We start from the raw sequence: 55,873 nt of genomic DNA on the forward strand, positions 1-55,873 counted from the left end.
AATCGGATGTCGGGCGCCGAAGTCATGGCCAAGGACCTGCTGTTCGCCACGCTCGATCCGACGATGCGCTCGATCAAGCTGCCGAATGGCAAATCCTGCGTCCTCTCCGACACGGTCGGTTTCGTCTCAGATCTGCCGACTCATCTGGTCGCGGCCTTCCGCGCTACCCTGGAAGAGGTGATCGAGGCCGACCTGATCGTGCACGTGCGTGACATCTCCCACCCCGACACCGAGCAGCAGCGCGCCGACGTCGAAGACGTGCTGCACGAGCTCGGAGCGCTGGACGAGGCAGGGGGGCGCCCGTTCATCGAGGCGCTGAACAAGGTCGATGCGCTGCCTGAGGAGGTGCGCCAGACCCTCGAGACCCGAACCGCCACGGGTGCCAAACGGGCACGGCAATATCCAGTTTCAGCGCTGACCGGGGAGGGCGTTGACCGGTTGCTTAACGCCATCGGCGACCTCCTGGGCGCGACCGGCGAGGCGCGCGAAGTCTCGGTGCCACTGGCCGATGGGGCGACCATCGCCTGGCTCTACCGCCACGGCGAGGTGCGCAGCCGCCGGGACGAAGGGGACACTGCCTGGCTCACGGTGGCGCTCGATGCCGCCGCCGCGGCCCAGTTCGAGCGCCGCCAGCAGGCGCGCTGACAGCTCTGCGTTGACACTCCGCGGGCGCCGTTCCTATAAGCGCCCAGCATTCTCAGGACGAAGGAAAACACCATGGGTTTCAAGCCTTTGCACGATCGAATTCTGCTGAAGCCGGTGGCTGCCGAGACCCGCACCAAGGGCGGTCTGATCATTCCCGACACGGCCCAGGAAAAGCCCATACAGGGCAAGGTCGTCGCGGTCGGCAAGGGCCGCCGCCTCGAGGATGGCCGCCTGCAGGAACTCGGCGTCAAGGTCGGCGACACCGTCCTCTACGGCAAGTGGTCGGGCACCGAGGTGAAGCTCGGCGGCGAAGATCACGTGATCCTGAAGGAAGAGGACCTGTTCGGCGTCGTCGGCTGAGGCCGATGCTCGATACTGGCGGCTCGGAACGGGTCGCTGAACTCATGCGCGAGACGGCGGCAGCGGAGCTGCTGCCCCGGTTCCGCAATCTCTCCAAGGACGACGTCCGCCAGAAGCGGCCGGGTGACATCGTCACCGTGGCTGACGTGGCGTCCGAGCAGCGGCTGGCCAGCGGGCTGGCGAAGATCCTGCCGGGCGTGCCGGTGGTGGGCGAGGAGGCGGTCGAGAAGGATCCGGGCCTGCTCGATCTCATCGCCCGTCCGGGCGAGGCCTGCTGGATCGTCGATCCGCTCGACGGCACTGCAAACTTCGCCGCAGGCCGCGACCGTTTTGCGATGATTATCTGTCTGGTTCAGGACACCAGGGCGGTCGCCGGCTGGATCCTCGACGTGCCGAACGACCGGATGGCGGTGACGCATCTGGGCGGTGGCGTGCGCTTCGACGGCAAGTCGATCCAGGGCGTGCCCGGCACCCGGCCACTCAACGGCTTCGTCGGCTACAAGATCGCCCGGTCGTTCGACGAGCAGCTGGGTCCTGGGCAGCGCGCCCGGCTCGGCACCATCACCACCCTGCGCTGCGCCGGCGCCGAGTATCTGGAGATTCTGGCGGGCCGGGCGAATTTCAGCCTCTACCGCACGACCAAGCCTTGGGATCACGCCGCGGGCACGTTGATGATGCGGGAGGCGGGCGGCGACGCAGTGCAGTTCGGCGCGGCCCCCTACAGCCCGGCCCAGCCCCTCAATGCCGGCCTGATCACCGCCTCGACGCAAGAGGCGCTGAACGAGGCGAGGGCGCTCCTCGAAGCCTCGCGCCTGCCACTGCTGACGCCGAGGCCGTAGAGACTTCAAACTCGCGTCTTGGCTTCCTGCCAGAGCGCTTCCATCTCCTCGAGGCTGGCGTCGGACGGCTTGCGGCCGGTTTCGGCCAGGCGGCGCTCAATGTGGCGGAAACGCTTCTCGAACTTGTCATTTGTGGCCCGCAGCGCGACCTCTGGGTCGACCTTGCAATGACGGGCGAGGTTCGCGACCGCGAACAGGACATCGCCAAGTTCGTCCGCGACCTTGGCCTGCTCGACCTTTCCGGCTTCCAGTTCGGCACGCAGTTCGCGCAGCTCTTCCTCGATCTTGTCGATGACCGGCCCGATCGCCACCCAGTCAAAACCGACCCGGGCGGCCCGCTTCTGGATCTTCTCGGCCCGCATCAGGGCGGGAAGGGCGCGCGCCACCCCGTCCAGAGCACCCGTCGCGCCTTCCGTGATGCCCTTCGCGGCCCGCTCGGCCGCCTTGCGGGCTTCCCAGGACACGGTCTGGGCATCGGCCGTACGGATGTCCATGTCGCCGAAGACGTGCGGATGGCGGTCGACCATCTTGTCGGCGATCGCGGCGGCCACGTCGTCGAAACCGAAGGCCTGGGCCTCGCTGGCAATCTGGCTGTGATAGACGACCTGGAGCAGCAGGTCGCCGAGTTCTTCCTTCAGCGCCGGTATGTCTTCGCGCTCGATGGCGTCGGCGACCTCATAGGCTTCCTCGATCGTGTATGGCGCGATGGTGCGGAAGGTCTGGTCGATGTCCCAGGGGCAGCCATGCTGGCGGTCGCGCAGCCAGGCCATGACGGCCAGCAGCCGCGGGAGTGGTTCCTTGGGCAGGATTTCCGGGGTCGGCTTGCCTGAAGTCATGGCGTCGAACTCATTCTCGATTATCGTATAATATATATTATGACAAATATTGATATGGTATCCATATCATAGGATTACCAGTTTATTCTCATATTCTGCGTTATAAGCGCCAGGAGTTGCAGCCCGCGCCCGGCTTCGTTGGTCGGCACGCCGAGCGTCACCAGCACGCCGACTTTCGGGTTCCTGGGATCCGGAAGGATGAGGTCGAAGACGGTGCGCGGCCCGGTGCTGTCCGACGGTCCCTTCGGCACGTTCTCGTAGACCACCAGGAAACTGCCGTCCCGTAGCTTGCGTGCCTGGGCCTGGACGCCGGGCCGGCGGGCCTTCATCGAACCGGCCTTGGTGGCGGCGTAGTGCTCGGCGTCCCGGACGCCCTCATAGGCGAAGTCGACCCGCCACACGATCAGCCTGATGCGCTTGTCGAGCGTGTAGGCAACGCCCCGCTCCCCATCCTCGGTGGCCTGCCACCCCATGGGCAGCAGCAGCTCGACCTTGACCGAATCGAACCGCAGCCGGACGGCCTGGCTGGCCGGATCGATGCCGAGGACGCGAGTGAAGGTCTGCGTGGTGCCGCCGCCGATGCTCTGCTCGCCGCGGGTGAAGCTCGAACCGTTGTCGGGGACGCCGAAATCCCGAAACGTGAGACCGCCGGGATCCAGCCGCCCCGTCGTCTGGGCTTCGAGGGACCCGGTCGAGAGCGCAAAAGCGGCGGCCGTCGCGCCGGACAGGAACATCCGGCGTCCGGACTCCTTTCGTTTACGCTCATTTATCAGATTAGGATGATCCGATATCCATCTGGTATATAACAATTATTCACCCTAGAGGTCGATGTTCAGACCGTCGTGGCAAGGCGTGACGTGAGCCGGCGTCGTCCTGTCGACTTCAGCATAGTCCATATCGACATGCAGGTTGGTCAAGAAGGCCCGACGCGGCCGCAGCCGGTCGATCCACTCCAGGGCGCGGTCGAGATGGGCGTGGGTCGGGTGAGGCCGGTAGCGCATCGCGTCCACGATCAGCACCTCCACGCCCTCCAGGGCTTGGAGCGACTCCTCCGGCAGCATGACGACGTCATTGGCATAGCCGACGGCGCCGAAGCGGAAACCCAGCGAGGGAATCGTCCCATGGTCTTGCAGGAAGGGCACCACGGGCAGACCGGCGGCGCGGAAGGGACCGGAGATGACCGAATGATCGTAGATCGGATTGTAGAAGCCGTTACCCTCGGCATGGAAACAGTAGCCGAAGCGCCGGCTCAGAACCCCGTAAGTCCGCTCGTCCGACCAGGATTCGATCTGCCCCTGGCGCAGCGCGAACGGCCTGATGTCATCGATGCCATGACACTGGTCGGCGTGGTCGTGGGTCCAGATCACCGCGTCGATCCGCTCGACCTCGGCGGCCAGGAGCTGGCTGCGCAGGTCGGGCGAGGTGTCGACCAAGACGGTCTTTCCCTGGTCCTGGACCAGGATGGAGCAGCGGGTGCGGCGGTTGCGCGGGTCGGCCGGGTTGGCTGCCCCCCACTCGCCCGTCCCGCCCGGTCCGCCGACCCGGGGAACGCCCGCCGAGGTCCCGCAGCCCAGGATGGTTACGCGCACCGGGAACGCTCCGCCTTGGTGAACAGCCGGAAGAAATTATCGGTGGTCGCGGCCTCAAGCTCGGCCAGGCTCACGCCCTTCAGTTCGGCGACCTTGGCCGCCGTGTGGGCAACGAAGGCGGGCTCGTTGGTCTTGCCGCGCTTGGGGATCGGCGCCAGGTACGGCGCGTCGGTCTCGACCAGCAGCCGGTCGAGCGGCACGTCGCGCACGATGGCGCGCAGGTCCTCAGCCGCCTTGAAGGTCACGATCCCGGAGATCGAGATGTAGAGGCCGAGCGCCAGGGCGCGTTCGGCCACGGCGCGGCCCGAGCTGAAACAGTGGATCAGGCCGGGGAAGGCGCCCTTCCCGTATTCCTCTTCCAGCATGTCGCCAGTCTCGGCGTCGGCGTTGCGGGTGTGCACGATCAGCGGCAGACCGGTCTCTCGCGACGCCGCAATATGGGCGCGGAAGCTCTCGGCCTGCTCCTCGCGCGGGCTGTGCTCGTAATAGAAGTCGAGGCCGGTCTCGCCGATGCCGACGACCTTGGGATAGTGCGTCGCCTCGATCAGCCGGTCGGGGGTGCGTTGTCCCTCCTCTTTCGCCTCGTGCGGATGGACGCCGACCGAGCACCAGACATTGTCGTGGCGCTCGGCAATCGCCCGCACCCGCTCGAACTGGTCGAGGCGCGTGCCGATCGTGAGCATGCCGGCGACGCCGGCCGTCCGGGCGCGCGCCAGCACCCCGCCTTCGTCGCTCGTCAGCTCCGGGAAATCGAGATGGCAGTGGCTGTCGATCAGCATGTCAGCCTGCGGCCTTGGGGACCTTGGGCGCCTTGGGCTGCTTCGGCGGCTTGACCGGCGCCGCAGCGGCGGGCGTCGGCTCGACGAAGCGCGGGAACACGCCCTGCGGCGGCGGCAGCGCCGTGCCGGAGACCAGCTCCTCGTCGAAGGCAGCATAGGCGCGCTTCTCCGGCGCGATCGCCAGCTGGTCGAGGATCTTCGCCGCCGAAGCGGGCATGAAAGGCTGGACCAGAAGCGTGATCCGCCGGATCGTCTCGGCGAGCACCCACAGCACCGTGTCGCGTCGCACCGGGTCGGTCTTGGCCAGCGCCCACGGCGCCTGCGCGTCGACGTAACGGTTGGCGTCGGCGATCACCTCCCAGATGGAGGTCAGCGCCTTGTGAAAGGCCTGCTCGTCGAGCTCGGCACGCACGGTGGCCAGCAGGCCCTTCGCGCGGTCGAGCAGGACTGTGTCCGCCTCGATCAGGTCTCCCTTGGGCGGGACCTTCTCGCCGCAATTCTTGGCGACGATCGACAGCACGCGCTGGCAGAGATTGCCGTAGGCGTTGGCAAGGTCGGCGTTCATGCGGCCGATCAGGGCGCGGCGCTGGAAGTCGCCATCATTGCCGAACGGCACTTCGCGCAGCAGGAAGTAACGCACCTGGTCGACGCCGAACTCCTTGGTCACTGCGACTGGATCGATCGCGTTGCCCAGCGACTTCGAGATTTTCTGCCCCTCGGTGGTCCACCAACCCGAGGCGAAGACACGCTTGGGCGCGGGAATGCCGGCCGACAGGAGGAACGCCGGCCAGAAGACGCAATGGAAACGGATGATGTCCTTGCCGACGACGTGCACATCCGCCGGCCAGAAACGCCACAGAGGATTGCTCTCGTCGGGATAGCCCACCTCGGTGATGTAGTTGGTCAGCGCGTCGAGCCACACGTACATGATGTGCTTCTCGTCGCCCGGCACGGGGATACCCCAGGAGAAACTGGTGCGCGAAACCGAGAGGTCCTGCAGGCCACCCTTCACGAAGCTGATCACCTCGTTGCGCCGGCTCTCCGGCGCGATGAAGCGCGGGTTCTTCTCGTAGAACTCGAGCAGCCGGTCGGTCCAGGCCGAGAGCCTGAAGAAATAGGACGGCTCCTCGACCCACTCGACCTCGTTGTTGACCGGGCCGGCGCGGCGCTTGCCGTCGGAACCGACCGTGGTCTCGTCCTCGGCATAGAACGCCTCGTCACGCACCGAATACCAGCCGGCATACTTGCCGAGATAGATGTCGCCCGAAGCGACGAGCTTCTCCCACAGGGCCTGGCAGGAGGCGTAGTGGCGCGGCTCGGTGGTACGGATGAACCCGTCGGGGCTGTAGTTCATCACGCCGATCAGATCGCGGAACGACTGGCTCACCTTGTCGGTAAAGGCCTGCGGCGTCATGCCGGCGGCGGCGGCCGCCTTTTCGACTTTCTGGCCGTGCTCGTCGGTGCCGGTGACGAAATGGACGTCATGGCCGTCGAGACGCTTGAAACGCGCCAGGACATCGCAGGCGAGCGTCGCGTAGGCATGCCCGATATGGGGCACGTCGTTGACATAGTAGATCGGCGTGGTGACGTAATAGGTGCTTTTGCCCGACATGATACTCAACTCCGAACGGCCGCCCCTAGCGGGGCACGAGACTCAAGCGCGTTCAGCCCCGCATTCGTGTGCAGGGCAGCGAGTCTCTGATGTCGGGCCGGGGCAACATGGGCGGTCTTTTCCCATGCCTCCCCTCGGGGATCAAGAGTCGGGGCCGCGATGGCGCGCTCATCGCGTTGCCGATTGCAGCTTCAGGAAACTGCCCATCACGGTCTGCTTGCGGTCGAGGTTCACCGCATCGGCCCGCGCGAACAGGTTCGCCACCTCCTCCGATGCCGCCATCCAGCGATCGGGGCTCGCAGTCGAAAGCAGACGCGCCTGCAGGCCGCTTTCCATCGGCACGACGGGTGCAGCTTCCGTGGCGAGCGCGGCCTGACGCAGGAGGCTCTTCAGCCAGCCGTCGAACAGGTAGTTGAGCGAACGCCAGTCGGCATTGGCCTCCTCGCCGCGCTTGGCAAATCGCTCGGCGAAGGCATGCAGCCGCGGCATGTCGAGATCAGGCAGGGTGGCCAGCACTTCGACCATCTCGCGATAGAGGTCGAGACTGCCCGCCGCCCCGAGTTCGAGCGCCCGCCCGATGCTGCCCTCGGCGAGCCGGGCGAGCGCCCTTCTCTCCTCGGGTTTCGTGTCCGGCGCGTGGATACCGAGCAGATCGACCACCGTGTCCTCGGACAATGGTTGCATCGTCAGCCTGCGGCAGCGCGAACGGATGGTCGGGAGCAGCCTTCCGGGCGCATGCGCCACGATCAGCAGCACGGCATTGGGCGGCGGCTCCTCGAGAATCTTCAGCACCGCATTGGCGCTGTTGCGGTTCATCTCGTCGGCCGCATCGACGATGGCGACCCGCGCCTTTCCCATCGCCGGCGTCATGTGCATGAAGCCGCCGAGGTCGCGCACGTCGTCCACGGCTATCTCGGCGCGCATGCGTCCCGTGTCGCGGTTCAGCGAGCGGCGCAGATGGAACAGGTCGGGATGCGAGCGTGCATCGACCAGGTGCCGACCCGGCGCGTCCGCCGGAACGTCGAGCGATTCAGGCGCGCCGCCGAACAGGCCGCCCTGGTCCTGTCCCGCGAGCAGGAACCGCGCGAAGCGCCAGGCCAGGGTCGCCTTGCCGATGCCGCGCGGCCCCGTCAGCAACCAGGCATGGTGCAGCCGCCCGCTCTGCTGCGCCGCCAGCATGGTCCGCTCGGCCTGCTCGTGCCCGACCAGCCGATCATTGCGCCACGGCGGTGGCCACCCATAGGGCCATTCGAGCCTCTCGAGCTCGGCCGGATCGGAAGGCGTCTTCGCCCGCGCCAAGTCTCAGGCCCCGAAGCGCGTCGTGAGCACGTCGGCGATCGAGCGGGCGATGTCGTCGATGCCGGCGGTGGCGCCGATCACGACGCAGCGCTCGGGGGCGGCGGCGGCGATGTCGAGAAAGCCGGCGCGGACGCGCTCGTGGAACGCGACCGGCAGCGATTCGTAGCGGGTTTCCTTGCCGCGACGCGCCGCAGCGCGTGCCAAGCCAGCTTCGACCGGCAGGTCGAGGATCAAGGTGAGATCGGGACGGAAATCGCCCACCGTCATGTCATAAAGCGCACCCAGCATCGCCCGGTCGATGCCGTGGCCGTAGCCCTGATAGGCCATCGTCGAATCGGCGAAGCGGTCCGACACGACCCAGGTGCCGTTCGCGATGGCGGGCCATACCGTCGTGCGCAGATGTTCGCGGCGTGCCGCGAAATGCAGCAGCGCTTCCGTCACGCCGTCCCAACGCTCCGCCGGGCCTTCGACGAGGAGCTTGCGCACCATCTCGGCGCCGGGCGCGCCGCCCGGTTCACGCGTGGCGATGCACTCGTGGCCGCGCGTCTCGATCCATTGCTTGAGGCGGGCGATCTGGGTCGACTTGCCGGCCCCTTCTCCGCCCTCCAGCGTGATGAAACGCCCCAGCGTGCGCTCCGTCACGACATCCAGCCGAACATGTAATGCCGCAGCATCGTGGCGACCCGACTGAACACGCCCATGCGCGGCACGTCCGCGCCGGCTTCCAATGGGTATTCGACGGTGCGGTTGTCCGGGAGCGTGACGACGGCGGTGCCGATCTTCGTGCCCTTCACGATCGGCGCCGCGATCGGCCCGTCGAAGCGCGCGACGGCGCGCGGCGCGGCGCCCTGCCCGGTCGGCACGGTGAGCTGGACGGTCTTGGGGATGACCAGCGGCACGGTTTCCTGTGCGCCGAGCCAGACCGGCGCCTCGACCAGCATGTCGCCGCCCCGGAACACCGTGATGTTGGTCGACTCACGAAATCCCCATTCCATCAGGCGCGCCGTCTCCTGCGCACGCTCGGCCATCGAGGTCAGGCCGTTGACGACCAGGATCAGGCGGCGCCCGTCGCGCACTGCCGAGGTGGTCTGCCCGTAGCCGCCCTCTTCCGTATGGCCCGTCTTAAGCCCGTCGGTGCCCGGCGTAAGCTTCAGCAGGCGGTTGCGATTCTCCTGCCGGATGTTGTTGTAGGTCCAGTTCGTCTCCGAATAGTACTTGTAGTACTGTGGGTAGTTGTCGATCGTGTGCCAGCCCAATACAGCAAGATCGCGCGCGGTCGTGTACTGGCCCTCGGCGGGCCAGCCCGAGGCATTCTTGAAAACCGTCTTCGTCATGCCGATTTCTTTGGCGCGCTTGTTCATGCGCTCGGCGAAAGCGTCCTCGCTGCCGGCCAGTCCCTCGGCGATCACCACGCAGGCATCGTTGCCCGAGAGGATGATGATGCCCTTGATCAGGTCCTCGACCGTTGGTTCCGAACCCACTTCAAGGAACATGCGCGAGCCGCCCATGCTGCGCGCCTTCTCGCTGACGCGAAACCGCGTGTCGAGCTTCAGGCGGCCGGCCGCCAGCTCGTCGAAGATGATGTAGATGGTCATCATCTTGGACATCGACGACGGCGGCATCGGCGTCTCGGCGTCCTTGAACAGCAGCACTGTCGAGGTCTGCGGATCGACCATGAAGGCATGACGCGCCAGCGTGCCGATGCCGACCTGCGACGGTGGCAGTGATTCCACCTTGGGGGCCGCCGCTTCCTTCGGGGCGGGTTTGGCGGCAGCCGGCGCACGCGGCTTGACCGGAGGCTTCTGCGACTGGGCCGGCGGTTTGCGCGGCGTATCCTGCTGCGCCGAGGCCGTGAGCGAGAGACCGGCCAGGCTGGCGACGGCGAGGAGCGCCAGTGCGGCGCGATTGAGCCTATTCAGCGACCACACGGGCATCCCCATAGCCTGAACGCTTGAGCCGGTCGGCGACAATGCCGGCGGCATCTTGAGTGGTATAGGGCCCCAGCCGCACGCGATAAACATCGCGTCCGCTGGCCGAGACCTGGGAAATTTCGGGGTTGCCGTAGCTGCGCACGGCGCTGCGCTGGCGTTCGGCATTTTCATGGGTCGAGAAGGCACCGACCTGCACGAAGAAACCACTGAGCTGCGACGACGGCGTGGCCGTGCTGGTCGTTGCCGACAGCGACGCGATCGTGGGCGGAAGGTCGCCCGACGCAGATCTCGGCGCGCCGAACGGCACATTGCGCGGTGGCGGCGCATACACGGTCTGTGCGGGAGCTGCGGGCGCGGGTGGCGGCTCGTAGGAGGCCTGCATGATCGGCGGCGGCAGCGGCGCTGCCGCCGGTACCGGGGCCGGCACGGGCGTCGGAGGCGGCGTGGGTACCGGGGCCGGCGCCGCACGGCTGCCGCCCGCCAACTGGGCCACGGCCTGCTGCTGCTCGGCCGGACCGCCGCCGCTCAGCGCGACGTCCTTCACCGCGAGACTCTCGGCCTGGAGCTGGTCGACGCGGACCCGGGCCGTGCCCTTGCCGACCATGTCGATTTCCTCTGCCGCCGTGCGCGACAGATCGATGACACGGCTGCGGGCGAAGGGGCCGCGATCGTTGACGCGCACCACCGTGCTGCGACCGTTTTCGAGGTTGGTCACGCGCACGATAGCCGGCATCTGGAGGGTGCGATGGGCCGCCGTCCGGTCGGCCTGATCGTAGCGCTCGCCGTTGGCCGTCGACTTGCCGTGGAAACCCGGGCCGTACCAGGAGGCGGTGCCGGTCTCGCTCAGGGTGAAGGTCTCGCGTGGCGTGTAGGTCACGCCGTCGATCTTGTAGGGCTGCCCGACCTTGTAAGTGCCGCGCTGGGCGACGCCGCTGCCGGGAGTTCCGCCCCCGCCCTTGCTCGACGAACCGCAGGCCGCAAGGCTGGCCAGCAGCGCTGCCGCCCCGCACAGCCGAAGCGCGCCGGACAGGGGAAATCCCAATTTTACCAATGCTAGCGGCATGATGTTCACATCATACATCATCTCGGCCCGCGGCGGGAGCGGCCTGCTTGGTCGCGTCCACCGCGCCGGTCAGGCCGCAATCCGGTCGGACAGGAGACCCACCGCAAGGGCGAAGAAATCCGACTGGTTCCAGCGCAGGATCACCTTGAAATTCTCGGTCGTCTGGTAGGCTGGGCCGCCCGCTCCTGCCGGCCGCACGATGCGTCCGCCGCCGCCAGCCTGCGTCCCGGGGGAGACCTCGTCGCCCCAGCGCAGTCCAGGCCGCCAGCCGACCCTGCGCAGGTAGTTCACGATCGAGGCGAAAACGTCGAGTTTGTTGGTCCAGATGTCCTTGCGGCCGTCGCCGTCGCCGTCGGCGGCATAGGCGAGGAAGCTGGTCGGGATGAACTGGCATTGGCCCATGGCGCCGGCCCATGAACCCTTCATCGCGTGCAGGCCGATATGGCCCTGCGACAGGATCTTCAGCGAGGCGATGAGCTGCTCGCGGAAGAACTTGGCTCGGAAGTTGTTGTGGACCAGCGTGGCCAGCGCCTCCACCACCTCGAAGTCGCCAAGCCGCGTGCCGTAGTTGCTTTCGATGCCCCACAGCGCCACCGCGACCTGGGGCGGCAGGCCCGCCGGCCCGGCGAAACGTTCGATCGCGGCACGGTTCTCGGCCAGCAGCGCGCGGCCGCGCTTGATGCGCTCGTCGGAGACGACGAGACCCTGATAGCGCTCCCACGTCATCTTGAACTCGGGCTGGTTGCGCGCCTGTTCCATCACCTTCGGAACCTCGCGGATGTCGGCCAGCGCGGCGTCGAGCGTGCCCTTGTCGACGCCCGCCCGCAGCGCCTCCTGGCGGATCCCCTGCAGCCAGGCCACGGGAAACCGCCCGTCACCCTGGGCTAAGGCAGGCCCGGAGGCGGTCAGGGGCGCCAGGGTAGCGCCGGCACAGAGGAGTCTGCGAGTGATCATGAAGCGTCCGCTGGTTGGTCGTTGCCCTCACGGGATGCGTCAACCCTGTGCCGGCCAATCTTGCGCACACTATGGCGACCTCGCCCGCCCTGCCATCGTCACTTCCGGCGATATAGAATCATCCCGCCGTGATGCAGCGTGTCCTCGTCGACGAAGATGCCGTCGGCCGTGAAGCCGGTATCGTCCCAGTATTCGATCCGGGTCCCGCTGACTTCGTAGCGTCCACGATAAGCGCTCTCGCGCGTGCCGCGCGCTTCGTCATAGCGCTTGCCGGGCAACAGGTTGTGACGGACGTATCCATCGGCCGTCACCCACATGCCAACATAGGAGTGGGTTGCCATTTCGGCATGACCTCCGGTCGCGAGGATGAAGGAGCTGCTGATGGCGAGTGCGAGCGTGAGAAGGCGTATGGCCCTCATTGCGGCCTCCTCGCATCCCGGCGCTCGGCGAAGAGGTCGGAAAGCACCTGTGAGGCCGCGATGGCGCGCGAGATGCCCGCCGGCACGGTGATCATGTAGATGATCTCCTTCAGCTCCTCCTCGGACACGCCGACGTTGAGCGCGTAGCCGGCATGGACCTTCATGAAGGGCAGCTGGCCGGTCGCGGCGAAGGCCGCCACCGCCGCAAGCTGGCGTGTGCGGCCGTCGAGCCCGGGCCGCGCCCAGACATCGCCCAGCGCGTAGGCCTCAGTCGCCTCGGCGAGGAAGGGGAACTCCTGGCGCATGCGCTCCAGCGCCGGCTGGGGCTGGCCGCGATTGAGGTCGCGGATTACGGCGTCGCCGCGCTTCAGGCGCTCCTCGACCGTCTGCGCGACGACCGGGGCGGCGGTTGCGGCAACGAACAAGGCGGCGGCGATCGGCCCGAACATCGATTGCACGGTCATGTCTCATCCTCCCGTCGTGGCGGTGGGGCGTACGACGATCTCGTTAACGTCGACGTCGTCGGGTTGTTCGAGGGCGAAGCGGACGGCCCGGGCGATCGCGTCGGGCTTGAGGGCGATCTTGCGGAAGGCCTTCATCGCTTCGGCGGCGACCGGGTCGGTGATGGTGTCGGCAAGCTCGCTTTCGACGACGCCGGGATGAATACAGGTGACGCGGATCCTGTCGTTCTCCATCCGCAGCCCGTCCGAAATCGCGCGGACCGCATACTTGGTCGCGCAGTAAACGGCGGCGGCCGGGAAAACCTGAAGGGCCCCGATCGAGGCGATGTTGACGACGTGACCCGAGCCGCGCGCCGTCATTTCAGGCAACACGGCCGCGATGCCGTAGAGAACACCCTTGATGTTGACGTCGACCATGCGCTCCCATTCCGCGACCTTCATCGAGGCCATGGTCGACAGCGGCATCACGCCGGCATTGTTGACGATCACATCCACCCGCCCCCAGGCCGCACGCGCCGCCTCGGCGAAGGATTCGACGCTCTGCCGGTCGGTGACGTCGAGCGGACACACACGGGCCTCGCCGCCAGCGGCGATCAGCTGGCCTGCGAGCGCCTCCAGGCGGCAGAGGCGGCGCGCGCCCAGCATCACCTTTGCCCCGGCCGCAGCCAGTTCGCGGGCGATGTCGGCACCGATCCCGCTGGAGGCGCCGGTGACGAGAACGACTTTATCGAGAGACATGATGGGGTCCTTTCGCTCTGGGCGGTTGGCTTGCCCGGAACATGGACCTGAGTGATTGTCGCGATAAGACGACAATCCCTTACCAGTCTGGAAAGGTCTTCTAACCAATGGAGCCTGATCTGAACGCGCTGTCCGTCTTCGCCCTGGTGGCCGAGGAGTGCAGCTTCAAGGCGGCCGCCGACCGGCTTGGCGTGACCCGTTCGGCGGTCAGCCAAACGATCCAACGCCTCGAGAGCAGCCTCGGCATCGCGCTGGTCCTGCGCACGACGCGGAGCGTCAGCCTGACCGAGGCCGGCGAATGGCTGCATCTGCAGATCGCCCCGGCTGTGGCCGAAATGCGCGCCGCTCTGGAGAAGACCGCCGCCGTGCAGGGCCAGGCGCGCGGCCGGTTGCGGCTCGCTGTCTCCTCGATCGCCGAACGTTTCCTCGCAGGGCCGTTTCTGGCGGGCTTCGCCGAAGCCAACCCCGAGGTCGACCTCGACGTCACCGTGACCGACGACGCAATCGACATCGTGGCCGAGGGCTACGATGCCGGCGTCCGCCTGGGCGAAGTGATCGAGCAGGACATGATCGCCGTGCCGGTGGCGGGCGACGAGCGCCAACTGGCGGTTTGCGCCCCCTCCTACCGCCGGCGCTTCGGCGTGCCGCGACACCCGGCCGATCTCCCGTCGCACACCTGCATCGGCTGGCGGCCCGCGCCGAAGGCCGCACCCTACCGCTGGGAATTCGCCGAGGAGGACAAGGAGTTCAGCGTCGCCGTCGCGCCGCGGTTCGCCACCAACGACATGGCGCTGATGATCAAGCTCGCGGTCGCCGGCGCCGGCATCACCTTCGGCATGGAGGAGAGCTTTCGTGCCCTGATCGCCCGCGGCGAACTCGAGCCGATCCTCGAGGAGTACTGCCCCAGCTTCGCCGGGTTCTATCTCTATTATCCCAGCCGCCGGAACATCGCGCCGAAGCTCCGTGTCCTGATCGACTACCTGCAGCGGCAGCGATGACGACGACCGCCCCCTGACAGGGCGTCCCCCGCTCCCTATATTCTTCTTCCGAAGGCACGTTGCGACAGGAGCGCGAAATGCAGACTTACAAGAAGACTCCCGAAGCCCTGGCGAAGCTCACGCCCGAACAGATGTACGTCACGCAGGAGAGCGGCACCGAGCGCCCCGGGACCGGTGCCCTGCTGCACAACAAGGAGCCGGGCATTTACGTCGACGTCGTGTCGGGCGAGCCGCTTTTCGCCTCCTCCGACAAGTACGAATCGGGATGCGGCTGGCCGAGCTTCACCAAGCCGATCGAGCCCGCCAATGTCGCCGAGCTGAAGGATAGCTCGCACGGCATGCTGCGCATCGAGGTACGGTCGAAGCATGGCGACAGCCATCTCGGCCATGTCTTTCCCGACGGCCCGCGCGACCGCGGCGGGCTGCGCTACTGCATCAATTCCGCCTCGCTCCGCTTCATCCACCGTAAGGACATGGCGGCGGCGGGCTATGGGGCCTATCTCGACCAGGTGGAGGACGTGAAATGAGCCAAGAGCGCGCAGTACTGGCCGGCGGTTGTTTCTGGGGCATGCAGGACCTGATCCGCCGCATGCCTGGCGTGGTGTCGACGCGGGTCGGCTACACCGGCGGCCACGTCGCCAATGCCACCTACCGCAACCATGACGGCCATGCCGAAGCGATCGAGATCGTCTTCGATCCGTCGCGGCTGAGCTACCGCCAGCTGCTGGAGTTTTTCTTCCAGATCCACGATCCCTCGACGCTGGACCGCCAGGGCAACGACCGCGGCACCTCCTACCGCTCGGCGATCTTCTACACGAGCGACGAGCAGCGCTGCGTGGCCGAGGATACGATCGCCGACGTGGACGAGTCGGGCCTGTGGCCGGGCAAGGTCGTCACCGAGGTGACGGCGGCGTCCGACTTCTGGGAAGCCGAGCCCGAGCATCAGGACTATCTCGAGCGGATTCCCAACGGCTACACCTGCCACTTCGTGCGGCCGAACTGGCGGCTGCCCGTCCGGTCGAAAGCGGGTCAGGCCGCCTAAGGCGCCTGACCAGCTCCTTGTTCAGCGACCAGCCCCTGTTCGGAGAAGTCGTCACGTCGGGCAGCAGCGCATGGCTGCGCGGTTGCCATGCCGACCATCCGCACCTTCCTCGCGCGGATCATCGCCAATGCGAGGGCCAGCGCGAGGGCGGTCACCAGCCATGATCTGGACGTGTCGCTAGCAAGTCGGCCAGCGCCAGCGGCGTCGACTTGTAGGGCACATGCGTCACGTCGAGCTGGTAAGCACTCTTGATGTGGCATTGCGGGCGCGGCGAGCGTGACGCCGACGGCGGTTGCGAACGCGGTAAGCAGTGAGAGGCCCTCTGAGCTTTCTCCCCTGTCTCGCGTTTTGTTCTTCTTGATGCAGTCAGAATCTGAAGCCGAGGTCGCGGGCGATCAGGTTCTTCTGGATCTCGCTGGTGCCTTCGCCGATCACGTAGACCAGCGCGTCGCGATGGATTCTGCCCACCGGATATTCCCGCATGATGCCGGCACCGCCATGGATGCGGATCGCCTGCTCGCTGACGGCGACCGCGGTCTCGCTGGCGATCAGCTTGACCCGCGCGGCCGTCGCGGAATCCAGCGTGTTCTGGTCGACCCGCCAGGCGCCGTAGTAGACCAGCCACCTCGCCGCCTCGATCTGCGCCGACATCTCCGCGAGCTTGTGGCCGATCGCCTGGTAGTCGCCGATGCGCTTGTTGGCGACCAGCCGGTCGCGCGCATAGGCGGTGGCGGCGTCGAAGGCGGCCCGCGCCATGCCGAGTGCGTTCGCCGCGACGCCGACCCGGTTCTCGCTGAGCGACTCCAGAATCACCGGATAGGTTCCGAGCCGGTCGCCCAGCAGGCAATCGTCCGGGACGAACACGTCGTCGAGATGGATCAGGCCGGTTTCGGAGGCGCGGATGCCCTCCTTCCGCAGCTTCTCGATGGTCATGCCTGCGGCCGGCAGCTCGACGATGAACAGGCTGATGGCGTCGCCACTCAGTTCCGGCGCGGTGCGCGCCGCGACCAGCAGGAAGTCGGCGATCGGCGCGTTGGTGATGTAGAGCTTGCTGCCGCGCAGCCTCCAGCCGCCTGACGCCCGTTCGGCGCGGGTCCGCAACGCGCGGATGTTCGAGCCGCCGTCGGGCTCGCTGAGCGCGAAGCCCGCGATCTTGCGGCCCCGTAGGGCGGGCTGGAAGAAGCACTGGCGCTGTGCCTCCGTGCCGGCCTTCCAGATCGGCCAGATGCCCAGGTGGCTGTGCGCCGACCAGCTCGAGGCGAAGCCCTGGCTCATGTAGCTCAGTTCCTCGCGCACGATGCAGTCGCTCACCTTGTCGAGGCCGCTGCCGCCGTCGCGCTCGGGATAGCGGACGCCCAGCAGGCCGAGTTCGCCCCAGCGCGCGAACACTTCGCGCGGCAGGACCTCGTCCTCCTCGGCCGCCGCCACCAGCTTCCGATGCTCCGACTGGCACAGGCGCCTGACGGTCTCGCGCACGGCCTCGTGCTGTTCCGAGAAGGAGAAATCCATGTCGACGGCGTTTCCTGTGTCTTGGTTCTTTTCACGAAGACTGACGACGATCCAACTTCCGGTCAATCGACGGCGCGGCCCGCGTGCTATAAGCCGGGCGCACGAACAGCCCCGCAAGGTTCCCACCGTTGAAAGCCGCCCGCTCTCCCCTCGCCCTTCTCTCAGCGCTCGCCGTCCTGGCAATGGCGACGGGCGTCGCCGCCCAGTCCTCCGACGACGACACGGTCGTTCCGCCGGCGCCGAAGCCACGCTTCACGGTGGTCGACGGCGACACGGTGAAGTTCGGGCCGCAGGTCGTGCGGCTGTTCGGCATCGACGCGCCCGAGCGCAGCCAGACCTGCGACGACGGCCAGTGGCGGGCCGGGGCGCTCGCCCGCAAGGCGCTTGAGGAGTTCATCGCCGGCCGCCCCGTGACCTGCCGGCTGGTCGATCCCGACCGCAAGACCCGCCCGCCGGTCGCCCAGTGCTTCGCGGGCGAAGACGACCTTCAGGAGAAGATGGTCTCGGCCGGCTGGGCCTGGGCGCTGCCGGTCAACGGCAAGGATCGCTACGGGCCCGACGAGCGCGACGCCGCGCTGCGCAAGGTCGGGGTCCATGCCCACAAATGCGTGTCTCCCGCCGAATGGCGCGCGATGCTGCGTCGCGAAGCGCTCAGGCGCGAACAGGGCGGCTGAACGGCCGCTAGGAGAGGTCGGGGAGCCGCGCGGCCAGCAGGCTGGCGACCATCGCGTTGCCGCGCCCGTTCAGGTGCGTGTTGACGTAGAACGAGGCTGCTGCCGGCTCGATCGCGAATCGCGGGAATGTATCGACGGTCGCGAGGCCGGCGCCGCGCGCACGCTCGAGGACGAGTTGGGTCACCCGCCGCTGCTCCGCGGCAAACGTCCGGTCGAGCCAGATCTGCGGATGATACTGCCCCAGCAGCACGACACGGCATCGGTGCCGCTCACCGAGCTGCGCCAGGCGAGCGATCAGATGCAGGGCGATCCGCAGCCCTTGGCCCGCAGCGTGCCGCCTCACATGGTAACCGAAGAGCTGCTGAAGCGACGCCGGCAGGCCGATCACAACACGGTCGAGGCGATGGCGCAGCCACGGTGGCGCGCGCCGCCGGCGTTCCGGCACCGGCACGCCGGCGAGCGCGAGCCGGTCGTCCTCGAAGTCAAACCACGGCTTGTCGCGCCCCCACACCCGGCGCATCTCGGTGCGCCGGATGTCGTCGGCGATGAAGCCTGCGACCACCATCGACGGCGCGTGCCGGGCGGCGAGGCGTTCGGCGCGAAGAACGATCTGGTCGAAGCCGTAGCCGGACACGCCGCCGTTCAGGACCGGGCGCCCGCTCAGCCGCTGAAGCTGCGCCGGCCAAGTCTCCGCATCGCCGACTTCCTCGCCGAACGTGTAGGAATTCCCCACGGCGAGAAGCGCCGGCCCCTCGGCGGCCCAGGGAAGCTCGCCGCAACTGCGCAAGCCATCGGCGTCGATCGTCACGGGCCAGCCGCCCGCCCCGCTGCCGCGAAATCCGGGCTTCGGCACATATCCCAGCTCGTCGTCGTGCATCAGGCAAAAATCGTCCGCCATGTGCTGCCGCTACGGTAGAATCCGCTTTGTTGCAATCGAGGCCGTGCCAAGCCCATCAGGTCCCGCCGAGACGTCCATCGCTAAGGCCGGCCCAGGAGCAGCTTCACGTCACTTCCTCTGAACTCGAATGCGTCCAAGATTCGTGGTGATCGACTCGAAGGAATCTTTTGCTTGTTGTGATGGAGTCGGGATGGGGGGCGTGTAGCGTCCGCCTACGCCTTCGATGACCCGTCACCGCCCCCCCGCTTTGCGCTCTGTCATTCAGTCTGCCACCACCGGCACGAGCTGGGTTGCCAATCCGAGCGCGATCGCTCTCGTCTCGGCTCTGCTTGTGGCACTCGGCGTTCTCGGCATAGTTCGAGGATCTGCCAGCGTCATCAATCCACATGTATTCAGTTACTATGTCATCAACTATGAAGTCGGCCTGATCCGGAGGGGGCTCGTCGGCGAGGTGTGGTCCTGGTTTCTGCCTCAGGGTGACCTGAGGGCGATCCGTTCCATCCTTCTTGCCTATTACTGGCCGCTCGTCGCCGTCCTGTTCCTGTCTCTCCTGTGCTGGGTGATGACGATCGAACTGAGGCGCCGCGACTTCCTCTTCTCTGGACTGTTCGCCGTCTTCCTGGCCTCCCAGTTCATGCCGACGCTGGCCTACGACGTGGGCTTCCTGGATGTCTTCGTATTCCTTCTCGTCGTTGCTGCCACCGCCGCCCTCGCGGGCCGCCGCTACGCGCTCGTCGCGTTCGCCGGTGCGATCGGGCCGTTCATCCACGAAGGCTTCCTCTTCTACTGGTTGCCCGTGATTGTCGTCGGCCTGTGGGAAGAGCGCAGTCTGCGGCGTGGCATCGTGCTGGCACTGCCTCTGGCGAGCGTCGTCTGCATATACCTCTTCGCCTCCAAAGAGATTGCGATCGCACAAATGTCGGCTTCGCCCTTGCCGGATCCGGACAAGCAGGAAGCCATCGCTCAGCAGTTCGGGCAGACCCTGCTGACGAATCTGGTGATGATCGCAATCAAATACCGGAACTATCCAGTCAACGTGCTTGCGGCGATTGCCTTCTTCACGCTCCCGGCTCTAGCGATCATCGGCGTGTATGCGACGGCAAGACGACAGATGGCGGCGATGATCGTCCTCGCTTTGTCCGCCGCCGGGCCGCTCCTGCTCCTGACGATTGCCTGGGACCTCTCCAGGTTTCTCGTTGCCTCGGTCTTCACGGTGTTGATAGCAACGCTCTACATGGAGACTGTTCGGCCGGCGCCACGCGCAACATGGCTGTTGCCGACAGCCTGCGCCACATTGGCGTTCGCTCTCGTTCAGGTGCCGTTCACCTATGCCTATTTCGAAGTCGCCAAGGTCGCCGATGTGGGCCCAGAAGCTCTTCGGAATGGTCCGGTGGGTCGCCTCACACAAAAGGCCGTGGCGTTCTACTCCAGGGCGATCGGTCCCGTTACGAGCGAACGGCACGGACAGGACACCCTGCCCCCCGGAAATGCCTGGTTCGTGGAGGAAGACATCTGGCGCGGCACGTGGATCCGACGACGGGATACCAACGAGTTCGATGCCGCCATGACTCTGCCAAATGGTTCGATCGTGACGTACACCGTGACGGTGGAGCGCGACGGGGAAACGATCATCGCCCACCGGAACCTGGGAGGTCACGATCGGCTCGACTACGTCGGCAAGCTCAATGGCCGATCGATATCGGGAACCTATGCCGGCGGCTATTGGTTCGCCCAAATCGAACCACGGTGATGTCGAGCGTGGCATCAGTGCTTCCAATCCCCGGACAGCCGCGGGGGAAGCGCGATCGCGAACCCCGAGAACATCAATGCCGCGATCGGCCCGGGGCCGTCGTTGGTGACCAATTCGGCTTTTGTTCCGAGCCGGCATCCGCTAAAAGACCGCCAGTTACCGGCCATTTAGCGGCCTCGTGGATGGGTGGCCGAGCGGTTTAAGGCACCGGTCTTGAAAACCGGCGTGGGTTCACGCCCACCGTGGGTTCGAATCCCACCCCCTCCGCCATTTCCGCGCCTACCACCGGTCGCTTGCCGATGCTCCACAGGTCCTGCCTTCGACAGGGCTGTTTGACAATCTAGGACAATCGACCTAATGGTTAGGTCAATCGTCCAACGGGCAAGCATGAGCGCGAGCGAGACGCGGCAGCAGATCGTCGAGGTGGCGGACCGGCTCTTCTATGAGCGCGGCTTCGAGGCGACGTCGTTCGCTGACATAGCAAAGCAAGTCGGGCTGTCCCGGGGCAACTTCTACTACCACTTCAAGACGAAGGACGAGATCCTGGGCGCGGTGATCGCGCAGCGCCGGGCGAACACGATCGCCCTGCTGGAGGGCTGGGAGAGCGATGCGGCGTCACCGGCCGGTCGGATCCTCAGCTTCGTGCACATGCTGATCGCCAACCGCACCCGGATCATGGCGCACGGCTGCCCGGTCGGCACCTTGTGCAACGAGCTGGCGAAGCTCGACCATGCCGCCGGCAGCCAGGCGGCCGCCCTCTTCTCGGTGTTTCGCGAATGGCTCGCCCGGCAGTTCGCCGCGCTGGGGCACGCAGCGGATGCCGATGCGCTGGCCCTGCACCTGCTGATGCGCAGCCAGGGAGTCGCGGCACTCGCCACCGCCTTCCGCGACGAGAGCTTCATCCGCCGCGAAGTGGCGGACATGGAGTGCTGGCTCAAAGCCCAATGTCGGGCCGCCTCCGGCCGGTCCCGCCGCTCAGCCTGAAGGAGCCGTCATGTTCGCCATTACTCTTCGCTTCGCCGACAAAGGCAAGGCGTCGCCGCTGATGGACGGCCACAATGCCTGGATCAAACGCGGCTTCGACGACGGCGTGTTCCTGCTGGTCGGCAGCCTGCAGCCGGCGGGAGGCGGTATGATCCTCGCGCACGGGGAGTCGCGCGCGGCGATCGAGGCTCGGGTGCAGGCCGACCCGTTCGTCGCCGAGGGCGTGGTCCGCGCCGAGATCCTGGCAGTCGCGCCGGGCCGCACGGATGAGCGACTCGCCTTCCTGAAGGCTTGAAAGATCCCATTCACGTTCAGACGCTGACGTCGTGTCGACGACGGAAGGCCTCGTGGCGATCGCTCGGGTTCAGAAGGCTCGCCGAGTCGCCTTCGATTGCTTCGGTCTCGTCGCCGTGCCGGGCCAGAAACTCCGAAAACGACGGCAGGCGCCGCCGCAATGTCCGCGGTCGGTTTTCGGGGCTGGGAAGTCATCGCTGGGCAAAGCACCGAGGGACACACTCGCTGCCGTCCTTCGGGGGAGCGGCGTGCAATGGTGACCCATTGCGGTCATTCTGGCGGACAAGAAGGTATGAAAGATCGAGCCTTCGCTGACATGCTCTCGTCGGCGTCAGTCCAAGGATGAGTCGGGCAATGTCGGGTAGACGACTCCGCGGTGCCGTGGTCGCTTTGTGGTGGGCGATTCTGGGGGCGACCGCGATGCAGAGCCGACCGGCGCGCGCCGACGCACCGGAAGCGACAGAACCGGGCCTGTCGTCGTGGCTGCAAGGACAGTACATGACCGGGGACTGGCGCGGGACGCGAAGCGATCTCGAAGCGAAGGGCATCACGCTGCGCGGCCACCACATCGCGGAATCGGCGGTCAATCCGGTTGGCGGACTGCGGCAGGGCGCGGCCTATACCGAACAAATCGACGCCGGCGCCGACTTCGATCTCGAAAAACTGATCGGCGTTCCAAAGGCGAGTCTCCACGTGACGTTCACCCAGCGCGCCGGACAGAGTCTGGCGGCCAACGCCATCGGCAGCTACATCTCCGTGCAGGAGATATACGGCGCCGGACAGAACGTGCGGCTGGCCCAACTGTCATACGAGCAGCTGCTGCTGGAGGACCGCCTCCGCATCAAGCTCGGCTGGCTGCACGCCTCCGACGATTTCGCGACCTCGCCGATCTACTGCTACTTCCAGAACAACGGCTTCTGCGGACAGATCGCGATCGTCGTGAACAGCGGCTTCACCATCTATCCGACCGGTAGCTGGGGCGGCATGGCGAAGGTCAGTCTCTCCGACGAAATCTATTTCCAGACCGGCGTCTACGAGGTCAACCCGACGCTGGCGGCACCGGCCAACGGTTTTAAGCTCGGGATCTCCGGCGCCACCGGCGTCATCATGCCGGCCCAGCTGGGCTGGCAGCCACGTCTCGGCAGCGCCGGGCTGAAGGGCCATTACAGGCTCGGCGGCTACTACGATACGTCCGACGTGCCGTACCTCGGGTCGCCGCCCGGCGGCCCGCAGGCCACGGCCCGCGGCCGCTGGGGCTTCTATGGCCAGGCCGACCAGATGATCTACCGCACGGCGCCCGGAACGGACCGCGGGTTGACGGCCTTTGCCGTCATCGCCTATGGCGCCCCCGGCACGGCGATGCTCGAGTATATCGGGCAGCTCGGGCTTCTGCTGAGAGGGACCTTTGCCGGCCGCGACGACGATTCGATCGGCCTGGCGGTCAGCTACAGCAAGGTGAGCAGCACTCTGGCCGCGGCGCAGAATGCCGCGAACGCAGGTGCGCCGGGATCGGTCGGCGTTCAGTCGGCAGAAACCACCATCGAGCTCAACTATCGCGCCCAGGTCACGCCATGGTTCTCGTTGATGCCGAACGTCCAGTACGTCATCCGGCCCAATGGCGTGACGACGATTCCCAACGCCCTGGTGTTGGGCCTTCAAGCCAAACTGACATTTTGAGTGGAGAGCGTTGCGACCACGGCCCGACATACTTGAGCGATGCAAGTCTTTTGCAGTGCAAGATTTTAGCCTCCCGAACTCCAGCGACGGTAAGATTTCAAACCATCGTCGATGTTGCGCGGCGCTACGCTCATTGGCCATAAGGTGGCGATCTCAGCCGTTTGAACGAGGAGTTCGATCGACATGGCCAGTACACCCGATGACGGTCCGGAAGACGACAACGACACGCCGCCGACCGACCTCACCACGCCCAAGGGTGGCCTGTTCGGCGGCGGTTTCGACTCGAGCGGGATAGACGACCCCAACGTCCGCGCCCTCTTGATGGATTATCACTGGGTCACCACGCTGGGTGGCAGCACGCCCGCGACCATCGTGAAGTACGCCTTCCCCACCGAGGTCTCGGACTACACCGAGGGTGTCCCGGGTGGGTACCCGGACACGGCGTTGCTCGCGAAGTTCCAGGAAGCGAGCGCGAACCAACAGGCGGCCGCCCTCGCCGCCATGAATCTCGTCCAGTCGTACACGAATCTCCAGTTCGAGGAGGCCGACTCAGCGTCGGCCGTCGATGCGACGCTGCGCTTCTCCGGAATAACCAGCGGCAGCTCGCAGGCGGCCTTTCCCGCCAACCCCGGTCCCTATTCTTCCCAGGATGCCCGCGAATCCGGCGACAACTGGCTCAGCACCAATGGCCGCCCCCCGGCGGATTTCTACGGGACGGACCATTTCAACACGATCATGCACGAGATGGGTCACGCGCTGGGCCTGAAGCACGGGCACGATCCGGACTATAACGGCGCGCTGTCGGTGGAGACGAACGATAACGAATTCTCCGTCATGACCTACGCGAGCTATATCGGTGCCAACACGAGCACGGCGACCGAGGCTCACTTGGGATCCTCGCCGCAAAGCTACATGATGTACGACATCGCGGCACTGCAGGCCTATTACGGTGCGAACTTCGACAAGGTCGCCACGACGTCGCTCTACACCTGGGACGAGACCACGGGACAGCAGTCCATAAACGGCGCTCCCGCGCCAGATACCGGCGTGACGGCGGCAAACAAGATCTTCTCGACCGTGTGGACGCAGGGCGCGCTCTCGACTTACGACCTCAGCAACTTCGACGAGGACCAGCATGACGACCTGCGCCCGGGACGGTGGCTCACCTTCTCGCGCGAGCAGCTCGCCGACCTGAATTCCGCACTCGCCCTCCCCAGCCCGGCGCCCTTCATCGCCCAAGGCAACGTCTACAACGCGCTGCAATTTGGCGACGACACACGGTCGCTGATCAGCCACCTGATCGCCGGCAGCGGCAATGACACAATCATCGGCAATGTTCTCGACAACACGCTGACCGGCAATGACGGCAACGACTTCCTGCAGGGTGAGGCCGGCAACGACACGCTCATCGGCGGGAACGGCAGCGACTTCCTCGACGGCGGGGACGGCAACGACCTGCTCTTGGGCGGCGCCGGCATCGACCAGCTGAGGGGCGGCTTCGGAACCAACATCCTGCAAGGCGGAGCTGAAGGAGATTTCATCGAGTTCGGCGATGGGACCGACACGCTCCGCGACACCTGGACCGACATCACGAACGACGTGATCAGCGGGTTCGCAACGGGGCACTCGGTCGATGTGCTGCGCTCGCTCGTCGGCCGCTCGAGCCTCAGCATCGAATACGATGACGACTTCACCTACGCCACGCTCACCGCCGACGCGAATTCCGTGAGCCTCGGCGGTACGTTCCAGGGCGGCGATTTCATCGCGGCGGCGCGCGGAATCGGCGCGGACGCGCACACGACGTTCACCTATGTGAACTTCCTGCCGACCTTGCAGGAGGGTGTGCAGGTCGTGTCGTCGTTCATCAATGGCATCGCTAGCGACGCCTATCTCGAGGGTGACGGCTCGGTGACCTTCACGCTCGACTTCAAGTCGGCGATCTCGGCCTTCGCCAATTCCTTCGGCTATTACGAGGTGACGGACAACGGCGTGCTCGGCGATGTCCACATCCTGTTCGCCAACACGCTGAACGTGGCGATGGACGCCCGCACCGTCGAGCTCACACCCGGGGCCGAGACGCGGCTGGGATTTTTCCTGATCCAGGACGGCTACAACCGGCTGGGCGACCTGCCCGACGATCTCTCGTTCCGCGCGCCCGGCTCGGCGGATCCGGCCACGCTCGATGCCGGCCTGCCGCCTGTCCTGTTCAGCGATTCGCGCGGGTCGTTCGACGGCGCGGTCATCTTCCACACCTTCTCGACGCTCAATCCCGGCGACATGGTTCAGGTCCTCTCGGGAACTTCCCAGGGAGGCCTGGAAATGTCGCTCGGCTTCGAGGATCTGCCGTCGTCGTGGGGCGATAACGACTTCCAGGATCTCGTGATATCCATTCGAACGGACGCCGACGGACTGTTCGTCGTCTAGGCACCGCCCCTCCTCGCCCGGAGTAGCTCGGCGTCGGCATCGCTCTTGACGATGAGCGCCGCCGACGGCCGATCGTTGCCGGCTGTCGATCGCCAGCTTCACCGCCGGCCGTAGCCGGAGCGTCAGAACGGGCGGATGAAACGGATCACGGCCCAGATCACCAGCACGATCGTCGCAGCGACCAGCCACACGCGCTGGCGTCGCACCAGTCCGAGAAGACCGAAGATCACCACCGCCGCGATGGCGATGAGGTCGGTGGATGCGATGTAGTCGTTGAAGAACATGTCGTTTCCCCCTTGAAATTGGGAACGCACGCAGTCGCGCCGCTCCTGTTCCTTCTTAGGGCTGAAACAAGTACCGATTCAATACGGACGAGAAGACATCGGCGAGAACTGCGAAACCACTCCCGATGAACAGACGAGTTTCTACCGGCGCCGTGAGGTCCACTACTTCTCGATGCTCCTCGGCAATCAGGTCGCGCACCACCGCGGCCCCGATCATTCCACCCCGGTGACAAGTACCGTATCGCGATTCATCATCAACACTCCGAAGACGCCAGCCACCAAGCGCATCGTCGCGCCGCACGACGGCGATGCAGTGTGTACACTGTATGCAAAAGCGCGACGCTTCAGGAGATCATTTCGGGCAATACTGATCCCCCGGCCGCCTGGCGCGCCGGCCGCTTGAACGGGTCAGTTCACGCCGTATCTCGCGAACTCGTTCGAGATGCTCGGCTGGATACCGCTGGCAGCCGACATGTCCGCGATGCCCGCAGGTTCCTCGCCTTTGAGCGACTTCGCGAGACCGCGTCCGTAGAGGGCGCGGGCGCGCTGTGGGTCGACCTTGAGCGATGCGTCGTATTCGGCGATCGCCTTGTCGTATTGCTTCTGCTTGAGATAGATCAGCCCGATATTGTCGTGGGCATAGGGGTCGTTCGGCACCAGCCGCAGGACCTCGTTGCAGTCGGCCAGCGCCTCGTCGAGGCTGGCCCCCATCACCGTCCGCGTCAGGCAGCGGTTGTTCAACGCCGGGCTCATCTTCGGGTCGAGTTTCAGCGTCGCGTCGTAGTCGGCGAGGGCCTTGGCCAATTCACCCTTGTTGAAGAAGGCGATGCCGCGGTTGAGGTACAGATTGGCGTCGCGCGGCCGCAGCCGGATCGCGTTGTTCAGGTCTTCGATCGCGTTGTCGTATTCGCCCATGCTGCTGTAGAGGTTGGCGCGGCTGGCGTAGATGCGCGGATTCTTCACATCGACGCGCAGCGCCTGGGAATAGTCCTCGATGGCGCGGGCGACATCGCCCCGCAAGACCAGGACCTGGGCGCGATAGTACAGCGCCGTCGGGTTGCCGGGCGACAGGCGCAACGCGTCGTTGATGCCGGCGAGCGCCCGAGGATAGTCCTTCTTGAGACCATAGGCGAAGCCACGCTGGATCAGCGCATTGATATCGTCGGGGCTGATGAGGAGCGCGGTATCGAAATCGGCGATGGCGGCGTCGAGCCGGTTCTTGAAGATCTGCGCCATACCGCGGTTGATGTAGGCCAGCGGTTCCTTGGGATCGATGGCGATCGACGAGGTGTAGTCTTCGATCGCATGGTCGTAGTCGTCGATGCGATGGTAGGCGGCGCCGCGCTCGAAGAACGCGAAGGCCATGCCGGGTGCCAGCTGGATCGCGTGGTCGAGGTCGACCACCGCCTCCTGCGCCTTGTCCATCTTGAGATAGGCCGCACCGCGGCCGAGAAAGGCGCGCGGCTCCTTCTCGTTGATTTCCAGCGCCGATTCGAAATCCTTGACGGCCGCCTCGTATTCCTGCTTGTCGATCAGGGCCATGCCGCGCTGGTAGTAGGCATTGGCCACCTGGTCGGCGATCTGCGCCGTGGCCGGATCCCGCTTGCCGTCCTTGTCCTTCTGGGTGAGCTTCAGGATGTTGGCGGTCTGCAGGCCGAGCCGCACCGCCTCGTTGAAGTCGACGATGGCGCGGTCGGGATCATTGCGCTGCCGCCAGGTGACGCCACGGTTGATGAGGGCGTTGATCTCCTTCGGGTTGAGCTTGAGGGCCTGGTCGAAGTCCCCGACCGCCTCCTCGAACTTGCCCTTCTTCGTGTAGTAGAGGATGCCGCGGTTGACGAGCGGCCCCGGATCCTTAGGCGTCAGGTCGTGCGCGATCGTGTAGTCGTCGAGCGCCCGGTCCGAATCGCCGATGCGGTGATAGGCAATGCCACGCTGCATGTGGGCGAAGGCCTGACCGGGCTTAAGCTTGATGCTCTCGCTGAAGTCCGCGATCCCCTGCTTCGCGTCGTTCTTGTACATGTACGACGCGCCGCGCCCGACATAGGGCGCCGGGTCGCGGGGATTGAGGCGGATCGACTCGGAAAAGTCGGAGATCGCCTTGTCGTAGTCGCTCTTGTCGTACCAGGCGAGGCCGCGCTGAAGGTAGGCAAAGGCCGCCTGCAGGGCGATGCGGTTGGCCTCCTGCTGCGGGGACCTGTCGAGCTGGCTGGTGATCGTGTCATGCACTTGGGAGAACGACACTGGCGCGATCTTCTCGGGCAGCAGCTTGATCGCGGTCGTGAAGTCGGCGATCGCCTGATTGAGGTCGCCCTTGCGCCGGTAGACGATGCCGCGGTTCGTCCAGGCGCTGATCTCCTTCGGGTTAATCTTGAGGGCCGCGTTGAAGTCGGCGATCGCGCCCTCGTTGTTGTCCTTGCGCAGATAGAGGACGACCCCGCGATTGATCAGCGGCAGGGTCTCGCGCGGCGCGAGCCGGATCGCATCGCTGTAGTCGATGATGGCGCGGTCAGCCTCCCCGATTGTCTGATGGACGACACCCCGCTGCATGTAGAGGTGCGGGTTCAGCGGCTGCGCCATGATGGCGTCGTTGTACATCCGGATCGCCGTCCGGAAGTCAGCCTTGGAGCGCTTATCCGTGTCCGGTCCGCTCACCGACAGGCCACGATGGAGATAGGCGAGCGCCAGGGCGCCGCCCCTCACCAGCCCCTTGTCGATGACCTCGGTACACGCGGCGACCTTCGTCGGCGCATCGGCGCCGGTCACGCCGTAGCAGACGTCCGCTTCCGAGGGCTCGCCCGGCTTCTTCGCTGCCGGCGGCTGCGGAGGCTGGGCTGCTGGGGCGGTCGTCGTTGGCGGTGGGCCGGCAGGCTTCGGTTGTGCCACCGCCGGAGTCACGACGACGGCGCACAAAGCCGCGATGACGGCACTGTGTGCGACGACGCGCGCCGCTTCCCCACGCTCAAAACCCCACATGACCGTTCCTCATGAAGTGCGGCGGCCCCCAAAGCCGTTGCGCACCCGACAGGCGAAAGTCCCCGTTGGCACGACTTTTGTTTCATCCGGGTGTCGGTTTCAAGGCCGCCCCATCGACGCCGATGGTGTTTTTTGGCACCTTCCCTGCGTCAAAAGGGAGGAAACCAATAATGACACTCAAGATGCGTCCGATCGGACGCCGCACTGTCGTGGCTGGAATCGCCGCCAGCACGCTGGCTGCCCCAGCGATCGTGTCGGCCCAGGGTACCTATCCCAATAAGACGGTGCGCTACATCAATCCGTATCCGGCAGGTGGCGCCACCGACACGCTGTCGCGCATATTTTGCGCCAAGATGACGGAGTTGACCGGCCAACAATGGCTGGTCGAGAACAAGGGCGGCTCGGGCGGCAATGTCGGCATGGACGCGCTCGCCCAGTCGCCGCCCGACGGCTACACGCTTGGCCTCGGCGGCATCGCCAGCCACGCCATCTCGCCAACGCTTTACGCCAAGCTGCCGTTCAACGCGAAGACCGACTTCACGTTCATCTCGACGATCTGGCAGTTGCCCAACATGCTGGTGGTCAATCTCGACCTGCCGGTGAAGACGGTGGCGGAGCTGATCGAGCTGCTGCGCAAGAACCCCGGCAAATATTCCTACGGGTCCGCCGGCTCCGGCACGACGCTGCATCTCTGCGGCGAGCTGTTCAAGATCATGGCCAAGGTCGACATGGTCCACGTCCCCTATCGCGGCGCCGCCCCGGCGATGCAGGACCTGCTGGCCGGACAGATCCAGATGATCTTCGACAACATCCCCGGCGCACTGGCCCAGTCGCGCCCCGGCAAGGTTCGGGCGCTCGGCGTCACCTCCGCGAAGCGCAGCCCCGTGGTGCCCGACGTGCCGGCGATCGCCGAGACCCTGCCAGGCTTCGACATCAGTTCGTGGACCACACTGACCGGACCCGCGAAGCTGCCGCCCGAGATCGTCGCGCGACTGTCGGAACTCTCGAAGAAGGCGCTGGAGAGCGAGGATCTCAAGGCCAAGTTCTTCGAGCAGGCGTCGATTGCCATCTGGCGTTCGCCGGCCGAAACCGCAGCCTTCCGCGATTCGGAGGAGGCCCGCCTCGCGCCGATCATCAAGGCCTCCGGCGCGCGCGTCGACTAGCGCGCGCCCTGTCCCAGGCGTGTACACTGAGGATCATGCAGACCCTCAACACCGCCCAGACCGTCCTGTCGATGCTGGAAGTGAACGGCATCGACACCCTGTTCTGTCTTCCCGGCGTTCAGAACGATCCGTTCTTCGACGCGCTTTACGACCGCACCAACGCCATCCGGCCGATCCATGCCCGCCATGAACAGGCCTGCGCCTACATGGCGCTCGGCCACGCGATGGCGACCGGCAAGCCCTCGGCCTATGTCGTGGTGCCCGGGCCGGGCTTCCTCAATACGACGGCGGCGCTGGCGACGGCCTATGCCGTCAATGCGCCGGTGCTGGCGCTGACGGGCCAGATCCAGCAGTCGATGATCGGCCGCAACGTCGGTCTGCTGCACGAACTGCCCGACCAGCTCGCCATCATGCGCGGTCTCACCAAATGGGCCGACCGCATCCCCTCACCCAGCGCCGCGCCCGGCCTGGTGAACGAGGCCTTCCGCCGGCTTCTCTCGGGACGCCAGCGCCCCGTCGCGCTGGAATGCGCCATGGACACCTGGGCACGGCGCGCGCCGGTCGAGCTGATTGGCACGGCCGCGACCGCCGATCCCTGCCCGGTCGACGAGGAGGCCGTCGAGCGTGCCGCCAAGTTGCTGGGCGGCGCCGAGCAACCCATGATCGTGGTCGGTGGAGGCGCCCAGGGTGCTGGCGAATACGTCCAGCGCATTGCCGAGCTGCTTGACGCGCCGGTGATGACCGGCCGCATGGGCCAAGGCGTGATCGACGGACGGCATCGCCTCTCGATCACCGCGCCGGCCGGCTACCGCTTCTGGGGCGAGGCCGACGTCGTGCTCGCGGTCGGCACGCGCCTGCAGCCGCCGCAACAGAACTGGGGCCTCGACGACACGCTGAAGATCGTTCGCATCGATGCCGACAGCGAGGAACTCGACCGCCATCGCAAGCCGGAAATCGGTATCGTCGGCGACGCGACAGCGACTCTGAAGCTGCTGGCCGAGTACCTGGAAAAGCGTGCCCGCAAGCACAGCGGCCGGGCCGAGCATGTCGCCGGGATCAAGGCGGCGGCCACCAAGAAGATCCACGAGACGCTCGCGCCGCAGATCGCCTACCTCGAGGCGATGCGCAAGGCACTGCCGGACGACGGCATCCTGGTCGATGAGCTGACACAGATGGGCTATGCGGCCCGCTTCGCCTGGCCGACCTACAAGCCGCGCACCTTCCTGTCACCCGGCTATCAGGGCACCCTGGGCTGGGGCTACGCCACCGCGCTGGGCGCCAAGGTCGCACGGCCGGACACCGCTGTGCTGTCGATCAGCGGCGACGGCGGCTTCATGTTCACCGCCATGGAGATGGCGACGGCGGCCCAGCACGGAATCGGCGTCGTGGCCGTGGTCTTCAGCGACGGTGCCTTCGGCAACGTGCGGCGCATCCAGCAGCAATCCTTCAACAACCGCACGATCGCCACCGAACTGCGCAACCCCGACTTCGTGAAACTGGCCGAAAGCTTCGGCGTCGACGCGGTCCGCGTCGGCTCGCCAGACGAGCTGGGCAGCGCCATTTCGCGCGGCATCGCCAAGGGCGCGCCCCTCCTGATCGACTGCCCCGTCGGCCAGTTCCCCGACCCGTGGCCGCTCGTCACCCTGCCGCGCAACCGGCCACGCAAAGCTTAGGCGACCTCTTTATTCGCCCTGATGTCGGCAAGCAGCTTCGTGGCGTGTGCCTGGTCGGCGATGCGCTTCGACGTGAAGCGGGGGTCGAGGGCGGGCGCGATCATCAGGAGGTGCTTCGCGAGGAAGGACGGCAGCGGCGGCGGCTCGCTCTGCTCCTCCGGCATCTCGACCTCGGCCATCGCGAAGTAGGTCGAGCCGTCGTCGCGCTTGAAAAAATCGACATCCCAGTGGTAAGGGCCCTCGGTCCACGAATAGCGGACCTTCACCAGCGTCTCCTTGCGCTGCGTCCACAGCCGCCCGAAGTCGACGGCGCTGAGGCCGGTCTCGATCTCGACGACCTGGCCGTCGATGGTGCGCTTGTAGGTGAAGACGTGGTCGGTCTTGCCCTCGCCCTCGAGCGAGCGGATGCGCAGACCCGGTGCGTCGAGATAGGCTTGGCGCAGCAGGTGGCGCGAGACGCCTTGCATCGCACCGAGTTCCGCTTCCAGACCCGTGGCCTGCTCGTTCAGGACAAACTTGCGCTCGTTTTCGATCGGCATGCTAAAATCGTCACCATGGCCACACAGACAATCGACGACCTGCCGACTCCCGCCCTCATTCTCGACCGGGCGATCCTGCGCCGCAACCTCAAGCGCATGAGCGAGCGTCTGCGTCATGCAGGTGTCATGCTCCGCCCTCACCTCAAGACCGCGAAGTCGGTCGAGATCGGCCGCATGGCCGTCGAGGGCCATGACGGACGCATCACCGTCTCGACCCTGGCCGAGGCGCGCTACTTCGCCGACGGCGGCTTCAAGGACATCCTGTACGGCGTCGGCATCATCCCCTCGAAGCTGGGCGCCGTGACCGAGCTGCGCCGGCGCGGCGTGAACTTGCGCGTCGTCACCGACAATCTCGACGTGGCGCAGGCGATCGCGGCCGCGGCAAAGGACGGCGACATGTTCTCGGTGTTCATCGAGATCGACAGTGGCGGCGGCCGGGCCGGTCTGCCCTATCCTGCTTTGCCGGGCCTGCTCGACATCGCGCGCGTGCTGCACGAGGCGCCGGGCGTGGAACTGGCCGGTGTCATGACCCATGCCGGCCATTCCTATCACCAGAGCACGCCCGACGGCATCGCGGGCGTCGCTGAACAGGAACGCCTCGCCATCGTGACCGCGGCCGAAAAGTTGCGGGCGGCGGGCATCCCCTGCCCCATCGTCTCGGGCGGCTCGACGCCGACGGCGATGCACTCGCGCGATTTTTCCGGCATCACCGAGATGCGGCCCGGCGTCTATGTCTTCAACGACCTCGACCAGGAATATATCGGCGCATGCGGCGCGGGAGACATCGCGCTCTCGGTGCTGGCTTCGGTGATTGGCCACTATCCGCACCGCAACCAGCTGCTGGTCGATGCCGGCGCGCTGGCGCTCTCCAAGGACATCAGCGCGCAGGAATTCCAGCCCAAGGTCGGCTACGGCACCATCGCCGATCCGCCGGCCGCCGGGATGGCGGTGATCGAATGCTCGCAGGAGCACGGCTTCGTCGCCGCCGACGATCGGCTGCCCTACGCCAACCTACCGGTCGGCGCGCGCGTCCGCATCCTGCCCAACCATGCCTGCATCACCGCCGCCGCCTACGACCGCTACTACGTGGTCGACAGCGACCTCGACGGCGGCAGGTCGGTGGTCGACGTCTACGACCGCATCAACGGCTGGTGATCAGAGTGAATTCACCGTGTGACCGCCGTCGACGGTGATGATGCTGCCGGTCATGAACGCGCCCGCTTCCGACGCGAGCAGTAGCAGTGCGCCATCGAGATGCTCGGGCTGGCCGATGCGACGCTGCGGAATGCGGTCGATCAGGCGCTGGCCGCCCGGCGTCTTCCAGAATTCGCCGTTCATCTCGGTCTCGATGTAGCCCGGGCAGATCGCGTTGACGCGGATATGGTAGCGCGCCCACTCCATCGCGAGTGCCCGCGTGAGATGGATCAGCCCGGCCTTCGAGGCATTGTAGGGCGCGACCTGGCCGATCGTGCGCAGACCCAGGATCGAGGCGATGTTGACGATCGAGCCCGGCCGCTTCGCCGCCACCCAGCGTTTGCCTGCCGTCTGGGTCATCAGCCAGGCGCCGCGCAGGTTCGTGTCGACGACAGAATCCCAGTCGGCCTCGGGCATGTCGAGCGCCGGCTTCACGATCGAGATACCGGCGTTGTTCACGAGGATATCGAGCGGTCCCAGCGCCTCTTCCACCTTGTCGTAGGCTGCCGCGATCGAGTCGGCCGACTGAACGTCGAGATCGACGGCGACGGCCCGGGCGCCGCCCTGCTGCAGTTCCGCCTGAAGAGAAGCGAGCCTGTCGGCGCGCCGCGCCGCGATCGCCACCGAAGCGCCCGCCTCGGCCAGCGTTCGGGCAAAGTGCACGCCGAGACCCGACGAGGCGCCGGTCACCAGGGCTACTTTACCGCTAAGGTCGAATCGCTTGGACATGCCGGACGCTCCACTGTTTCATGCCGGCCTTATAGGCGAGCGACCCGTTCGGAGGAAACATGGACCTCGGTCTCAAGGGCAAGCGCGTGATGGTGACCGGCGGCACCAAGAGTATCGGCCGCGCCATCGTCGATACCTTCCTGGCCGAAGGCGCGGTCGTGGGTTTCTGCGCCCGCGATGCGGCTCTGGTGAAGGAGCGCGAGACGGAATGGCGTGCGCAGCAGAGCCGCGCCACCGGCACGGCGCTCGACGTCACCGACAACGCGAGCCTCAAGGCCTGGATCGACGGCTTCGCAGCCGAGGGCGGCATCGATCATTTCGTGGCCAATGTGAGCGCGCTCGGCACCGACAACACGGCCGAGGGCTGGCGCAAGGCAATCGAGGTCGACCTTGTCGCCACTGTGAACGCCGTGCTGAACGTCCGGCCGCATCTCGAAGCGCGCGGTCAGGGCGCCACCCTCACCATCATCGGCACGACCTCGCTGGTCGAGGTTGCGGGCCCGACCCAGCCTTACCGTTCGGTGAAGGCGGCGCTTGTGCCAATGGCCAAGTCCATGGCGATCGAGCTGGCGCCCAAGGGCGTACGCGTCAACATGGTCTCGCCCGGCACGATCCTCGAGGACGGTAACACCTGGGGCCGCCAGCGCGACGCCGCCAGCGAACGCTACAAGCGCTCACTGGCGCGCAATCCCACGGGCCGCATGGGCACGCCGCAGGAAGTGGCCAGCGCCGTCGTGTTCCTGGCCGGCGCGCCCGCCTCGTTCATCACCGGCATCAACATGGTGGTCGACGGAGCCATCACCGCGCGGGTGCAGTACTGACGCCATCCCGTACCCCGTGGCCGCTGGCCGCCCTGCTGGTCGCGGCCGGCATGGTCGCCGCATTCCAGGTCGGCAAGGCGCCTCCCGCCCTGCCGTCGATCCGCGAGGATCTCGGCGCGACGCTGGAACAGGCGGGCTGGCTGCTGTCGGTCGTCAACCTGATGACGGCGCTGGGCGGCATGGCGATCGCGCTGACGGCCGACCGCGTCGGACACCGGCGGCTGGCGATCTTCGGCACGCTGCTGGCCGGCGCGGCGAGCTTCGCCGGTGCCTTCGCGCCGAACGTCGAAGCATTGCTGCTCGGCCGCGTCCTCGAAGGGCTCGGTTTCATCACGGTCGTCGTCGCCGTGCCGACCCTGCTGCTGCGACTGACGCGACCCGCCGACCAGCGTCTCGCCCTGGCGATCTGGAGCACCTACATGCCGGCCGGCTCCGGCACCATGATGGTGATCGCGGCCATCGTCCTGCCCGCCACCTCGTGGCGCACTGTCTGGCTCGTGGCAGCGGGGGCGGCCGCGCTGATGGCGGGCGCACTCCTCTTGCGCGCCGTGCCGCGACGCGAGCTCGACCCGTGGCCCGTCGCGCGCCGTCCGGTCCTCGCGGAAATGAAGGAAGTCGCCACCAGCGGGGGCCCGCTGGCGATCGCGCTCTGCTTCGGCGCCTATGCCTGCTGCTGGTTCGCCATCATCGGCTTCCTGCCGACGCTCCTGATCGAGAGGCTGGGCTATTCCACCTCCACGGCCGCCCTCGTCACGGCTGCAGTCGCCATTCTGAACGTCACCGGCAATCTCGGAGCCGGCTGGCTGCTGCACCGCCGCGTGCCGCGGGTCACGGTGATCGTCGGCGCCACCCTCTCGATGAGCCTGTGCGCCGCCGGCATCTTCGTGAGCGGCGTCCCCGACCTCGGCCGGCTGCTACTGGCCGGCGTCTACTCGGCGGTGATCGGCGTCGTACCGGGGGCCCTGTTCACTGCCATTCCGATTCATGCGCCGCGCCGGGAACTGGCCGGCGCCTCGACCGGCCTGCTGATGCAGGGCTCCAATATCGGCGGGCTTCTCGGCCCCCCGATCACCGGCGCCTTGGTGGCCGTGGGCGGCTGGCCCAGCGCCGCCTGGCTGACCACGCTCGCCCTGGCGGTTGCAGCGGGCGCCGGCCTCTTCCTGCACTGGCGCGAAAGGCATAAGCTCGGCCCATGATCTACGTCGACATCGTCTCCGATACGATCTGTCCCTGGTGCTACATCGGCAAGCGCCGCTTCGAGCGCGCGCTGGAGCAGAGCGGCCGCACCGACGTCGCGGTCGCATGGCGCCCGTTCCAGCTCAATCCCGACATGCCGGTCGAGGGCATGACGCGCGACGACTACGTCCGCGCCAAGTTCGGCGGCGGCGACCGGCCGCGCCAGATCTACCAGGCGATCGCCGAGAGCGGCCGCGAGGCCGGGATCGACTTCCAGTTCTCCCGCATCAAGCGCACGCCCAACACGGTGATGTCGCATCGCCTCGTGCACTGGAGCGCCAGGAGCGAGCGCCAGGACGAGGTCGTGGCCGAGCTGTTCAAGGCATATTTCGAGGAAGGCCTCGATATCGGCGACCTCGATACGCTGGTCGAATGCGCCGCCCGCGCCGGCATCGAGGAAGATCCCGTCCGCCACTTCCTGTCGGGTGACGAGGGCCGCCAGGAAGTCGTCGCCTCCGACGTCTATGCCCGCCGCCTCGGCATCAACGGCGTGCCCTGCTTCATCGTGAACCGCAAATATGCCGTCTCCGGCGCCCAGCCGCCCCCCGCCTTCGTCGAGGTCTTCAACCTCGCCGAACGCGACGCTGCCACCAGCGCGGCCCAATCGACCGCCTGATCCTTGCTGGGGGCGCGCCACTGCGCGCGGGCTAATCCCGCGCTGTAGTGGCGCGCCCCAGCTCGTGACCGTTCATATGTCGATTGTCCTATGATATGATGACCAACATATCATGCCCATCAGCGCCACACGTAAGGCCGCCATCCGGGCCGAGATCGTCGAGCATGCCGCCCGGCTGTTCCGGCTGCGCGGCCATGCGGGCACCAACATCGACGACATCATGCTGGCGGCTGGGCTGACGCGCGGTGCTTTCTATGCGCACTTCACCTCGAAGGACGCGCTGTTCGCCGAAGTCGTACGCAGGGGACACGGTCTGCTGCCCCGTCTTCGGGCGGCCGAGAAACCCGCCGCCGTGTTGGATGCCTATCTCGACCGCGAGAACCTGAGCGCCGCTGCTCAAGGCTGTGCCCTCGCCTCGCTCGCCGGCGACGTGGCCCGCGCGCCCCTGGCGGCGCGGCTCGCCTATGCGAACGTTCTCCACGGCGTGATCGCCGAACTGGCGCGCGGAAAGAAACGCACGCTCGATGCCGATGCGACTGCCGCGGCGATCCTCGCAGTCGGCGCGGTCACCCTCGCGCGCGCCTCGGGCGACCCGCGGCTCAGCGACTGGCTGCTGCGCTGCGGCCGGCGTGCGGCCAAGGCGCTGATGAAGCCGAAACCGAAGAACACCCCTAAGCGGCGAGCTTCGCCAAAGAAGAAACGATCGACGTCACGCCCGAAAGACGCTGCCGCTCTTCCTTCCAGACGCGCTGCACGATCACGCGGTGGTCCGGCCTGAGTTTCACCAGCGGCGCGTTCTTCTGGATCCAGCCGATCAGGCGCTCGGGCTTCTCGAACTTGTTGTCGTGGAAGCTGAGAACCACGGCCTTCTCGCCGGCATCGATCTTCTCGACATGGGCGGCGCGGCACAGCAGCTTGAGCGCCACTGTATTAAGCAGGAATTCCGCCTCGGCCGGCATGCGGCCGAACCGGTCGATCAGCTCGGCGGCGAAAGAATCGATCTCGCTCTGGTTGGTGAGGCCGCCCAGGCGCCGGTAGAGGCCCATGCGGACCGAGAGGTCGGGCACGTATTCCTCGGGGATCAGCACCGGGATGCCGAGATTGATCTGGGGCGACCATTCCGACTTTTCAGCTTCCTGGGATCGACCGCGCGCCACCGCAACCGCCTCTTCCAGCAGCTGCTGGTAGAGTTCGATGCCGACTTCGCGAATATGGCCGGACTGCTCGTCACCCAGGAGATTGCCGGCGCCGCGGATATCGAGGTCGTGGCTGGCGAGCTGGAAGCCCGCGCCCAGCGTGTCGAGGGTCTGCATTACTTCGAGCCGCTTGGCCGCCGATTCGTTCAGCGCCCGTCCCGGCGGCACCGTGAGATAGGCATAGGCCCGTGTCTTGCCGCGCCCGACCCGGCCGCGCAGCTGGTAGAGCTGCGCCAGGCCGAACATGTCGGCGCGATGGATGATCATCGTGTTGGCGTTGCGGATGTCGAGGCCGCTTTCCACGATGTTGGTGGACAGCAGCACGTCGAACTTGCCCTCGACGAAATCCTGCATCGTGTTTTCGATAGTGGTCGGCGGCAGCTTGCCGTGCGCCATGCCCAGCCGGATTTCCGGCACCAACTCGCGGATCTCCGCGGCGACCGACTCCAGATCCTCGACCCGCGGACAGACGTAGAAGGTCTGGCCGCCGCGATACTGTTCGCGCAGTAGGGCCTCGCGGATGGTGACGCCATCGAACGGCGTGATGAAGGTACGCACCGCCAACCGGTCAACCGGCGGCGTGGCGATCAGGCTCATGTCGCGCACGCCGGTCAGCGCCAGCTGCAGGGTGCGCGGGATCGGCGTCGCCGTCAGGGTCAGCACATGGACATCGGCGCGCAGCTCCTTCAGGCGCTCCTTGTGGCCGACGCCGAAATGCTGCTCCTCGTCGACGATCAGCAGGCCGAGATCCTTGAACTCGATGCTCTTGGCCAGCAGCGCATGCGTGCCGCAGATGATATTGACGGTACCATCCTTCAGCCCCTCCTTGGTTGCCTTGGCCTCCTTGGCCGGGACCAGGCGGGACAGGCGGCCGATGTTCACCGGCATGCCCTGGAAGCGCTCGACGAAGGTGCGGTGGTGCTGGCGGGCCAGCAGGGTCGTCGGTCCGATCACCGCCACCTGCTTGCCCGACATCGCGGCGACGAAGGCCGCCCGCAACGCCACCTCGGTCTTGCCGAAGCCGACATCGCCGCAGACCAGCCGGTCCATCGGCTTGCCCGAGGACAGATCGTCCATGACGTCGGAGATCGCCTGGAGCTGGTCATCGGTCTCGGCATAGGGGAAGCGCGCGCAGAATTCCTCGTACAGCCCCTCAGGCGGACTGAGCGTCTCGCCCCGCCGGACGGCGCGCTCGGCGGCGATCTGGATCAGCCGGTCGGCCATGTCGGCAATCCGCTGCTTCAGCCGGGCCTTGCGCGACTGCCAGGCGACGCCACCCAGGCGATCGAGGACGGCGCCCTCCTCGCCCGCGCCATAGCGGCTCAGCACGTCGATGTTCTCGACCGGCACGAAGAGCTTGTCGCCGCCCTCGTAGGTGAGCCGCAGGCAGTCGTGGCGCGCGTAATGAATCTCGAGCGTCACCAGCCCCTCGTAGCGCCCGACGCCGTGCTCGCGATGCACGACGAGGTCGCCGTCGCTCAGCGCCGAGGCCTCGGCAATGAAGCGTTCTGACGGGCGGCGCTTCTTGGCCGGACGCGACAGGCGGTCGCCGAGAATGTCCTCCTCGCCGATCACCTCCAGCCCGTCGAGCACGAAACCGTGCTCCAGTGGCCAGATCACGACAGCGACGACGCCGGCCGGCAGGCCCTGCACCATCGCGAAGTCGGCGGCGAGTACTGGCGTGGTGGCGCCATGCTCCTGCAGCAGATGCTGCAGGCGGGTCGTCGAGCCGTCGGTGTAGCCCGCGACGACGATGCGGCGGCCGGCGTCGTTGGCCGCCTTCACATGCTCGGCCACCTTGTCGAACAGGTTCACGCCCTGCGCCGTCCGCGCCTGCGCGAAGCCCTCATGGCGGCGGCCGCCGAGATCGATCGTGTTGACCGCCCCCGGAGCTGAATCGAAGGTCGAGAACTGCGCCACGGGACGATCGTCGAGCAGCCGCTCCCATTCCGACGGCTTCAGGTAGAGCCGGTCAGGCGGCAGAGGCTTGTAGTCCGCGCCGCCGGTCATGCCGCCCTTGGCGCCGGTCTTCTGGCGGGCGTCGTAATAGTCGGCGATCAGCTCGTAGCGCGCCGTGAAGGCCTCCGCGGCCTCATGATCGGCCGTGACGACCGCGCCGGGGCAGTAGTCGAGCAGCGTCTCCATGTGGTCGTGGAACAGCGGCAGCCAGTGCTCGACGCCGACATGGCGCTGTCCGGCCGAGACCGCTTCGTAGAGCAGGTCGTCGCCCGAGACGTTGCCGAACAGCTCCCGATAGCCGCTGCGGAAGCGCTCTATACTCGCTGGCGTCAGCAGAACTTCACTGACCGGCAACAGCACGACCTCGTCGCGGGTGCCGGTCGAGCGCTGGCTCATCGGATCGAACGACCGGATGGCCTCCAGCGTGTCGCCGAACAGGTCGAGGCGTAGCGGCTCCTTGGTGCCCGGCGGGAAGAGATCGAACAGGCCGCCGCGGACGGCGAACTCGCCCGGCTCCATCACCGTCTCGGCACGGCCATAGCCGTTCTCGCCCAGGAATTTGGTCAGCCAGGCCACGTCGACGGTCTGGCCCTTGCGCAGGATCGTCGCCGCCTCGGTATAGAGGCTTCTGGGTGGCACGCGCTGCAGCGCGGCGCCCACCGAGGCGAGGATGATGCGCGCCGGGGCGCCGGGCGCCTTTGGCGCGGCCAGCCGGCTCAACGTCTCCAGGCGCTCGGCCACGATGTCGGGATGCGGCGACATGCGGTCGTAGGGCAGGCAATCCCAGGCCGGGAAGACCAGCACCTCGCGATCGGGGTTGAAGAAGCGCAAGCCGTCCTGCAGCCGCTCCAGCCGCTGCCCGTCGCGCGCCACGTGCAAAATATCCACGCCGCCGGTTGCGCGTGCCAGCTCTGCCAGCACGAGCGCATCGGCGCCTTCCGGCAGGCCGGCCAGGGTCCATTTTACGGCCTTGCGCGGAATTGCGGCCAGCGCGCTGGCGAACGGCAGAGCCACTAGAACCTCACGCGAAACGCCAGCAGCTTGCGCACCACGGCCGAATCCTGGTCGGCGGGAACCTCCACCTTGCCGGAGACCCAGTCGTAGATGTCGTTGTCGCCGACCGAGAGCAGCCGCTCATACTGATCGAGTTCGTTTGCACCGAATTCGCCAAGATGGGCGCGCGCAAACTGGCCAAGGAGGATGTCGTTCTCCTTGTTGCCACGATAGGTGCTGCGGTAGAGCAAACGCTTCCGCCGCGTCTCCAGATCCGTGTCGCCAACCATGTTTTCCCCAGTCCCGGACCCAAAAGGGGCGTAGCATATAGGCGGCGGCGATGGCGAAGTCACGCAGCCCGAGATCAAGCCAACCATGCGCCCGCTAAGCCTCACCCCGCTCTTCGCCCATGTCACGTCGCTGCCCGGAATCGGCCCGCGGCTGGGCACGCTCGTGGAAAAGCTGGCGGGTCCGCTGGTCGTCGACCTGCTGTGGCACCTGCCGCTGGGCGTGATCGACCGGCGCAATGCACCCGAGGTCGCACAGGCGCGCGGCGGCGAGGTCGCCACCCTGACCGTCGTCGTGGATGAGCATCTCATCCCGCATAGCCACCGCCAGCCCTACAAGGTCTGGTGCAGCGACGAGAGCGGCCGAATTTGCCTCACCTACTTCAACGGCCGCGAGGAGTATCTCAAGAAGCTGCTGCCGCCCGGCGAGACAAGGGTGATCAGCGGCAAGGTCGAAATCTACCAGGGCGAGGTGCAGATGACGCACCCCGACCATGTCGTGCCGCTCGACGACCGCGATTCCATCCTGAGGGTCGAGCCGGTCTACGGCCTCACCGCCGGCCTGACACAGCGGCCGGTGCAGAAGGCGATCGCCGCGGCCGTCGAGCGCGCGCCGGGCCTGACCGAGTGGCAGGACACCGCCTTCCACAAGAAGCAGGACTGGGGCGACTGGAAGACCGCCCTCGCCCGCGCACACGCGCCCGATGGACTGGGCGATCTATCGCCCTCGCACCCGGCCCGCGCCCGGCTGGCCTACGACGAGCTGCTGGCCAGCCAGCTCGCCATCGCCTTGGTACGCCATCACAATCGCACCCTGGCCGGCCACGCCACCACGGGTGATGGCCGCCTACGGAAGGCCGCTCTCGCGTCGCTGGGCTTCGAGCTGACCGCCAGCCAGACCCAGGCCATCGCCGAGATCGCCGAAGACCTCGGCAAAGAACAGCGTATGGTGCGGCTTCTCCAGGGCGATGTCGGCAGCGGCAAGACCCTCGTGGCGCTGCTCGCCATGCTGATCTGCGTCGAGGCCGGTGCGCAGGCTGCCATGATGGCGCCGACCGAGCTTCTGGCGCGCCAGCATTTTGCGACCATCGCGCCACTGGCCGAAGCGGCCGGCGTCAAGATCGCGCTGCTGACTGGCCGTGATGGCCAGCGGCAGAAGAAGCAGACCTTGCAGGGCTTGGCCGACGGCACGATCCAGCTCGTCGTCGGCACGCACGCGCTGGTGCAGGAGGATGTCGAGTTTGCCAACCTTGCGATGGCCGTAGTCGACGAGCAGCACCGCTTCGGCGTCCATCAGCGGATGGCGCTATCGTCGAAGGGCCATGCCGTCGATCTGCTCGTGATGACGGCGACGCCGATCCCGCGCACCCTGATGCTGGCGGCCTATGGCGATCTCGACGTTTCAAAGCTCACGGAAAAGCCCAAAGGCCGACAGCCGATCGACACGCGCACAATTCCGCTCGAACGCCTCGGCGAGGTCGCCCAGGGCATTGGCCGCCAGATCGCGGCCGGCGCGCGCGTCTACTGGGTCTGTCCGCTGATCGAGGAATCCGAGGAGATCGACCTCGCCAACGTGACCGAGCGCTTCCGGTTGTTGAACGATCGCTTCCCCGGCAAGGTCGGCCTGCTGCACGGCCGCCTGAAGGGCGCCGAGCGCGAGGCCACGATGGCAGCCTTCTCCGACGGACGCCTGTCGATCCTGGTCGCCACCACCGTGATCGAGGTCGGCGTCGACGTGCCGGCCGCCACGGTCATGGTGATCGAGCATGCCGAGCGCTTCGGCCTGGCTCAGCTGCACCAGCTGCGCGGCCGGGTGGGCCGCGGTAGTGCCAAGTCGACCTGCCTGCTGCTCTACGCCATGCCACTCGGCGAGACCGCCAAGTCGCGCCTGGCGATCATGCGCGAGACCGAGGACGGGTTCCGCATCGCCGAGGAGGACCTGAAGCTGCGCGGCGCCGGTGAGCTTTTGGGCACACGCCAGAGCGGGCTCCCGGACATGCGTCTGGCCGATCTCGCCGTCCACAACGAGCTGCTGGAAGCCGCGCGCGACGACGCCCGGCTGGTGATCGCGCGCGATCCCGATCTGCAGACCGAGCGCGGCACGGCGCTGCGCGCCCTCCTCTACCTGTTCCGGCGCGACGACGCAGTCAGGACGCTCCGGGCGGGTTGATCAGCCGAGCTGGCTCACATACGTCCGCAGCGCCTCGCGCGCCGCTTCGGCGGCCTTCTCGGCGCCGGCGCGGCGGGTGGCGAGGGCCTCCAGATCGGTCTCCTGCTTGTCCAGCGTCGCGAGATAGCGGCGCTGGAGGTCGCTGTTGGCCGGCACGCGCGCGAGGTTGTCACGCAGGCGCGCCTGCTCCTGCACGATCGCCTGCCGTTCGGCCTCGACCTGCTGGACCTTGCGCTGAGCCTCCGCCGCGGCCTGCTGCAGCTGCAGAACGCGGGTGAGCGCATCGCGCGTCTTGGCGTCGAACTCGCGGGCCTGGGCATAGACGCGGATCTGCTCGGCCGCGCTCTCAACCAGACGGATCTCCTGCTGCTGGGTCTGCTCCTGCACCACCTCGAAGGTCTGAGTCTGGTCGCCACCCGGAAGCTGGAATGGGATGCGATAGTTGCCCTCGCTGAGCTCGACGTCCTTCGCCTCGGGCTTCGTCAGCGTCCAGCCCGGCAAACGGCGCTGCACGACGACGAGCTGGCGCGGCTCTTTGGCCGGGCCGCGCACGCGATAGACCGTCGTCTGCCGCACGACCCGCGACAAGCGGAGCGCGCCGTTGGCGATGGTGCCGGACGCCACCCGATCGGTCTGCGCCACGTCGCGCTCGATCACGATCTTCTCGTCGAGCGCATAGGCAAGCAGCCGCGTCTCGCCGACCGGGAAAGCCGACAGGCGCGCGTCGCCGACATAGGAGACGTAGCCTCCCTTGTCGCGCTCGTAGAGCGTGATGATGCCCGGCGGCAGGCCCGACTCGCCATCGTTGGTCAGGCGGATGGCGGCCAGCGGGTTACGCGCGGCAGTGTCGGCCTGATAGAGCGCGAGCCGCGCGGCCGGCACCTGCCGGTCGACGATCGGGATCGACAGGGTGCGGCCATTCTCGACGCTGACAGCGCGCGGAAACTTGAAGATCACCTGTGTGGCGGCGTCGTTCGCCTCAATCTGCTCTGCAGCGGCGGCCATCCCGGCGGGCGGCGGCGGAGGCGGCGCCATGGCGGGGGTGACGACCGAACGCTCCTGCTGCGCCCGATAGGGCGCGGGCGCCGGCATAGGCAACGAGGATTTCGCGCGCTGGTCGGCGGCGACCCCGCCACGGTCCACGCCGGGCATCAGGCGGCCGGCGATCTCGACCGGCACCTCGGGACGGGTCACGTAATACGCGTTGTAGAGAGCCTGATGGAATGCGACCGGCCTCCCCGAGACGAGGGTCAGCTCGACGTCCTTCCAGTCCTGGCCGCTCAAGTTTTCGACGACGGCCCAGCCCTGCAGGCCCGAGCGCGCAGCGACGGGATCTGCGCCGAGGGTCAGGCGATAGGAAGCCTTCCAGACAGGCGCCTCGACGATGTAGGCGACGCGCACCGTACGCTTGCCCTGCCCGCGCATCGTGAGATCGATGGTGCGCGCGTCCTTGGCGCGGTTGCCCTGGATGGCGACCAGCGCCTGCCCAACCTTGTCACGAAGGGCTTCATCGGCGAACTGCAGGTTCTCGGCATCCTCCAGAATGAACTGCTGCAGGCCGCGGTCGGTGTAGAGCGTGACCCGCGTGCGCTTCACCACCCCCTTGTTGTCGGGCAGCGCGACACTGTCCTCCTCCACCGAGACGATTCGGCCCGAGATCGACCGGCTGCCACCCACGGTGACCTGCGCACCCTTCAGCGTCTGCAGCAGCTCCGCGGGCGATCCCAGCGAGCTTTGATCGAACGGAAGATCCTTGAACGCCTGCGCCAGCGGCTCGCGACCCGGCAGGCTGAGCCCGCCCACGCTGCCTTTGTCGTCATAGACGACGAGGCTCTTCAGCACGTCGTCGACCTGGTCCAGCGACACGGTGAGCTTCAGGGTCGCGTCGCCATCGATGTTCGCCTCGTACTCGAAATAGCCGAGACCGCCGGACGAGAGCATGACCCTCTTCAGCGCGAGGTCCTGGGCGAAGGCTAGGGTCGGGAACGTAATCAGGCCAAGCACGGCCACGACGTTCATCAAAAAGCGCATGGTCTCTCCCAGACGTTGCCTGCCCACCGTGCACAGCGACTGTGACGCAAGCGCGGCAGCGGCGCGACCAAACTACGGGCGCAACACGTACTTAGAAAAGCGCGTCCTTCAACGCTTCGAGCGGCAGCAGCACGCAGTCCTGCCGGGCCTTGTGTGCCGCAACGGGCGCGAAGGCATCGAACGGCTCGTGCGTCTCGCCGGGCTCGCGGCCGAGGGCGCGCTCGGCGTCGTGGCGCAGCTCGGCGATGCCCGCGGCATCGCGGCCGACGGCGACGGCGGAGAGGGCGGAGGCCGAGGCCTGGCAGAGGAGACAGCCGCGCACCTGATGGCCGATCTCGGCGATGCGCCCTTCCCCGTCGAGGCGGACGTCGAGGATCACCCGATCGCCGCACAGCGGGTTGTCGCGCCGCACGGTCTTCGTGGGATTCTCGAGCTTGCCGGCGCCGGTCTTCGCCTTGGCGAGAGCGACGATGCGCTCCTGGTAGAGCTGGTCGCTCATCGCAGCGTCTTCGCGGCGTGGGCGACGCCGGCCAGCAGCGCGTCGATGTCGCTGTTGTCGTTGTAGGGCGCCATCGACACGCGCGTCGTGCCATCGAGGTCGAACCTCTCCATCAGCGGCTGCGCGCAGTGATGGCCAGCGCGCACCGCCACGCCGAAAGAATCGAGGGTCTGCGCCACGTCGTGCGGGTGCACGCCGTCCAGCATGAACGAGACGACCGGATAGCGGTTCTGCAGGCCGGCCGGGCCGAAGAGCTGCGCGCCCTCGATCTTCTGCAAACCATCCATCAGGCGCTGCACCAGGCCCATTTCGTGATCGTGTGCCCCCGCCCAGTCGAGCGCCTGCATCCACGCACAGGCGGCACCCAGGCCAATTGCTGGACCGATCGGGGGCGTGCCGGCCTCGAAGCGGCGCGGCGACGGCGCCCAGGTGGTCTCGGCCAGGGTCACGCGACCGATCATCGAACCGCCGCCCATGAAGGGCGGCATCGCCTCCATGAGTTCCGGCCGGCCCCATAGTGCCCCGATCCCGTTGGGCCCGTAGGCCTTGTGTCCAGCGAAGGCGTAGAAATCGATGCCGAGCGACGGCAGGTCGAGCGGCCCGTGCGGCGCACGTTGGGCGCCGTCGAGCATCACCTTCGCGCCGACCGACTTGGCCGCCTCTACGACGGTCCGCACGTCGAGCAGGGCGCCGGTGACGTTGGAGACATGCGCCAGCGACACGAGCTTCGTGTTCTCCGTCAGGAGTCGCGGCAGGGCCGTGAGATCGATGCGGCCGTCGGTCGTGACCGGCAGCATGTCGAGTTCGATGCCCGAGCGCGCGCGCAGGAGCTGCCAGGGCACGATGTTGGAATGATGCTCGAGTTCCGACAGCAGGATGCGGTCGCCGGGCTTCAGAAGCGCGCCGTAGGAGAAGGCGACGAGATTGATCGCAGCAGTGCAGCCCCCGGTGAACACGATCTCCATGGTCGGGACGCCGAGGAAGGCCGCCACCTGCGCACGCGCATTCTCGTAGGCCTCGGTCGCGCGCTCGGCCAGGCGATGGACGCCGCGCAGCACATTGGCGCGGCTGGTCGTCTCGTAGTGACGCACCGCGTCCATGACAGCGAGTGGCGTCTGCGCCGAGGCGCCATTGTCGAGATAATGGACGGGCAGACCGTCGATGATCTCGGACAGGATCGGGAACTGGCCGCGAACGGTGGCGACGTCGAAGCTCATGCCACGATACTCATGCCAGAATACTCATGCAGGTACCCTCGCCCGCCACGCCGCCAGCGCCTCGGGCGTGTCGATGTCGGTGATCGCCGCCTCGCCCGTCATCTCGACCTCGCAGACCAGATCGGCATGCTCGCCGATCAAGTGCTTGGCGCCGCTGTCGCCGGACAGTTTCGCCATCTCGGGAAAGAAGCGCCGCGCCCACAGGACGGGGTTGCCGCGCTTGCCTCCCACCGTCGGTACGCAGATCGAGCGGCCCTCGACGGGACTGAAGGCAGCCATCAGGCGATTGAGCAGCGGTGCGCCCACGCCCGGCATGTCGCCGAGCTGCACGACCGCCGCATCGACGGTGGTCGGGAGCGCGCCGATGCCGGTGCGCACCGAGGTGCTGAGCCCTTCGGCGAAATCCGGGTTACTGACGAAGCGCACGCGCGAGCGCGGCGGCACGGCTTTCTCGACCGCGGCGCGGACGTCGTCGGCCATATGGCCCAGCACGACGACGACCTCGACGGCCTGCGAGGCAAGCGCCGCCTTCACTGCATGGACGACCAGGGGCGCACCTTCGGCCTCGGCCAGAAGCTTGTTCGGTCCGCCCATGCGCGTGGACCGGCCGGCGGCCAACACAAGTACCGCGACGCGCGGTGCCTGCTGCGGGCCGGCTTCTTCGGAATCCGCCTCGTCGCGCGGCTGAGGACGGCTCGGAATTTCAGCCAGGAGCCCACCCGATCCCATGCGCACGATCTCGGCGCGGCCAACCGGCAGGCGCGCGGCCAGCCGCTCCAGAACCATGTCGAAGCCGTTGTACTTGGGCGACTTGGCGCAGCCCGGCAGACCCAGGACCGGCTTGCCGTCCAGCTCGGCCGTGAGCAGCAGGTTGCCCGGATCGACCGGCATGCCGAAATGGATGAGCTTGCCGCCGGCCGCTTCGATACCGGCCGGCACCACGTCGTGCCGGTCGACGATCGCCGAGGCGCCGGCGATCAGGAACAGGTCGCAGCCCTCGGACTTCAGCTCGGCCAGCGCATCGGCAATCGCCCGGGCGTCGTGCGCGACGCGACGCTCGCCGTTCAAGGTGCTGCCGAGCGAGGTCAGCCGCTTCGTGGTCGTGTTGACCGCCTTGTCCAGGACCTTGTCCCGGGTGCCGGGCAGTTTCGTCTGGACGAGGCCCGCACGCATCGTCCGGAACGGCGCCACGGCGATCATCGGCCGGTTCGCTGCCTTGGCAACGTCGACGGCGCGCTCGACCGCGGCGCGCGGTGCGCCGTAGGGAATGATCTTCACTGTCGCCACCATCTGGCGCGGCTCGACACGCGCGAAGGGCGGCAGCGTCGCCACGGTCACCGATTCATGAAGCTCGTTCAGCGCGTCGATGCGTTCCTGGTCGAGCACGGCGAGCCCCGCCTCGCGGGCGAAATGGTTGCAGCGGCCGGTGAAGGCCGCGGTGACCTCGATCCCCTCGCCGGCCAGCGCGCGGGCGACCGTTGCCGCGGCCTCGTCCTCGTGCATGTCGTCGGCATCGAGGCGCACGGCGACAACCGTCGACACACCGGCTTCCTTCAGGCGCGCAATATCCTCGTCGGAGAGGACGCGCCCCTTGGCGAAGTTGATCCCGTCGGCGCGCCGGCTATGCGCCAGGATGGCGCCGGCGGCGTCGTCGACCGGTGTCTCGCCGAATCTCACGCCGCAGCGACCTTCGGCGCGGACAGGGCTTCAAGGCGGCGCGCGCGCACCTCGATGATCTGGCCGAGGATCGACACGGCGATCTCGGCCGGCGACTTGGCGCCGATGTTGAGGCCGACCGGCCCGTGGACGCGGGCGAACATCTCTTCGGTGATGCCGACCTCAGCGAGGCGCTCCTTGCGCTTGGCGTGGGTGCGCCGGCTGCCCAGCGCTCCGATGTAGAAGACGTCGGATTTCAGCGCCGCTTCGAGCGCGGGATCGTCGAGCTTGGGATCGTGGGTCAGGGTCACGACGGCGGTCGACACGTCGAGGCCCATCGCCTGGAAGGCCTCGTCGGCCCAGTCCTGGATGACCTTCACGCCGGGGAAGCGCTGGGTCGTGGCCCAGGCACCGCGCGGATCGACGACCGTGACGTCGAACTCTAGCATGGCCGCCATCGGCGCCAGCGACTGCGCGATGTGCACGGCGCCGACGATCACCAGCCGCGGCGGCGGCACGTAGACATTGAGGAAAATCTTGGCGCCGCCGACGTCGACGGTCTCGCTCTTGCCCGTCTCCATGGCGCGGCGCGCGGCCGCGAGGATCTCGGCGTCGCCGGCCAGTTCGCCGTTGGCCTCGCCGCGATAGACCAGCGCCTCGGCCGCATCGCTGAGGCGGGTGGCGAGCGTCACGGCCCGGCGCTTGACGCGCGCGTCCTGGAGGGCGGCGAGGGTTTCGGCTTTCATCGGATCAGTTCACCTTCTCGACGAAGACCTGGACCTTGCCGCCGCAGGCCAGACCGACATCCCAGGCCTGCTCGTCGGTTACGCCGAAATCGAGCAGCCGCGGCTTGCCGTCCTTGATGGCGTCGAGCGCCTCCTTGACGACCGCGCCCTCGATGCAGCCGCCCGAGACCGAGCCGACCATGTTGCCGGCATCGTCGACACCGAGCTGGCTGCCGACCGGACGTGGCGAGGATCCCCAGGTGACGATCACGGTGGCGACAGCGACGCCCTTGCCGTCGGCCTTCCACTGGCCGACCTGATCGAGAACTTCCAGCGCATCGCTCATGGTCTACTCCTTGCGAAGGTCGGTCTGCCACCCGGACAGGCGCTTGTCCGCGCCGACGGTGCGGGAACCCAGCGCCGCGATCAGGCCGGACAGGCTCTCCAGGTTGTGGACGGGCCTGAATTCGTCGACATGCGGCAGCATGGCCTTGTTGCCCTGAGATTTGGGCTCATAGCCGCCGTACCGCAAGAGCGGGTTGAGCCAGATCATGCGTGAGCAAGACTTATGCAAGCGTTCCATTTCCTCATCCAAACCGCTCGCGCCCTCGCGATCGAGCCCGTCGGTGATGAGCAGAACGACCGCGCCCTGCCCCAGCACGCGGCGCGACCACTTGTTGTTGAACTCGTGCAGCGCCTGCCCGATGCGCGTGCCGCCCGACCAGTCCTCGACCTGCGACGAGGCCTTCTGCAGGGCGATGTCGACGTCGCGGTTGCGCAGGGCACGCGTCACGTTCGACAGGCGTGTGCCAAAGGTGAAGCAGTAGACGCGATCGCGGTCGTTGGTGATGGCATGCATGAAATGCAGGAACATGCGCGTGTAGCGGGCCATCGACCCCGAGATGTCGCACAGGATGACCAGCGGCGGCGGCCGGCGGCGCGGCTCTCGGCGGGCCAGCTCCGTCAGGCCCTCCGGCCGCATCGCGCGGCGCAGCGAGGCCCGGAAATCGATGCGCGGCCCGCGACGCGCCGGCTGGTAACGACGCGTGCGCCGCTCCGGCACCGGCAGGCGCAGGCGGGAGATGGCGCGCAGCGCTTCGTCGATCTCGGCCTGCGACATCTGCTCGAAGTCGCGCGTCTGCAGGACCTCCCGGTCCGACACGGTGAAGGTCGCCTCGACCTCGACTTCCGGCGGCTCCTCGGACTGCTCCGGTGCCTCGCCCTGCCCCGGCTGTAGCGCCTCCTGCAGACGCCGGCTGAGCTGCTTGCCCTTGTCCTGCTCGGCCGGCACGCCGATCTGCGGCAGCAGCATGTCCATCATCTTCTCGAGCAGGCGCGGATTGCGCCAGTAGACGTGGAACGCCTGGTCGAAGATCTCACGCTGGTCGCGACGGTTCACGAAGACCGAATGGAGCGTCCAGTAGAAGTCGTCGCGATTGCGCAAGCCGGCCGCTTCGACGGCCTCGATGGCGCGCAGGATCTGCCCCGGCCCGACGCGCAGGCCGGCCGTGCGCAAGGTTCGCGCGAAGTGCACGATGTTGCTGGCAAGCTTGCCGCCGCGCGGCTCGCGTCCAGGGAGCCCGGCCGGCGGATCGGGCAGCGTGTCCATCACTTTTCTCTATCCCTCGCCGCCAGCGTTCGCACGCACTCGCCGCGCTGGTCTCGGCTGGTATTGGGGTCCATCAGGAGGAAGCACGCCTCGATTTCCTGACTCACAAAGCCCGCCTTTTGCGGCAGATTGAATCGCTCCGAGGTGGAAAGCGAGGACCAAGCCAACCTGCGCCCGTTTCCACTGGTCACCGCCAATACCAAGTTTCCAACGATATCCACCGAACACTGCTTAGAGACGCGGCTCCACGACCGTGCAATGTTGGCATAGATCAATTCTCCATCGCTCTTGCGATAGTGGAGGTTGGCTCCCTCCGTGGGCGTGAAATGCGGGGGCGCAAAGGACACGAAGTGCTCGTCGTTGGGCTCGGAGGTTTGCCGTTCTTCGGCATCGAGTACCTTCTGCATCGCCGTGTCCACCTTCAGATCAGGTACCGACTGCGGGCCACCTATGACGAAAAGAATATCGTGCTTCTCTGGCGTCCCCATGGCGAATACCGTTCTTCCTACTGCACGATTGAAACGCGCAACATTGTCGGCGACGGAGTCGACGATTTCGCTTCGGCAATTCGGCGGACTGCCTTCCTTGTTGTCTTCGAATGCGAGAACGGCGACGCGCATCGGCCACCTGCCCGGATCCGGTCGCATGACGCTACCCGCCGCGCGAGAATATTCCTGCTTGAACAACTCTACGAGCGGACTATTGGCCGAAAGGTCCTTGAGAATTTCGGAACGCCCTGGCACCGGCCGGTTCGGCGCGAAGTACGCATATTGCTTTTTCAGGGTTTCGAACGCCTCATCGACAATTGTCGCTGCCTGCTGGGCAAGCGTCTCCGGAATGTGCAACTTCCGGAATTTACCCTGCTGACGCTCCCACCGTTCCCAGTCCCCTGGCTTCCCGAGTTCCCGGGCTCTGGCAAACTCGGCGTCTGCACTCTCGCCAGCCACTTCCTTGACCATCGCAAGCATATAGTGCTTTTCGCCGTCACCGGGATCGCCCTCGACCGCTGCTTCAGCACTCGCTCGCGCATCGGCAATTTCGCCATACTGCAGATATGTCAGTGCTCGTGAGTCCAAAAGATTGGGACGATCCGTCACCTCCGGCGAGCAGTCGCGCATCAGATCGCCACGCCAGTATTTGGCCAGCGCGTCCCCGCTCTTGACCTCCGCCAGAGGACCGCTTTCAACGGCATACAACCAGCAGAAGTTGTCCCTGACTTCGTCGCATCGACTATAGGAGAGCGCGTTCGCCGAATTGGTGTCCACACTGGCATGGCCGTGCTCGCCCTTGTCGAGCCATGCGGAGGCACGCAGTCCGTAGGCCCGCGCCCTGTCATATCCGATCGAGTTGAAATCATTTATGATGACATGATTGAAGTCGTCGATGGCCCGGTCATTGCGACCGGCACGGAAGTGCGTGAGCGCTCGCTCGATGCGAGCACGGCTGAAGCTGGGAGTATCCTGCAAGGCCAAGTCGAGATCATGTAGCGCTTTGTCGTATTCCCCGGATTCCCGATAGGCTGCACCACGCTCCGTAAGCAACGACGCTCGCGCACTCGGAACCCCAGGGCCAGAAAAATTGGATTTTGGATAACTGGTTCGCTCGAATTCCGCCTCGGCACGATCGAAATCGCTGATGGCCCGGAACCAGTCGCGCTTTCCTCGATAGAGGAGGCCGCGCTGCAGGAGGGCGTTTCCGAGGGCCTCCCCTTTGCCATTCTCAAGCCAAGCAGAAAGATGCTGGATCTGCCCCTCGACCTCCATTGCGTTCCCCGAACGACCCGACTTGAAGGGGTCGCACAAATCAGGGCCGGCGTTCATCCGCGCCGCAGCTGTACCGCTCAGCGACATCAGAAGGAGGAGGACGAGCGCGAACGGTCGCATGATTGCGCTCGCCTACCCCAGCGGCTGCGCGGCGATGTCGGACTTCACCTTGCGCAGGATCTCGGCCGCTTCCGAGCCCTGGAGGCGCTGGATGTCGTCCTGGTACTTGAGCAGCACGCCCAGCGTGTCGTTGATCGTGCGCGGATCGAGGTCGAGCACGTCGAGTTCCGACAGCGCCGTCGACCAGTCGATCGTCTCGGCGACGCCCGGCGCCTTGAACAGGTCGAGCTTGCGCAGCTCCTGGACGAAGCCAACGACCTGCCGCGACAGGCGCTCGCTGGCGCCCGGCGCCTTGACCTTGAGGATCTCGAGCTCGCGCTTGAGGTCCGGATAGTCGACCCAGTGATAGAAGCAGCGCCGCTTCAGCGCGTCGTGGATTTCGCGCGTGCGGTTCGACGTGATGATGACGATCGGCCGTTCCGCCGCCTTGATCGTGCCGAGCTCCGGGATCGTCACCTGGAAATCCGACAGGACTTCGAGCAGGTAAGCCTCGAACGGCTCGTCGGTACGGTCGAGCTCGTCGATCAGCAGGATCGGCGCGCCGCCGACATGTGGCTGCAGCGCCTCGAGCAACGGTCGGCGGATCAGGAACTTCTCGTCGAAAATGTCGGCCGAGAGTTCGCCGCGGTCGTGCACGCCCTGCGCTTCGGCCAGGCGGATCTCGATCATCTGGCGAGCATAGTTCCACTCGTACACCGCCGAGGCGACGTCGAGCCCTTCGTAGCATTGCAGGCGGATCAGCGGCCGCTTCAGCGTCTCGGCCAGCACCTTGGCGATCTCGGTCTTGCCGACGCCCGCCTCGCCTTCGCAGAACAGCGGACGGCCGAGCTTGAGGGCGAGATAGAGGACCGTGGCGAGGCTGCGGTCGGCGATGTAGTCGCCGCCCTGCAGCAGCTCGACGGTGGCGTCGATGGACGCCGGAATGGGCGAAGGCATGAAACTCCCGCGAAAACTCGAGGCATTGAAGTGGTCAGTGTAGCGGATGGGCCGGCGCGCCGATATGCTGGGAATTGCAAGATAATTCAAGGATTTGGGAGGGAGACATGGAACCCGAACCGTTCCGCGGCCGGACCGCGATCGTCACCGGCGGCGCCCGCGGCATCGGCCTCGCCTGTGCCGCGAAGATCACCCAGGGCGGCGGACGGGTCGCCTTGTGGGACCGTGATCCCGAGCGCGCGAAGCAGTCCGCCGCAGCGCTGAAGGGCGCCGTCGCCCTCGCCGTCGACGTGACCAGCGAGGCGGATGTCGCCCGGGCGCTCGCCGAGACCGAGCAATTGCTGGCGCCGCCGGACATCCTGGTCGCCAGTGCCGGCATCACCGGTCCCAACACGACCGTGGCCAAATATCCCGTCGATGCCTGGCGGCAGGTCATCGACGTCAACCTCACGGGTGTCTTCCTCTGCAACCGCGTCGTGGTCGACGGCATGGTGCGGCGCGGCTGGGGTCGCATCGTCAACATCGCCTCGGTGGCGGGCAAGGAAGGCAATCCCAATGCCTCGGCCTACTCCGCCTCGAAGGCCGCCGTCATCGGCCTCACAAAGTCGCTCGGCAAGGAACTTGCTACGACCGGCGTGCTGGTGAACTGCGTCGCGCCGGCAGTGGTGAAGACGGAACTGTTCAGCCAGATGACCGAGCAACACATCAACTACATGCTGTCCAAGATCCCGATGAACCGCTTCGGCGAGGTCGAGGAAGTGGCCGAGATGGTCGCCTGGCTCGCCTCTTCCCACTGCACCTTCGCGACCGGTGCGGTTTTCGATCTCTCTGGTGGCCGAGCCACTTATTAAAGGCGACCTCCTGATGTCTTTGCATGAACTCACGTTGACCGAACTGTCCGCCGGCCTCGCCGCCAAGCGCTTCTCCTCCCGCGAGGTGGTCGACGCACTGCTGGCACGCATCGAGAAGGCCGACGGCAAGCTGCACGCCTTCACAGAGGTCTATGCGAAGGAAGCCCGCGCGATCGCCGACGGCGCCGACGCCGCCCGCACCTCAGGCTTTCCTTTGCCGCCTCTGCACGGGCTGCCCGTCGCCTACAAGGATCTGTGCGACATCGCGGGTCGCATCGGCACCGGCGGCTCCAAGATGTGGGAGAAGCGCGTCGCGACCGAGACCTCGAACACGGTGGAGCGCCTGACCGCGGCCGGCATGATCCCGCTCGGCAAGCTGCACATGGTCGAATTCGCCTTCGGCGGCTGGGGCACCAACCCGCTGATGGGCACGCCGTGGAACCCGTGGGACCTCGAAACCCACCGCACGCCGGGCGGCTCGTCGAGCGGCACCGGCGTCGCCGTCGCGGCGCGTCTCACGCCCGCCGGCATCGGCAGCGACACCGGCGGCTCGGTGCGCATCCCCTGCGCGTTCAACGGGCTGGTCGGCCTGAAGGTCACCTTCGGCCGCATCGGCCTGCACGGCACGATGCTGCTGTCGTGGACCCTCGATTCGATCGGCCCGATGGCGCGTTCGGTCGAGGATTGCGCCTTGATGCTCAACGCGTTGGCTGGTCCAGATCCGCGCGATCCGACGACGCTCGGCCAGCCGCTCGAGGATTTCACCGCCTCGACCAAAGGCGGTTCGATCAAGGGCATGCGCATCGCCCTGCCCGACGCCTCCGCCCTGCCTGCCTGCGATGCCGACGTGATCGC

At 66.7% G+C, this 55,873-nt stretch carries 52 protein-coding genes and 1 tRNA gene (2 of these 53 cut by a window edge); 23 read left to right on the forward strand and 30 right to left on the reverse strand.

What is annotated here, in order from left to right:
• The 3 genes from hflX to ACT6UX_RS04980 all read left to right on the forward strand — a co-directional run.
• On the forward strand, positions 1 to 645 hold the end of the coding sequence (gene hflX / locus ACT6UX_RS04970) for a GTPase HflX (protein ID WP_444774136.1). 663 nt of this gene lie to the left of the window's left edge; the window shows 645 of its 1,308 coding nt (coding positions 664-1,308); its start codon lies off the left edge, out of view; the stop codon is at positions 643 to 645.
• Between the two features lie 72 nt (positions 646 to 717).
• Positions 718 to 1,005 (forward strand): co-chaperone GroES, encoded by a 288-nt coding sequence (locus ACT6UX_RS04975; RefSeq protein ID WP_444774026.1) that lies wholly within the window; start codon positions 718 to 720, stop codon positions 1,003 to 1,005.
• Between the two features lie 5 nt (positions 1,006 to 1,010).
• Entirely contained in the window at positions 1,011 to 1,844 is an 834-nt protein-coding gene (locus ACT6UX_RS04980; RefSeq protein WP_444774027.1) for an inositol monophosphatase family protein, read from the forward strand.
• A 5-nt stretch (positions 1,845 to 1,849) separates the two neighbouring features.
• On the opposite strand, the gene mazG is transcribed toward ACT6UX_RS04980, so the two are convergent.
• The 13 genes from mazG to ACT6UX_RS05045 all read right to left on the reverse strand — a co-directional run bounded on the left by mazG (position 1,850) and on the right by ACT6UX_RS05045 (position 13,525).
• Entirely contained in the window at positions 1,850 to 2,680 is an 831-nt protein-coding gene (mazG, locus tag ACT6UX_RS04985; RefSeq protein WP_444774028.1) for a nucleoside triphosphate pyrophosphohydrolase, read from the reverse strand.
• A 74-nt stretch (positions 2,681 to 2,754) separates the two neighbouring features.
• Positions 2,755 to 3,414, reverse strand: coding sequence for a hypothetical protein (locus ACT6UX_RS04990; protein WP_444774029.1), 660 nt, complete (start codon positions 3,412 to 3,414; stop codon positions 2,755 to 2,757).
• A gap of 84 nt (positions 3,415 to 3,498) precedes the next feature.
• Complete coding sequence (locus ACT6UX_RS04995; RefSeq protein ID WP_444774030.1) at positions 3,499 to 4,269, reverse strand: MBL fold metallo-hydrolase; 771 nt, start codon at positions 4,267 to 4,269, stop codon at positions 3,499 to 3,501.
• On the reverse strand, positions 4,260 to 5,048 hold the full coding sequence (locus ACT6UX_RS05000) for a TatD family hydrolase (protein ID WP_444774031.1): 789 nt from the start codon (positions 5,046 to 5,048) through the stop codon (positions 4,260 to 4,262). The genes ACT6UX_RS04995 and ACT6UX_RS05000 overlap by 10 nt, the downstream gene beginning before the upstream one ends.
• A gap of 1 nt (position 5,049) precedes the next feature.
• Positions 5,050 to 6,660: a methionine--tRNA ligase gene (gene metG / locus ACT6UX_RS05005; RefSeq protein WP_444774032.1), complete on the reverse strand. Its 1,611-nt coding sequence runs from the start codon at positions 6,658 to 6,660 to the stop codon at positions 5,050 to 5,052.
• 168 nt (positions 6,661 to 6,828) lie between these two features.
• Positions 6,829 to 7,959 carry a DNA polymerase III subunit delta' gene (locus ACT6UX_RS05010; protein WP_444774033.1) on the reverse strand — a complete coding sequence of 377 codons (1,131 nt, stop codon included), beginning with the start codon at positions 7,957 to 7,959 and terminating at the stop codon, positions 6,829 to 6,831.
• 3 nt (positions 7,960 to 7,962) lie between these two features.
• A complete protein-coding gene (tmk, locus tag ACT6UX_RS05015; protein ID WP_444774034.1) occupies positions 7,963 to 8,601 on the reverse strand; it encodes a dTMP kinase in 639 nt (212 codons plus the stop codon).
• On the reverse strand, positions 8,598 to 9,887 hold the full coding sequence (locus tag ACT6UX_RS05020; protein ID WP_444774035.1) for a D-alanyl-D-alanine carboxypeptidase family protein: 1,290 nt from the start codon (positions 9,885 to 9,887) through the stop codon (positions 8,598 to 8,600). The genes tmk and ACT6UX_RS05020 overlap by 4 nt, the downstream gene beginning before the upstream one ends.
• Positions 9,871 to 10,953, reverse strand: coding sequence for a septal ring lytic transglycosylase RlpA family protein (locus ACT6UX_RS05025; protein ID WP_444774036.1), 1,083 nt, complete (start codon positions 10,951 to 10,953; stop codon positions 9,871 to 9,873). Before ACT6UX_RS05025 ends, ACT6UX_RS05020 begins: the two co-directional genes overlap by 17 nt.
• A gap of 69 nt (positions 10,954 to 11,022) precedes the next feature.
• Positions 11,023 to 11,907 (reverse strand): lytic murein transglycosylase, encoded by an 885-nt coding sequence (locus ACT6UX_RS05030; protein WP_444774037.1) that lies wholly within the window; start codon positions 11,905 to 11,907, stop codon positions 11,023 to 11,025.
• Between the two features lie 98 nt (positions 11,908 to 12,005).
• Positions 12,006 to 12,326 (reverse strand): Atu4866 domain-containing protein, encoded by a 321-nt coding sequence (locus ACT6UX_RS05035; RefSeq protein WP_444774038.1) that lies wholly within the window; start codon positions 12,324 to 12,326, stop codon positions 12,006 to 12,008.
• Positions 12,323 to 12,790, reverse strand: coding sequence for a carboxymuconolactone decarboxylase family protein (locus ACT6UX_RS05040; RefSeq protein ID WP_444774039.1), 468 nt, complete (start codon positions 12,788 to 12,790; stop codon positions 12,323 to 12,325). The genes ACT6UX_RS05035 and ACT6UX_RS05040 overlap by 4 nt, the downstream gene beginning before the upstream one ends.
• Before the next feature lie 3 nt (positions 12,791 to 12,793).
• A complete protein-coding gene (locus ACT6UX_RS05045; protein ID WP_444774040.1) occupies positions 12,794 to 13,525 on the reverse strand; it encodes an SDR family oxidoreductase in 732 nt (243 codons plus the stop codon).
• Positions 13,526 to 13,632: 107 nt separating this feature from the next.
• On the opposite strand from ACT6UX_RS05045, the gene ACT6UX_RS05050 reads away from it, so the two are divergent.
• The 3 genes from ACT6UX_RS05050 to msrA all read left to right on the forward strand — a co-directional run bounded on the left by ACT6UX_RS05050 (position 13,633) and on the right by msrA (position 15,565).
• Positions 13,633 to 14,523: a LysR family transcriptional regulator gene (locus ACT6UX_RS05050; protein WP_444774041.1), complete on the forward strand. Its 891-nt coding sequence runs from the start codon at positions 13,633 to 13,635 to the stop codon at positions 14,521 to 14,523.
• Positions 14,524 to 14,600: 77 nt separating this feature from the next.
• Positions 14,601 to 15,050, forward strand: a complete 450-nt coding sequence (msrB, locus tag ACT6UX_RS05055; RefSeq protein WP_444774042.1) for a peptide-methionine (R)-S-oxide reductase MsrB — start codon at positions 14,601 to 14,603, stop codon at positions 15,048 to 15,050.
• A complete protein-coding gene (gene msrA / locus ACT6UX_RS05060; protein ID WP_444774043.1) occupies positions 15,047 to 15,565 on the forward strand; it encodes a peptide-methionine (S)-S-oxide reductase MsrA in 519 nt (172 codons plus the stop codon). The genes msrB and msrA overlap by 4 nt, the downstream gene beginning before the upstream one ends.
• Before the next feature lie 366 nt (positions 15,566 to 15,931).
• Here msrA and ACT6UX_RS05065 read toward each other — a convergent pair whose 3' ends face one another.
• Entirely contained in the window at positions 15,932 to 17,074 is a 1,143-nt protein-coding gene (locus ACT6UX_RS05065) for an acyl-CoA dehydrogenase family protein (RefSeq protein WP_444774044.1), read from the reverse strand.
• A 128-nt stretch (positions 17,075 to 17,202) separates the two neighbouring features.
• Between ACT6UX_RS05065 and ACT6UX_RS05070 the strand changes: the two genes are divergently transcribed.
• Positions 17,203 to 17,748 (forward strand): thermonuclease family protein, encoded by a 546-nt coding sequence (locus ACT6UX_RS05070; protein ID WP_444774045.1) that lies wholly within the window; start codon positions 17,203 to 17,205, stop codon positions 17,746 to 17,748.
• A gap of 7 nt (positions 17,749 to 17,755) precedes the next feature.
• Here ACT6UX_RS05070 and ACT6UX_RS05075 read toward each other — a convergent pair whose 3' ends face one another.
• Complete coding sequence (locus ACT6UX_RS05075; RefSeq protein ID WP_444774046.1) at positions 17,756 to 18,625, reverse strand: SGNH/GDSL hydrolase family protein; 870 nt, start codon at positions 18,623 to 18,625, stop codon at positions 17,756 to 17,758.
• 244 nt (positions 18,626 to 18,869) lie between these two features.
• On the opposite strand from ACT6UX_RS05075, the gene ACT6UX_RS05080 reads away from it, so the two are divergent.
• The 6 genes from ACT6UX_RS05080 to ACT6UX_RS05105 all read left to right on the forward strand — a co-directional run bounded on the left by ACT6UX_RS05080 (position 18,870) and on the right by ACT6UX_RS05105 (position 25,775).
• Positions 18,870 to 20,396, forward strand: a complete 1,527-nt coding sequence (locus tag ACT6UX_RS05080; protein ID WP_444774047.1) for a hypothetical protein — start codon at positions 18,870 to 18,872, stop codon at positions 20,394 to 20,396.
• Between the two features lie 180 nt (positions 20,397 to 20,576).
• Positions 20,577 to 20,666, forward strand: a tRNA-Ser gene (locus ACT6UX_RS05085).
• Positions 20,667 to 20,783: 117 nt separating this feature from the next.
• On the forward strand, positions 20,784 to 21,380 hold the full coding sequence (locus ACT6UX_RS05090) for a TetR/AcrR family transcriptional regulator (protein ID WP_444774048.1): 597 nt from the start codon (positions 20,784 to 20,786) through the stop codon (positions 21,378 to 21,380).
• Between the two features lie 10 nt (positions 21,381 to 21,390).
• Positions 21,391 to 21,675, forward strand: a complete 285-nt coding sequence (locus tag ACT6UX_RS05095) for a YciI family protein (RefSeq protein WP_444774049.1) — start codon at positions 21,391 to 21,393, stop codon at positions 21,673 to 21,675.
• Positions 21,676 to 22,028: 353 nt separating this feature from the next.
• A complete protein-coding gene (locus tag ACT6UX_RS05100) occupies positions 22,029 to 23,351 on the forward strand; it encodes a carbohydrate porin (protein ID WP_444774050.1) in 1,323 nt (440 codons plus the stop codon).
• 183 nt (positions 23,352 to 23,534) lie between these two features.
• The gene (locus ACT6UX_RS05105) at positions 23,535 to 25,775 is read left to right on the forward strand and encodes a DUF4114 domain-containing protein (RefSeq protein ID WP_444774051.1); all 2,241 of its coding nucleotides are present in this window, start codon (positions 23,535 to 23,537) and stop codon (positions 25,773 to 25,775) included.
• Between the two features lie 122 nt (positions 25,776 to 25,897).
• Here ACT6UX_RS05105 and ACT6UX_RS05110 read toward each other — a convergent pair whose 3' ends face one another.
• Positions 25,898 to 26,059 (reverse strand): hypothetical protein, encoded by a 162-nt coding sequence (locus tag ACT6UX_RS05110; protein ID WP_444774052.1) that lies wholly within the window; start codon positions 26,057 to 26,059, stop codon positions 25,898 to 25,900.
• Positions 26,060 to 26,467: 408 nt separating this feature from the next.
• Positions 26,468 to 29,035, reverse strand: a complete 2,568-nt coding sequence (locus ACT6UX_RS05115) for a tetratricopeptide repeat protein (RefSeq protein WP_444774053.1) — start codon at positions 29,033 to 29,035, stop codon at positions 26,468 to 26,470.
• A gap of 170 nt (positions 29,036 to 29,205) precedes the next feature.
• Here ACT6UX_RS05115 and ACT6UX_RS05120 point away from each other — a divergent pair, with 170 nt between their 5' ends.
• Both ACT6UX_RS05120 and ACT6UX_RS05125 read left to right on the forward strand, forming a co-directional pair.
• Positions 29,206 to 30,198 (forward strand): Bug family tripartite tricarboxylate transporter substrate binding protein, encoded by a 993-nt coding sequence (locus ACT6UX_RS05120; protein WP_444774054.1) that lies wholly within the window; start codon positions 29,206 to 29,208, stop codon positions 30,196 to 30,198.
• Positions 30,199 to 30,233: 35 nt separating this feature from the next.
• Entirely contained in the window at positions 30,234 to 31,871 is a 1,638-nt protein-coding gene (locus tag ACT6UX_RS05125; protein ID WP_444774055.1) for a thiamine pyrophosphate-dependent enzyme, read from the forward strand.
• Here ACT6UX_RS05125 and ACT6UX_RS05130 read toward each other — a convergent pair.
• On the reverse strand, positions 31,868 to 32,410 hold the full coding sequence (locus ACT6UX_RS05130; RefSeq protein WP_444774056.1) for a hypothetical protein: 543 nt from the start codon (positions 32,408 to 32,410) through the stop codon (positions 31,868 to 31,870). The two genes, ACT6UX_RS05125 and ACT6UX_RS05130, sit on opposite strands and share 4 nt — an antisense overlap.
• Positions 32,411 to 32,425: 15 nt before the next feature.
• Between ACT6UX_RS05130 and ACT6UX_RS05135 the strand changes: the two genes are divergently transcribed.
• On the forward strand, positions 32,426 to 33,565 hold the full coding sequence (locus ACT6UX_RS05135) for an alanine racemase (protein WP_444774057.1): 1,140 nt from the start codon (positions 32,426 to 32,428) through the stop codon (positions 33,563 to 33,565).
• On the opposite strand, the gene ACT6UX_RS05140 is transcribed toward ACT6UX_RS05135, so the two are convergent.
• Entirely contained in the window at positions 33,566 to 34,333 is a 768-nt protein-coding gene (locus ACT6UX_RS05140) for an SDR family NAD(P)-dependent oxidoreductase (RefSeq protein ID WP_444774058.1), read from the reverse strand.
• 59 nt (positions 34,334 to 34,392) lie between these two features.
• Between ACT6UX_RS05140 and ACT6UX_RS05145 the strand changes: the two genes are divergently transcribed.
• The 4 genes from ACT6UX_RS05145 (at position 34,393) to ACT6UX_RS05160 (ending at position 37,784) form a co-directional block, all read left to right on the forward strand.
• Positions 34,393 to 35,154, forward strand: a complete 762-nt coding sequence (locus tag ACT6UX_RS05145) for an SDR family NAD(P)-dependent oxidoreductase (RefSeq protein WP_444774059.1) — start codon at positions 34,393 to 34,395, stop codon at positions 35,152 to 35,154.
• Between the two features lie 50 nt (positions 35,155 to 35,204).
• On the forward strand, positions 35,205 to 36,350 hold the full coding sequence (locus ACT6UX_RS05150; protein WP_444774060.1) for an MFS transporter: 1,146 nt from the start codon (positions 35,205 to 35,207) through the stop codon (positions 36,348 to 36,350).
• Complete coding sequence (locus tag ACT6UX_RS05155; protein WP_444774061.1) at positions 36,347 to 37,006, forward strand: DsbA family oxidoreductase; 660 nt, start codon at positions 36,347 to 36,349, stop codon at positions 37,004 to 37,006. The genes ACT6UX_RS05150 and ACT6UX_RS05155 overlap by 4 nt, the downstream gene beginning before the upstream one ends.
• A 112-nt stretch (positions 37,007 to 37,118) precedes the next feature.
• Complete coding sequence (locus ACT6UX_RS05160) at positions 37,119 to 37,784, forward strand: TetR/AcrR family transcriptional regulator (protein ID WP_444774062.1); 666 nt, start codon at positions 37,119 to 37,121, stop codon at positions 37,782 to 37,784.
• Here the strand turns inward: ACT6UX_RS05160 and mfd are convergent.
• Both mfd and ACT6UX_RS05170 read right to left on the reverse strand, forming a co-directional pair.
• Positions 37,678 to 41,175 carry a transcription-repair coupling factor gene (mfd, locus tag ACT6UX_RS05165; protein WP_444774063.1) on the reverse strand — a complete coding sequence of 1,166 codons (3,498 nt, stop codon included), beginning with the start codon at positions 41,173 to 41,175 and terminating at the stop codon, positions 37,678 to 37,680. The two genes, ACT6UX_RS05160 and mfd, sit on opposite strands and share 107 nt — an antisense overlap.
• On the reverse strand, positions 41,175 to 41,444 hold the full coding sequence (locus ACT6UX_RS05170; protein WP_444774064.1) for a succinate dehydrogenase assembly factor 2: 270 nt from the start codon (positions 41,442 to 41,444) through the stop codon (positions 41,175 to 41,177). The genes mfd and ACT6UX_RS05170 overlap by 1 nt, the downstream gene beginning before the upstream one ends.
• Before the next feature lie 85 nt (positions 41,445 to 41,529).
• Here ACT6UX_RS05170 and recG point away from each other — a divergent pair, with 85 nt between their 5' ends.
• The gene (gene recG / locus ACT6UX_RS05175; RefSeq protein WP_444774065.1) at positions 41,530 to 43,611 is read left to right on the forward strand and encodes an ATP-dependent DNA helicase RecG; all 2,082 of its coding nucleotides are present in this window, start codon (positions 41,530 to 41,532) and stop codon (positions 43,609 to 43,611) included.
• Here recG and ACT6UX_RS05180 read toward each other — a convergent pair whose 3' ends face one another.
• From ACT6UX_RS05180 to ACT6UX_RS05220, 9 genes are all read right to left on the reverse strand, one after another.
• On the reverse strand, positions 43,612 to 45,642 hold the full coding sequence (locus ACT6UX_RS05180; protein WP_444774066.1) for a DUF4139 domain-containing protein: 2,031 nt from the start codon (positions 45,640 to 45,642) through the stop codon (positions 43,612 to 43,614). It abuts the gene before it with no gap.
• Between the two features lie 91 nt (positions 45,643 to 45,733).
• Positions 45,734 to 46,141 (reverse strand): iron-sulfur cluster assembly scaffold protein, encoded by a 408-nt coding sequence (locus ACT6UX_RS05185; RefSeq protein WP_444774067.1) that lies wholly within the window; start codon positions 46,139 to 46,141, stop codon positions 45,734 to 45,736.
• Positions 46,138 to 47,358, reverse strand: coding sequence for an aminotransferase class V-fold PLP-dependent enzyme (locus ACT6UX_RS05190; protein WP_444774068.1), 1,221 nt, complete (start codon positions 47,356 to 47,358; stop codon positions 46,138 to 46,140). Before ACT6UX_RS05190 ends, ACT6UX_RS05185 begins: the two co-directional genes overlap by 4 nt.
• Before the next feature lie 24 nt (positions 47,359 to 47,382).
• On the reverse strand, positions 47,383 to 49,035 hold the full coding sequence (locus ACT6UX_RS05195) for an NTP transferase domain-containing protein (RefSeq protein ID WP_444774069.1): 1,653 nt from the start codon (positions 49,033 to 49,035) through the stop codon (positions 47,383 to 47,385).
• Positions 49,032 to 49,760 (reverse strand): XdhC family protein, encoded by a 729-nt coding sequence (locus tag ACT6UX_RS05200; protein WP_444774070.1) that lies wholly within the window; start codon positions 49,758 to 49,760, stop codon positions 49,032 to 49,034. Before ACT6UX_RS05200 ends, ACT6UX_RS05195 begins: the two co-directional genes overlap by 4 nt.
• A gap of 4 nt (positions 49,761 to 49,764) precedes the next feature.
• Entirely contained in the window at positions 49,765 to 50,085 is a 321-nt protein-coding gene (locus ACT6UX_RS05205) for an XdhC family protein (protein WP_444774071.1), read from the reverse strand.
• A 3-nt stretch (positions 50,086 to 50,088) separates the two neighbouring features.
• Entirely contained in the window at positions 50,089 to 51,348 is a 1,260-nt protein-coding gene (locus tag ACT6UX_RS05210) for a vWA domain-containing protein (RefSeq protein ID WP_444774072.1), read from the reverse strand.
• Positions 51,348 to 53,231, reverse strand: coding sequence for a tetratricopeptide repeat protein (locus tag ACT6UX_RS05215; protein WP_444774073.1), 1,884 nt, complete (start codon positions 53,229 to 53,231; stop codon positions 51,348 to 51,350). The genes ACT6UX_RS05210 and ACT6UX_RS05215 overlap by 1 nt, the downstream gene beginning before the upstream one ends.
• Before the next feature lie 12 nt (positions 53,232 to 53,243).
• Positions 53,244 to 54,167, reverse strand: coding sequence for an AAA family ATPase (locus ACT6UX_RS05220; protein WP_444774074.1), 924 nt, complete (start codon positions 54,165 to 54,167; stop codon positions 53,244 to 53,246).
• Positions 54,168 to 54,274: 107 nt separating this feature from the next.
• Between ACT6UX_RS05220 and ACT6UX_RS05225 the strand changes: the two genes are divergently transcribed.
• Complete coding sequence (locus tag ACT6UX_RS05225) at positions 54,275 to 55,018, forward strand: SDR family NAD(P)-dependent oxidoreductase (protein ID WP_444774075.1); 744 nt, start codon at positions 54,275 to 54,277, stop codon at positions 55,016 to 55,018.
• 13 nt (positions 55,019 to 55,031) lie between these two features.
• A protein-coding gene (locus ACT6UX_RS05230) for an amidase (RefSeq protein WP_444774076.1) crosses the window boundary here: on the forward strand, positions 55,032 to 55,873 show its 5' portion. 562 nt of this gene lie beyond the right edge of the window; the window shows 842 of its 1,404 coding nt (coding positions 1-842); its start codon is at positions 55,032 to 55,034; its stop codon lies beyond the right edge, outside the window.

The sequence above is a fragment of the Reyranella sp. genome (assembly GCF_052439685.1).
Lineage (GTDB): Bacteria > Pseudomonadota > Alphaproteobacteria > Reyranellales > Reyranellaceae > Reyranella.

What these genes read in the sequence shown, in the direction of transcription:
- ACT6UX_RS05035 (WP_444774038.1), bottom strand. Translation starts at nt 12,326, where the DNA reads ATGAGGGCCATACGCCTTCTCACGCTCGCACTCGCCATCAGCAGCTCC.
- ACT6UX_RS05115 (WP_444774053.1), bottom strand. Translation starts at nt 29,035, where the DNA reads ATGTGGGGTTTTGAGCGTGGGGAAGCGGCGCGCGTCGTCGCACACAGT.
- ACT6UX_RS05080 (WP_444774047.1), top strand. Translation starts at nt 18,870, where the DNA reads ATGACCCGTCACCGCCCCCCCGCTTTGCGCTCTGTCATTCAGTCTGCC.
- ACT6UX_RS05095 (WP_444774049.1), top strand. Translation starts at nt 21,391, where the DNA reads ATGTTCGCCATTACTCTTCGCTTCGCCGACAAAGGCAAGGCGTCGCCG.
- ACT6UX_RS04990 (WP_444774029.1), bottom strand. Translation starts at nt 3,414, where the DNA reads ATGTTCCTGTCCGGCGCGACGGCCGCCGCTTTTGCGCTCTCGACCGGG.
- ACT6UX_RS05000 (WP_444774031.1), bottom strand. Translation starts at nt 5,048, where the DNA reads ATGCTGATCGACAGCCACTGCCATCTCGATTTCCCGGAGCTGACGAGC.
- ACT6UX_RS05225 (WP_444774075.1), top strand. Translation starts at nt 54,275, where the DNA reads ATGGAACCCGAACCGTTCCGCGGCCGGACCGCGATCGTCACCGGCGGC.
- ACT6UX_RS05065 (WP_444774044.1), bottom strand. Translation starts at nt 17,074, where the DNA reads ATGGATTTCTCCTTCTCGGAACAGCACGAGGCCGTGCGCGAGACCGTC.
- ACT6UX_RS05040 (WP_444774039.1), bottom strand. Translation starts at nt 12,790, where the DNA reads ATGACCGTGCAATCGATGTTCGGGCCGATCGCCGCCGCCTTGTTCGTT.
- ACT6UX_RS05130 (WP_444774056.1), bottom strand. Translation starts at nt 32,410, where the DNA reads ATGCCGATCGAAAACGAGCGCAAGTTTGTCCTGAACGAGCAGGCCACG.
- metG (WP_444774032.1), bottom strand. Translation starts at nt 6,660, where the DNA reads ATGTCGGGCAAAAGCACCTATTACGTCACCACGCCGATCTACTATGTC.
- ACT6UX_RS05090 (WP_444774048.1), top strand. Translation starts at nt 20,784, where the DNA reads ATGAGCGCGAGCGAGACGCGGCAGCAGATCGTCGAGGTGGCGGACCGG.
- ACT6UX_RS05120 (WP_444774054.1), top strand. Translation starts at nt 29,206, where the DNA reads ATGACACTCAAGATGCGTCCGATCGGACGCCGCACTGTCGTGGCTGGA.
- ACT6UX_RS05220 (WP_444774074.1), bottom strand. Translation starts at nt 54,167, where the DNA reads ATGCCTTCGCCCATTCCGGCGTCCATCGACGCCACCGTCGAGCTGCTG.
- ACT6UX_RS05190 (WP_444774068.1), bottom strand. Translation starts at nt 47,358, where the DNA reads ATGAGCTTCGACGTCGCCACCGTTCGCGGCCAGTTCCCGATCCTGTCC.
- msrA (WP_444774043.1), top strand. Translation starts at nt 15,047, where the DNA reads ATGAGCCAAGAGCGCGCAGTACTGGCCGGCGGTTGTTTCTGGGGCATG.
- ACT6UX_RS05100 (WP_444774050.1), top strand. Translation starts at nt 22,029, where the DNA reads ATGTCGGGTAGACGACTCCGCGGTGCCGTGGTCGCTTTGTGGTGGGCG.
- msrB (WP_444774042.1), top strand. Translation starts at nt 14,601, where the DNA reads ATGCAGACTTACAAGAAGACTCCCGAAGCCCTGGCGAAGCTCACGCCC.
- mazG (WP_444774028.1), bottom strand. Translation starts at nt 2,680, where the DNA reads ATGACTTCAGGCAAGCCGACCCCGGAAATCCTGCCCAAGGAACCACTC.
- ACT6UX_RS05160 (WP_444774062.1), top strand. Translation starts at nt 37,119, where the DNA reads ATGCCCATCAGCGCCACACGTAAGGCCGCCATCCGGGCCGAGATCGTC.
- ACT6UX_RS05140 (WP_444774058.1), bottom strand. Translation starts at nt 34,333, where the DNA reads ATGTCCAAGCGATTCGACCTTAGCGGTAAAGTAGCCCTGGTGACCGGC.
- ACT6UX_RS05125 (WP_444774055.1), top strand. Translation starts at nt 30,234, where the DNA reads ATGCAGACCCTCAACACCGCCCAGACCGTCCTGTCGATGCTGGAAGTG.
- ACT6UX_RS05045 (WP_444774040.1), bottom strand. Translation starts at nt 13,525, where the DNA reads ATGTCTCTCGATAAAGTCGTTCTCGTCACCGGCGCCTCCAGCGGGATC.
- ACT6UX_RS05205 (WP_444774071.1), bottom strand. Translation starts at nt 50,085, where the DNA reads ATGAGCGATGCGCTGGAAGTTCTCGATCAGGTCGGCCAGTGGAAGGCC.
- ACT6UX_RS05145 (WP_444774059.1), top strand. Translation starts at nt 34,393, where the DNA reads ATGGACCTCGGTCTCAAGGGCAAGCGCGTGATGGTGACCGGCGGCACC.
- ACT6UX_RS05185 (WP_444774067.1), bottom strand. Translation starts at nt 46,141, where the DNA reads ATGAGCGACCAGCTCTACCAGGAGCGCATCGTCGCTCTCGCCAAGGCG.
- ACT6UX_RS05150 (WP_444774060.1), top strand. Translation starts at nt 35,205, where the DNA reads ATGGTCGCCGCATTCCAGGTCGGCAAGGCGCCTCCCGCCCTGCCGTCG.
- ACT6UX_RS04975 (WP_444774026.1), top strand. Translation starts at nt 718, where the DNA reads ATGGGTTTCAAGCCTTTGCACGATCGAATTCTGCTGAAGCCGGTGGCT.
- ACT6UX_RS05110 (WP_444774052.1), bottom strand. Translation starts at nt 26,059, where the DNA reads ATGTTCTTCAACGACTACATCGCATCCACCGACCTCATCGCCATCGCG.
- ACT6UX_RS05180 (WP_444774066.1), bottom strand. Translation starts at nt 45,642, where the DNA reads ATGCGCTTTTTGATGAACGTCGTGGCCGTGCTTGGCCTGATTACGTTC.
- ACT6UX_RS05215 (WP_444774073.1), bottom strand. Translation starts at nt 53,231, where the DNA reads ATGCGACCGTTCGCGCTCGTCCTCCTCCTTCTGATGTCGCTGAGCGGT.
- ACT6UX_RS05210 (WP_444774072.1), bottom strand. Translation starts at nt 51,348, where the DNA reads ATGGACACGCTGCCCGATCCGCCGGCCGGGCTCCCTGGACGCGAGCCG.
- ACT6UX_RS05030 (WP_444774037.1), bottom strand. Translation starts at nt 11,907, where the DNA reads ATGATCACTCGCAGACTCCTCTGTGCCGGCGCTACCCTGGCGCCCCTG.
- ACT6UX_RS05075 (WP_444774046.1), bottom strand. Translation starts at nt 18,625, where the DNA reads ATGCACGACGACGAGCTGGGATATGTGCCGAAGCCCGGATTTCGCGGC.
- ACT6UX_RS05135 (WP_444774057.1), top strand. Translation starts at nt 32,426, where the DNA reads ATGGCCACACAGACAATCGACGACCTGCCGACTCCCGCCCTCATTCTC.
- ACT6UX_RS05170 (WP_444774064.1), bottom strand. Translation starts at nt 41,444, where the DNA reads ATGGTTGGCGACACGGATCTGGAGACGCGGCGGAAGCGTTTGCTCTAC.
- ACT6UX_RS05155 (WP_444774061.1), top strand. Translation starts at nt 36,347, where the DNA reads ATGATCTACGTCGACATCGTCTCCGATACGATCTGTCCCTGGTGCTAC.
- ACT6UX_RS05200 (WP_444774070.1), bottom strand. Translation starts at nt 49,760, where the DNA reads ATGAAAGCCGAAACCCTCGCCGCCCTCCAGGACGCGCGCGTCAAGCGC.
- ACT6UX_RS04980 (WP_444774027.1), top strand. Translation starts at nt 1,011, where the DNA reads ATGCTCGATACTGGCGGCTCGGAACGGGTCGCTGAACTCATGCGCGAG.
- ACT6UX_RS05105 (WP_444774051.1), top strand. Translation starts at nt 23,535, where the DNA reads ATGGCCAGTACACCCGATGACGGTCCGGAAGACGACAACGACACGCCG.
- ACT6UX_RS05050 (WP_444774041.1), top strand. Translation starts at nt 13,633, where the DNA reads ATGGAGCCTGATCTGAACGCGCTGTCCGTCTTCGCCCTGGTGGCCGAG.
- ACT6UX_RS05025 (WP_444774036.1), bottom strand. Translation starts at nt 10,953, where the DNA reads ATGCCGCTAGCATTGGTAAAATTGGGATTTCCCCTGTCCGGCGCGCTT.
- recG (WP_444774065.1), top strand. Translation starts at nt 41,530, where the DNA reads ATGCGCCCGCTAAGCCTCACCCCGCTCTTCGCCCATGTCACGTCGCTG.